This window comes from Arthrobacter sp. 05T410 (genome assembly GCF_056396505.1).
The window spans coordinates 57,209-105,638 of record NZ_JBFTLP010000012.1; the positions used below are offsets into that span (position 1 = coordinate 57,209).

The window sequence follows — 48,430 nt, forward strand, 5'->3', positions numbered from 1 at the left end:
ACCGAACGCGGCCACCGCCCAGGACAGCAACGCGAACCACTTGTTGGTTCGTGCTTTGAAGACTTCAACATTTCCGGCGTGCGGCGTAGAGCTCATGCCCCCAATAATTCAGTATTCCGAGCCGCAGCACTAATCCCCAGTGCACCGGCGGCCCGGGCGGAAGGTAGCCCATCATGACTGACTTCATCACCCTCGATCCGCCGGCGTCACCTGTGCCTGGCAAAGGCGAACCTGTCCTGGAGGTCCGGGATCTCAGCGTGGATTTCGGCGTGGACAAGAAATGGGTCCCGGCAGCGATCGGCCTGAACTACGAGGTCCGGGCCGGCGAAGTGCTCGCCATCGTGGGGGAGTCCGGCTCCGGAAAGAGCGCCAGTTCGATGGCGCTGCTGGGCCTGCTGCCGAGTAACAGCCGTGTGACAGGAAGTGTCAAGCTTGCCGGCCGTGAGCTGCTGGGGAGCAATGAGGCCAATATCCGCGCGGTACGCGGCAAGGACGTCGCGGTGATCTTCCAGGAGCCGATGACGGCCCTGAACCCGGTGTACACCGTGGGGTCGCAGATCGTCGAAACTGTGCGTCTGCACAATGAAGTTTCCCCGGAAGAAGCCCGGCTCCGGGCCCTGCGCATGCTGGAACTTGTCGAACTGCCCGATCCGGAGAAGGCCTTCCGGTCTTACCCGCACCAGCTTTCCGGCGGCCAGCGCCAGCGCGCCATGATCGCGCAGTCGCTCTCCTGCGACCCGAAGCTGCTCATTGCCGATGAGCCGACCACGGCCCTCGACGTGACCGTCCAGGCCGAAATCCTTGACCTCATGCGCAACCTGCGGAACAAACTGGACAGCGCCATTGTGCTCATCACCCACGACATGGGAGTGGTGGCCGACCTCGCCGACCGGATCGCCGTCATGCGCAAGGGCCTGATCGTGGAGACGGGCACGGCAGCGCAGATCTTCCACAACCCGCAGCACGAGTACACCAAGGCGCTGCTGGCTGCGGTCCCACACCTGGGCCAGGGCGGCGCGGATTCCACGGCGGACGTGGACGTCACCGCCGCCCTCGCGGCCGCGACCCACGTCGAGATCCTCTCCATTCCTGAAGACGAGCTGATCCGGCGCGAGCGCGAAAACGCCGCCGCCCTGGCCGCGGCCGAAGCGGCCAAGCCGAAGGGCGAGCCGGTCCTGGAGCTCACCGATGTCGCCATCGAGTACCCGAAGCAGGGCCGGGTGCCGGCCTTCCGTGCCGTGGAAGGGGCCAACCTGGTCATCTATCCCGGACAGGTGGTCGGTCTCGTCGGCGAGTCCGGCTCCGGAAAGACCACCATCGGCCGGGCCGCCGTCGGCCTGCTGCCGGTGGCGGCAGGCACCATGCGGGTAGTCGGGCAGGACATTTCCGCCGCCAAGCGGAACGGCCGGCAGCTCCACGAGATGCGCCGGCATGTCGGCATGGTGTTCCAGGATCCGTCGTCGTCCCTGAACCCCCGGCTGCCCATCGGGGAAAGCATCGGGGAGCCGATGTTCCTGGCACGGGCCGCGAAGGGCGCCGACCTGCAGCGGCGGATTGAGGCGCTGCTGGACCAGGTCGAGCTGCCGCGCGACTACCGCAACCGCTACCCGCACGAGCTCTCCGGCGGCCAGAAGCAGCGCGTGGGGATCGCGCGGGCCCTCTCGCTCAAGCCCAAGCTGATGGTCGCCGACGAGCCCACCTCCGCCCTCGACGTCTCAGTCCAGGCCAAGGTGCTCGATCTCTTCCAGAACCTGCAGAAGGAACTGGGGTTCGCCTGCCTCTTCGTCACCCATGACCTCGCGGTGGTGGACGTGCTCGCGGACCGGATCTGTGTCATGCAGCGCGGCAGGATCGTGGAGCAGGGGACCCGCGACCAGATCCTCCGCAATCCCCAGGAGCCCTACACCCAGCGGCTTTTGGCGGCGGTTCCGCTGCCGGATCCGGACAAGCAGCGCGAGCGCCGCGAACTGCGCGCGCAGCTGCTGTCAGGGGCCAGCTGAGGCTTCCTGGAGGGGGTTGGAACAGGGGCCAAAACCGGCAGATTCCAGTTAAGGGCGAGTAACCCAGGTCACACCGCGGGCGAATACTACCAGCCGGTAGCGTGTGACTTGAAATACACTCCGCTTGACGTTACTCGTCATGAGATTGTCGGATCACGGTTTGGCAACAGAGTTCCAACATTTGGACGGTTTAGGGCTAGGCTACTTCCATATGTAGGCCACGTCACAGGGGATACCCCTGTGCCTGCTTACGGGGAAGCATAAGTTTTTCCCTCACGAACTCCCACAACTCATAGGAGGCGGAATGCGTTTTTCGCGCACTTCCAAAGCACTGGGCATGGTGGCTATCGCCGCCCTCGCCCTGACCGGATGCGGTGCCAGCGGCTCCGCAACCGGTAGCGGCAGTACCGGCGGCGACACCAGCAAAGTGATCCTCGCCGACGGCTCCGAACCCCAGCGTCCCCTCATGCCCGCCGACACCAACGAAGTCGGCGGTGGCAAGGTCATCGACATGATCTTCGCGGGTCTGGTCAGCTACGACCCCAGCGGCAAGCCGGTCAACGAACTCGCCGAGTCCATCGAGGGCAAGGACGGCCAGCACTTCACCATCAAGGTCAAGAAGGACCAGAAGTTCACGAACGGCGAGGCCATCACGGCCAAGTCCTTCGTCGATTCCTGGAACTTCGGCGCCGCAGCCAAGAACGCCCAGCTCAGCGGTGGCTTCTTCGAAAGCATCAAGGGCTACGACGAAGCCAGCGCAGAGGGCTCCACGGTTGAGACCATGTCCGGCCTGAAGGTCGTTGACGACCAGACGTTCACCGTCGAACTGAAGCAGCCGGAATCTGACTGGCCGCTTCGCCTTGGCTACACCGCGTTTGTTCCGGTTCCCTCCGGTGCCCTGAAGGACCCGAAGGGCTTCGGCGAGAAGCCGGTCGGCAACGGCCCGTACAAGCTCGCGGACGGCGGCTGGCAGCACAACGTGCAGATCCAGCTCGTTCCGAACCCGGACTACAACGGCCCGCGCAAGGCCAAGAACGCCGGCGTGACGTTCAAGATCTACCAGAACGACGACTCGGCGTACCAGGACCTGATGTCCAACAACCTGGACATCCTGCAGACCATCCCGACCAGCGCGCTGAAGAACTTCAAGTCTGACCTCGGCGACCGCACCATCAACAAGCCGTACGCCGGCAACCAGACCATCGCCATCCCGGAATACCTGCCGGAATGGAGCGGCGAGGCCGGCAAGCTGCGCCGCCAGGCGATCTCCATGGCGATCAACCGCGAAGAGATCACCAAGGTGATCTTCAACGGCGCACGCCAGCCCGCCAAGGACTTCACGGCACCTGTGCTTGACGGCTACAGCGACTCGATCGCCGGAGCCGAGAACCTGACTTTCAACGCCGACAAGGCCAAGGAAGCCTGGGCCAAGGCTGACGCCATCCAGAAGTGGGACGCGAACAAGACGTTCACCATTGCCTACAACGCTGACAAGGGCGGACACAAGGCCTGGGTTGAGGCAGTAGTCAACCAGCTCAAGAACACGCTCGGCATCAAGGTTGAAGGCAAGCCGTACGCCACCTTCAAGGAAGCCCGCAACGACGCCACCGCCAAGACCCTCACCGGCTCCATCCGTGCCGGCTGGCAGGCAGACTACCCGTCGCTGTACAACTTCCTCGGCCCGATCTACAAGACCGGTGCCGGCTCCAACGACGCCAACTACGCCAACCCGACGTTCGACAAGGCCATCTCTGACGGCCTGAACGCCGCGTCGGTCAGCGACGGCAACAAGGCCATGAACAAGGCCCAGGAGATCCTCCTGACGGACCTGCCGGCCATCCCCCTGTGGTACCAGGTTGCCCAGGGCGGCTGGAGCGACAAGGTCACCAACGTCGACTACGGCTGGGACGGCGTCCCGCTGTACTACAACGTAACCGGTAAGTAACAACAAAACGACGGCGGGGGCCGCCCATACTGGGGCCTCCGCCGTCGTCGTGTTTCCCCTCCATTTATTTTCTTGATGCCCGGCTCTTTCGGGCGAACTTTTCGCAGCCCTGCCGCCGTGAGCAAACCGGCGCCGGCCTGCATCCATAGTGAAAAGGTTCTTTGATGAACAACTCCGCCGCATCCCTGGACAGGATGCCTGCCAACGAGGGTGTGACTCGCTGATGTCGACATACATCCTCAAGCGTTTCCTGCAACTGATTCCCGTCTTCCTGGGCGCAACACTGCTGGTCTATTTCCTGGTCTTCAGCCTGCCCGGTGACCCCATCGTGGCCCTGTTCGGCGACAAGCCGGTGAACGAGGCGGTCGCAGCCAAGCTGCGCATGCAGTACCACCTGGACCAGCCGTTCTGGATGCAATACCTGCTTTACCTCAAGAGCATCTTCACGTTCGACCTCGGCCAGGACTTCTCCGGACGCCCCATCGCCGCCGTGCTCGGCGAGGTCTTCCCCGTCACGGCGCGGCTGGCCATCATGGCGCTGATCTTCGAGGCCTTTTTCGGCATCATCTTCGGCCTCATCGCCGGCCTGCGCAAGGGCAAGCTCTTTGACGCCACGGTCCTGATCTTTTCGCTGATCGTAATCGGCATCCCGATCTTCGTCCTCGGCTTCCTGCTGCAGTTCACCATCGGAGTCCAGCTCGGCTGGGCCAAACCGACCGTCAGCTCTGCGGCGACCATCCCGGACCTCATCCTGCCGGCGATCGTGCTGGGACTGGGATCGTTCGCCTACGTCCTGCGCCTGACCCGCACGTCCGTCATCGAAAACATGAACGCCGACTATGTGCGCACCGCCACCGCCAAGGGCCTCTCCCGGTTCCAGGTGGTCCGCGTCCACATCCTGCGCAACTCCCTGATTCCCGTCATTACCTTCCTGGGCGCCGACCTAGGTGCCTTGATGGGCGGGGCAATCGTCACGGAAGGAATCTTCAACGTTCCGGGCGTAGGCAACCGGCTCTACCGGGCCGTGTTGTCCGGCGAAGGGCCCACGGTGGTCTCGATCGTCACCGTCCTGGTGCTGATCTACTGCCTCTCCAACCTGCTCGTTGACCTGCTTTACGGCTGGCTTGACCCGAGGATCCGTTATGACTCCTGATAACACCACCACCACCGCACGGCACGCCGATTCGCGCCGCCCGGCCCGCCGGACCGTGCACTTCGTGGCCGATGTCTCCGAGACTCCGCTCCAGGTAACGGACCGGGTCAAGGACGAAGCCGCACCGCTAAGCCTGTGGGGTGAGGCCTGGAAGAACCTGCGCAAGCAGCCGCTCTTCATCATCTCCGTGTTCCTGATCCTCGTGGTCGTGGCGGTGTCGCTCTTCCCGGGGCTCTTCTCGCCGATCGACCCGACCTCGGAGGCCTGCCAGCTGGCCAACTCCGACGCCGGCCCCGCCGCGGGCCACCCGCTGGGCTTCACCCAGTTGGGCTGCGACGTCTACGCCCGCGTTATCTTCGGTACGAGGTCCTCGGTGACCGTGGGCCTGTTGACCACCATCGGCGTGCTGCTGATCGGTGGCATCATGGGTGCCGTCGCCGGCTATTACGGCGGCTGGATCGACTCGGTCCTGGCCCGCATCAATGACATCTTCTTCGCCCTTCCCCTGATCCTGGGCGCGATCGTGCTGATGCAGCTGCCGATGTTCCGGGCTAACAAGACCGTGTGGACGCTGGTGCTCATCCTGATCATCTTCGGCTGGCCGCAGATTGCCCGCATCACCCGCGGCGCCGTCGTTGAGGTCCGGAACGCCGACTTCGTCACGGCCGCCCGGTCGCTGGGCGTCTCGAAGTTCGGCGCCCTCATGCGCCACGTCCTGCCGAACTCGCTGGCTCCGATCATCGTCGTGGCCACCATCTCCCTGGGAACGTTCATCGTGGCCGAGTCCACGCTGTCCTTCCTCGGCATCGGGCTGCCGGCCAGCGTCATGTCCTGGGGCAATGACATCGACGCGGCAAAGGCTTCCCTCCGGTCCAACCCGATGCCACTGATCTACCCGGCCATCGCGCTGTCCATCACCGTCCTGAGCTTCATCATGCTGGGCGATGCCCTGCGTGATGCCCTCGATCCCAAAGCCCGCAAGCGATGAAAGGGGACACCATGAGCGCCTCTGTTGACTTCCAGGAAGCTGAGTACGCCACTGAGCGCCCGCTGCTTGAAATCAAGGACCTGGCCATCGGGTTCACCACCAGCAACGGCGAGGTCAACGCCGTCCGCAACGCCCACCTCACCGTCATGCCGGGCGAAACCGTCGCGATTGTGGGCGAGTCGGGCTCCGGCAAGTCCACCACCGCGCTGGCTGCTATCGGCCTGCTCCCGGGCAACGGGCGGGTCGCGGCAGGCCAGATCCTGTTCGATGGCGAGGACATCTCCAACGCCAGCGAAAAGCGGATGATCGAACTGCGCGGCAACAGCATCGGCATGGTCCCGCAGGACCCGATGTCCAACCTGAACCCGGTGTGGAAGATCGGCGACCAGGTCCGCGAGACGCTGAAGGCCAACGGACTCCCGAGCGGCCCCGACGACGTCGCCAAGGTCCTTTCCCAGGCCGGGCTGCCCGACGCCGGAAGCCGCGCCAAGCAGTACCCCCACGAGTTCTCCGGCGGCATGCGCCAGCGCGCGCTGATCGCGATCGGGCTCGCCTGCCAGCCGCGCCTGCTCATCGCGGACGAGCCGACCTCGGCGCTCGACGTGACCGTGCAGCGCCAGATCCTCGATCACCTGGACAAGATGACCACGGAACTGGGCACCGCGGTGCTGCTGATCACGCACGACCTCGGCCTCGCCGCCGAGCGTGCTGATCAGGTGGTGGTCATGTACCGCGGCCAGGTTGTCGAATCCGGACCCTCGCTGGAGCTGCTGCAGAACCCGCAGCACCCGTACACCCAGCGGCTGGTCGCCTCGGCGCCGTCGCTGGCGTCCCGGCGCATCCAGGCGGCCAAGGAACTCGGCGTGGAAACCGACGACATGCTCGCCCCGAGCGAGACCGGCGTGGTTGAGCCGGCCAAGTCCGACGACGTCCTGCAGATCCAGAACCTCAGGAAGGTCTTCAAGCTGCGTTCGGGCCTGGGCAAGTCCACGGACTTCACCGCCGTCGACGACATCTCCTTCAACGTCAAGCGGGGAACCACGACGGCGATCGTGGGGGAGTCGGGTTCCGGCAAGTCCACGGTGGCGCAGATGGTCCTGAACCTCCTGACGCCGACCTCCGGCAAGATCATCTTCGACGGCGTGGACACCTCCACGCTGAACAGCAAAGAGCTCTTCGCCTTCAGGCGCCGTGTACAGCCGATCTTCCAGGACCCGTACGGGTCCCTGGACCCGATGTACAACATCTTCCGGACCATCGAGGAACCGCTGCGGACCCACAAGATCGGGGACAAGGCCAGCCGCGAGAAGAAGGTCCGGGAATTGCTGGACCAGGTGGCGCTGCCGCAGTCCACCATGCAGCGGTACCCCAACGAGCTCTCCGGCGGCCAGCGCCAGCGGGTCGCGATCGCCCGCGCCCTGGCTCTGGACCCCGAAGTGATCATCTGCGACGAGGCCGTCTCGGCACTGGATGTGCTGGTGCAGGCGCAGGTGCTGAACCTGCTCGCCGAACTGCAGTCCCGGCTCGGCCTGACCTACCTGTTCATCACCCACGACCTCGCGGTGGTCCGGCAGATCGCCGACCGCGTGTGCGTCATGGAGAAGGGCAAGCTGGTGGAAACAGGCTCGACGGACGACGTCTTCGAGTCGCCGCAGCAGGACTACACCCGGGCGCTGCTCAACGCCATCCCCGGCGCCGGCCTCATGCTGCCGCCGGAAATGGACGTGGCCTGAGCGGCCGCTTCCTGAGGGCTTGAAGAAGTCCGCCGCCGGCAGCGCTTAGCGGTTGGCAGTACAGGAGCCGGTGTCCTCCCTTCGGGGCGGACACCGGCTCCTTTGTTGTGCTGTGGCCCGGCGCTGGCGGTGCCTGCGCCGGTGGGACAAGCCTGCGCCGGCGGTGCCTGCGCCGGTGGGACAAACCTGCGTTAGTGGGACAATCCGGCGAGCATGCCGGGGTCGGCATAGTCAAACCCCAGGGACTGCAGCCGCTGGCCGAAAACGGCGCCCAGGGCCGCGTGGCCCTGCCGGTTCAGGTGGACCCGGTCCGCCATCGAGCCCGTCAGGTTGTACCGGGTGAGCCAGTCGCCTGCGCTGACGAACGACAGCCCGTGATGGTCCGCCACCCGCCCCAAAAGCGCGTCCACCTCGCTCCGGCGTCCTCCGCCGTAGTGGGCGCCGCGCCCGAGTGTGCCGACCATGAGTATCCGGGCAGCGGGGTAACGCTGCTGGATGCTGGCGATCAGCCGTTCCGCGTTGGAGACGATCTGCGCATCGGAGGCGCCGCGTGCGGCATCGTTCCCGCCGCCTTCGATCACCACGAGGGGAGGAGTGCCGTACGGGAGTTTCCAGTCGCCGCGCTGAAGCGCGTCGATGTAGTTGCCGGTCTTGCCGTTGGACGCCACGAAACCGGTGCCGCCCCGGCCACAGAAGAAGACTTTGTACCCAGCAGCGGCCAGGCCCTGCCTGGGCCAGCCGTAGGAAGGTTCCGATTGCGAGTCGCCAATCAGCACGGCGACATTGCTGGTGTCCTTGACGATGATCTCGTTGCGGCCGTTGGCAGGATTGCGGTAGGTCGAGCCGCTCGGCAGTGCGGCGGGGTCGATGGTGGACCCGATGCGCGTCTTCGCCGCGGACCCGGCCGCGACCGGGACTCCGGCGCCAACGGCCGCTCCGGCCCCGCTGCCGGTCAGTGGCGTGCCCACAGCTCCCAACTCTGATGATCCAGCGTCGGAAGAGCCCACTTCGGAAGAGCCCGCGTCGGGCGCAGGTGAATAAGAGGTCTGTCCGCAGCCGCCAAGAACCACGCCGGTGGCGATCATCATTGCGACGAAGCGGGACAGGGCCGAGGCGTTTCGCATGAATGTCTCCGGGCTTGCTTGCTGCTATCAGAGCAATGATGGTGCATGGGCGCTGGAAAATCCAGTGACTTTACTCACACGTGATAGACCATTTCCGTGCGCCCGTCCTGCTCTGGCGACAGCGCGGACGCTGGTCACCGATCCGCATTTTAGGCCAATAAATGACCTAGCGTTTAGAATGGTCGTAGGTGCCCTGTGCCAAAGGGACTTATCTGTCGTGCGTTCCGGTTGGAAATGTCGCGATACCACAGCTGACTTCACCACTGAATCGAGCAATAACGCATGTCTGAAACCACCACCAACACCGCGGTAGCCACTGCATCGCGCAGTGACCTGCGCAACGTCGCGATCGTGGCCCACGTTGACCACGGCAAGACCACGCTGGTCGACGCCATGCTCAAGCAGACCAACTCCTTTGCCGAGCACAACCACCTCGAAGACCGCGTCATGGACTCCGGTGACCTGGAACGCGAAAAGGGCATCACCATCCTGGCCAAGAACACCACGGTGGCCTACAACGGACCGTCCTCCAACGGCGAAACCATCACCATCAACGTCATCGACACCCCCGGCCACGCCGACTTCGGTGGCGAGGTGGAGCGCGGCCTGTCCATGGTCGACGGCGTCGTCCTCCTCGTCGATGCCTCTGAGGGCCCGCTGCCCCAGACCCGCTTCGTGCTGCGTAAGGCCCTCGCCGCGCACCTGCCGGTGATCCTCCTGGTCAACAAGACCGACCGCCCCGACGCGCGGATCGAAGAAGTTGTCCACGAATCCATGGACCTGCTCCTGGGCCTGGCCTCCGACCTCGCCGACGAAGTTCCGGACCTCGACCTGGACAAGATCCTGAACGTGCCGGTTGTTTACGCCGCCGCCAAGGTCGGCCGCGCCTCCCTCGAGCAGCCCGCCGACGGCAGCGCCCCGGAAAACGAAGACCTCGAGCCGCTCTTCCGGGCCATCATCGAGCACATCCCGGCCCCGACCTACAACCCGAACGGTGTCCTGCAGGCACACGTCACCAACCTGGACGCCTCACCGTTCCTGGGCCGCCTGGCGCTGCTGCGCATCTACAACGGCACCCTGCGCAAGGGCCAGACCGTGGCCTGGGCACGCGCCAATGGCGAGCTCAAGAACGTCAAGATCACCGAACTTCTCGCGACCAAGGCACTGGACCGCGTCCCGGCTGAGTCCGCTGGCCCGGGCGAGATCGTCGCCGTCGCCGGCATCGAGGAGATCACCATCGGTGAGACCCTGACCGACGCCGAGAACCCGCAGCCGCTGCCGCTGATCACTGTTGACGACCCGGCCATCTCCATGACCATCGGTATCAACACCTCCCCGCTGGCCGGCAAGGTCAAGGGCGCCAAGGTCACGGCCCGCCAGGTCAAGGACCGCCTCGACAAGGAACTGATCGGTAACGTCTCCATCAAGGTTCTCCCCACCGAGCGTCCCGACGCCTGGGAAGTCCAGGGCCGTGGCGAGCTTGCACTGGCCATCCTGGTCGAGCAGATGCGCCGCGAAGGCTTTGAGCTGACCGTCGGCAAGCCGCAGGTGGTTACCAAGACCGTCGACGGCAAGGTCCACGAGCCGATGGAACACATGACCATCGACGTGCCCGAAGAGTACCTCGGCGCCGTCACCCAGCTGATGGCAGCCCGCAAGGGCCGCATGACCAACATGGCCAACCACGGCACCGGCTGGTGCCGCATGGAGTTCATCGTTCCGGCCCGCGGCCTGATCGGGTTCCGCACCAAGTTCCTCACGGACACCCGCGGCGCCGGCATCGCCGCCTCCATCTCCGAAGGCTACGAGCCGTGGGCCGGCCCCATCGAATACCGCACCAACGGTTCGATGATCGCCGACCGCGCCGGTGTTGTGACCCCGTTCGCCATGATCAACCTGCAGGAACGCGGATCCTTCTTCGTCAAGCCCACCTCCGAGGTGTACGAGGGCATGATCGTGGGCGAGAACTCCCGCGCCGACGACATGGACGTGAACATCACGAAGGAAAAGAAGCTCACCAACATGCGTGCAGCTTCCTCGGACACCTTCGAGAACCTGACGCCCCCGCGCGACCTGACCCTCGAAGAGTCCCTCGAATTCGCCCGCGAAGACGAGTGCGTTGAGGTTACCCCGGATTCAATCCGTATCCGCAAGGTCATCCTGGACACCAACGAGCGTGCCAAGGCCAACCGCGCCCGCGCCAAGGTCTGATCCCGGTCTCCGGGCTTCAGCCACAACGTGATTAAGAGAGCTGCCGGTACGGCAGGCGGCATTGCCGCCGCCGTGCCGGCAGCTCTTTTTGTTGCCCTGGCCGGCACCGCCCTGCACCGCCACGATCTGGTCCTGGGCGGAGTGGACGTCCCGTGGGGCGCCGTCGCTGCGCTCGTGCTGCTGGGCTCGGTCCAGCTGTGGCTGGGGGCGGCATTCCGTTCTGTCATCCCGACGGCGGCTTGCGGAGTCCTCTGCTACGCGCTGATTGGCTGGTGGTCCACCCTGGAAACGGGCAAGCGCCTGGTCACCGGCGACGCCGCGGGCAATATCTGGGTCTTCGGCATCGCAGGCATCACCGTGGCCATGCTCGCCTGGTGCCGGCGCTACAGGAGGCCGGCCGGCCAGGACCGGTGACGACGGGCCAGGACCGGACCGCCCTGCCCGGCTCCCCACGGGACATGCCCATTTTTCGGGCGCTCGAGTGGGCGCAATGGCATTATGTCCGGCCCCGGGTTGGTGCGCGGGACATGCCCCCCCTCATGGTCGGACCTGTCCGGCACCGCCCCCATCCGGCCGGTGCAGTTTTCCACATAGTGCGGGATCCGACTTCCAGAGCGCAGAGTGCGGCTCCACCATGGGTGAATGGCCAACGTCATCGAGGTGCTCTCGAATTACGACGGCGTCGCCCGCGCCAAATACATTGCCGCCGCGGGGGTCTCCGATTTTCAGCTCAAGTCCGCGATGGACTCGGGAGCCGTGTCACGCGTGGCCCGCGGCGTCTATGCGTTGCCCGGTGCAGACGCGCAGCTGATCGCCATACGCTCGCTTCCGGCGGAACCGGCGTGCATCACCGCGGCACACTTCAGCGGGCTGTGGGTCCTTGAAGCCCCGGCCCAGCCGCACGTTGCCCTCACCCACAGCAGGAGCTACCAGGGCTTCGTGTGCCACCGGGCGCCCGCCCCGCCGACACTCCTGGACACGGTCATCCAATGCTTGCGCTGCCTACCCGAACCTCACGGGCTGATCATCGCCGAATCCGCCGTCGTGCTGAAGGGACTCCCGCTGGGTTCATTGCGTCAGCGGCTCGATGGCCGGAACGACACCCGGGAGCGCCGGATCGTGTCGGCGATTGTCCCGCAGTCGCAGTCGCTCATTGAGTGCCTGGCCCGGTTCCTGCTGCGGCGGGCCGGCTTCCATGTTGAATCGCAGGTCAACGTTCCAGGGATGGGACACCTGGACCTGATGGTCGACGGCCGTCTCGGCATCGAGACTGACGGGCCGGGATTCCACATGGACAGGGCCAGCTTCGAGGAAGACCGGCGGCGTTGGAACGTCACCACGCGCCGGGGAATCCCGACTCTTGTTGTGACGTACCCGCTGTTGAGGGACCACCCCGAGGATTTCATCGCTATGGTCCGCGAAGCCCTGAACAGGCTATCTGCCGCCGCCTAGAGTCAGACTCCACGTCCGGCTTCGTGTGCCCTTGCGATGCGGTTCGGCACTCTGGGCCTGCACTCTGATCCTGCACCGCGCCCAGCCACCGCTGAAATTGTCCCGTGCTCTTTCATTGCACCACTGGACATGTCCCTTGTTCTGTTGGTTTACCGCTGGACATGTCCCTTGTTCTGTTGGTTTACCGCTGGACATGTCCCTTGTTCTGTTGGTTTACCGCTGGACATGTCCCTTGTTCTGTTGGTTTACCGCTGGACATGTCCCTGGCTCCGTCGATTCACCACTGGACATGTCCCGCGCTGGGTGGCGGCGATGAGCACGGTGTCGAAATGTCCATCTCCAGCAGCGAGGGGAGTGCATGTCCATTGATGGCCGGAGGTGGGGCTGGACATGTGCGTGGTTGGCCAGCAGGGGAGGGCATGTCCATTGGTGGCCGGGGGTGGGGCTGGACATGTGCGTGGTTGGCCAGCAGGGGAGGGCATGTCCATTGGTTGGCCGGGGGTGAGGCTGGGCATGTGCGTGGTTGGCCAGCAGGGGAGGGCATGTCCATTGGTTGGCCAGGTGCGGAGGGCATGTCCAGTGGTCAGGTGGTGCGGAGGGCATGTCCCCGGGGCGCAACCACCGACGCGCCCACCCCAGAACCGCCCGTCAGCGCTCCTGCACCCGCGGGGCGCGGCGCGGCGGGGGCGGCGGGACTTCCTTGGCTGCCACGACAAGGGGGAGGGCAATGACGACGTCGGAGCGGCGGGTGCGGACGGTGCATACGCCGTCGGCACGGTCCACGAGCTCGCCGAGGGCATCCGTCAGGCCGCCCTCGATCCTGTACCGGACCACAACGCGGGTGCCGAGCGGGGCGGCGGAGAGAAACTGCTGGGGCAAGGGCAAAGGCGAGCTCATCAGATCATCGTAAGACGCGGAGCATGTGTGACGTCCGGCTAGGTTCGCGGGAACAGGCTGGGAGATAATAGGCTCAGAAGTCAGCAGCCCGGCTCAGGGCCTGGAAATCATCCGGCCGGTCGCCGGAACCAACGTGGAGAGGCCAGGGACGTGACGTACGTAATCGCGCAGCCGTGTGTAGATGTCAAAGACAAGGCATGTATTGAGGAGTGCCCCGTCGATTGCATTTACGAGGGTGAGCGTTCCCTGTACATCCACCCCGACGAGTGCGTGGACTGCGGTGCCTGTGAGCCGGTCTGCCCCGTGGAGGCGATCTACTACGAGGACGACACCCCCGAAGAATGGGCCGACTACTACAAGGCCAACGTCGAGTTCTTCGACGAACTCGGGTCCCCGGGCGGCGCCGCGAAGGTTGGGAACACCCACACCGACCACCCCATGATCGCCGCCCTGCCGCCGCAGAACCAAGAGAACTAGGACGGCGCTACGGTGACATCCGCGGTGCGCACCTTCGGCCTGAGCCTGCCCGATTACCCGTGGGAGGCCATGGCGCCGTATCTCGCCACGGCAGCCCGGCACCCGGCAGGAGCCGTCAACCTTTCAATCGGAACCCCGGTGGACGCGACGCCGGCCCTCATCCAGGACGCACTGCGCGCCGCCGCGGACGCCCCCGGCTATCCCACAGTGCACGGGACGCCGGCCCTGCGGGAAGCCATCGCCGGCTGGTTTGCGCGCCGGCGCGGCGTCCCCGGGCTCGACCCGCAGAATGTGATGCCAACGGTGGGTTCCAAGGAACTCGTCGCGTGGCTGCCGTTCCTGCTCGGCCTGAAGCTGGGCGACGTCGTCGTCCGGCCCACGGTTGCGTACCCCACCTATGACATCGGGGCCACCTTCGCCGGTGCGGAGCAGGTCGCCGCGGACGACCTTGACGAGCTCGACGCCGGCACCCGGGCCCGCGTGCGCCTGGTCTGGGTCAATTCACCGGCCAACCCCACCGGCAGCGTCCGGGACATCGCGTCGCTGCGGCGGATCGTCCGGCAGGCCCGCGAGCTCGGCGCCGTCGTCGCGTCCGATGAATGCTACGCCGAACTCGGCTGGGGGGAGTGGGACCTCCAGCGTGGCGGCGCCCCGGTCCCGAGCGTCCTGGATCCGCAGGTCGCAGAAGGCTCCCACGATGGCCTGCTCGCCGTCTATTCGCTGAGCAAACAGTCCAACGTGGCCGGTTACCGCGCGGCATTTGTCGCCGGCGATCCGGTGATCATGGCGAACCTGGTCAACAGCCGCAAGCACGCCGGGATGATTGTGCCCTATCCGGTCCAGGAAGCCATGCGCGTGGCCCTCGGCGACGACGCCCACGTCCAGGCCCAGAAGGACCTGTACCGGGGCCGTCGGGAACGGATCGTGCCCGCGCTCGAAGGTTTCGGCCTGACAATCCATGAATCGAGGGCGGGCCTTTATCTGTGGGCCACCGCCGGCGAGGCGACGTGGGACACCGTGGGCCGGCTCGCGGACCGCGGAATCGTCGTTGGCCCCGGGGTCTTCTACGGCGACGCCGGCAACGGGTTCATCCGGGTGGCGCTGACCGCCAGCGACGAAAGGATCGACGCCGCCGTCTCGCGGCTGGACCCGGAAGCGTAACAATGCTGTGACGCGTGCCACATGTGGCGTGTTTTTGGCGTTTTGCGGGCCCCCCGGATTAGTGCCACCCGCGAAGTGAAGGTACTTTTTAACTGACGATCAATGGTGGCTTTCCACAAGAAGGCAGCGCAGCCTTTGGAAATCCTGTCCGCACAGGATCCGCGGGCAGCTTCACCAGATGTTGGACCAGCTTTCGACAGAGGCCCCGATGCCTCATGAGGAGACTCCATGACTGAAACCACCAGCGCAACCCTGCGCCATGCCGGCGGCGAACTCGAACTCCCGCGCATCAAGGTTGTAGAAGGGAACGAAGGCTACGACGTTTCCAAGCTGCTGAAGCAGACCGGCGCCGTCGCCTTCGACCCCGGTTTCATGAACACCGCGGCCACCACCTCGGCCATCACCTACATCGATGGTGACGCCGGCATCCTGCGCTACCGCGGCTACCCGATCGAGCAGCTGGCCCAGCACTCGAGCTTCCTGGAAGTCTCCTACCTGCTGATCTACGGCAACCTGCCGACCCCCACCGAGCTGGAGTCCTTCGACCAGCGGATCCGCCACCACACCCTGCTGCACGAGGAGCTCAAGGGCTTCTTCAGCGGCTTCCCCCGTGACGCCCACCCGATGCCGGTGCTGTCCTCGGCCGTGTCGGCGCTGTCGACGTTCTACCAGGACTCGCTGGATCCGTTCAACGCCGAGCAGGTGGAGGTGTCCACCATCCGCCTCATGGCCAAGATGCCGGTCATCGCCGCCTACGCCCACAAGAAGTCGATCGGGCAGCCCATGCTGTACCCGGACAACTCGATGAACCTGGTGGAGAACTTCCTGCGCCTGAGCTTTGGCCTGCCGGCCGAGCAGTACGAGGTGGACCCGGTCATCGCCAAGGCCCTGGACCTGCTCCTGATCCTGCACGCCGACCACGAGCAGAACTGTTCGACGTCGACCGTCCGCCTGGTCGGTTCCTCGAACGCGAACCTGTTCGCCTCCGTCTCCGCCGGCATCAACGCCCTCTTCGGCCCCGCCCACGGCGGTGCCAACGAGGCCGTCCTGAAGATGCTGCGCCAGATCCAGGCCGACGGCATCAAGCCCGAGGACTACATGGAGAAGGTCAAGAACAAGGAAGACGGCGTCCGCCTCATGGGCTTCGGGCACCGCGTCTACAAGAACTACGACCCGCGCGCCAAGATCATCAAGGCCACGGCTCACGAAGTCCTGAGCAAGCTCGGCGGAAACGACGAGCTCCTCGACATCGCCATGCGCCTTGAAGAGAAAGCCCTGGGCGATGACTACTTCATCCAGCGCAAGCTCTACCCCAACGTGGACTTCTACACCGGCCTGATCTACAAGGCCATGGGTTTCCCGGAGAAGATGTTCACCGTGCTGTTCGCCATCGGACGCCTGCCGGGCTGGATCGCCCAGTGGCGCGAGATGATCAGCGACCCCAACACGAAGATCGGCCGCCCGCGCCAGCTCTACGTCGGCGAACCGGAACGCAACTACCCGTCGCTGTAGCCCGCCCGCCGGCCACGGCGCGCGATAGACAGTACGACGCCGGCCGCGCACCTTTTGCTGAGGTGCGCGGCCGGCGTCGTACTTATGGGGGCACCGTGCCGCTGTGACCCGCGCCACGTCCCCGCCGGGACCGGTGTGGCCCGGGGCGGCCGCGGCACGTACGTGCTAAAAAAGACCAGTGCCTAAATTTGTCGACGCCGTCATCCGGCGCCAGGAAATAGTTGACGCAGTCTTCAGGATCATCGCAACGGATGGCCTCGAGCGGGCCTCGCTGCGGGAAGTTGCCGATGAAGCGCAGCTGGCCGTCGGCTCGGTGCGGCACTACTTCGCCAGCAGCGACGAGCTATTGACCCACGCGTTCGCCGTGGTGGTGGACCGAATCGTCGGCCGCCTCACCGACGCGGACTCCCGGCTGGGCGATACGCCGCCGGTTTCAGGGGAGCAGCATGCGGCCGTCCTGGCACTGCTGGGTGAGTTTCTTCCGTTGGACGAGGAACGGGCGGTTGATGCCTGCGTCTGGATGGCCTTCAAGAATGCCGCCCGGACAAGGCCGTTCCTGGCCGTCGAGGCCGACCGCAGCCACCGGGCTGTGGCCGCCGTCGTGGGCGGGCTCATCCTGGGGCTGGCCGAGGCTGAAGGCGCTGACGCCGACCACGCGGCCGGCCTCGACCAGCAGGTGCTCGTCACCGAAGCGGAACTGCTGCTGGCAGTCCTCGACGGCCTGACGATGCACGCCCTCCTGCAGCCCGAGTGGATGACGGCCGTGATGTGCAAGGATGTGCTCGAAGCCCACCTGGCGGGCCTGAACCGACGGCTGGCGGCCGGGCAGCCAGCCGTTAACGCCTCATAACAACAGGAATAGACTGAGATCGTACGTCTTGCCAAGGAGGCAATTGGATGCACCACACCGGCGGACCAGGCTGGCGGATCACGATGGATACTTCTGGTCCCATGCTCATTGCCCTCTACGTTCGTGACGCCGCCGGCTTGGACACCGCGGGACACCCGGCGCTCTGCCATGCGGCACCGAAGATCCGCGCCTCGGACCACTCCCACCTGATCGCCGAGGTTGGCGGCCCGGCTGCGCTCAAGACCGAATGGGAGGCCTGGTGGGAACAGCTGCTGAAAGACCACCCGGAAATGTCCCCCGAGCTCTCCCCTCCGGGCTTCCGTGCGTTCAGCAATTCGCCGGCCCTCCGGCGCGTGCTGCAGGCCCACTTCGGGGCCGCTTTGACGTGGGCCCGGGAACGCCTCGCCGAATACGGAACCCTCGAGGCGGAGCGCGAAGCCAACGGCAACAACGAGCTGCTGGCCGACATGGTGGAGGACCGCCTGCTTGACGTGGGACGGGCTTCAAAGGATTTCGGCCTGACGATCATCGAGCTCCCGCTTGCGGAGCCGCGGGCCTGGTATCTCGAGCCCGATAAGATCATCATGAGCCACGAGCTGTTGTCCCAGCCGGAGCTGTTCCGCAGCTACGTGCAGCCGGTGGTCGATCTCCTCGTCTGAGCCCGCCCGGTGACGGCTGACCCCGCTGGCAACTGACCCCGTTGGCAACTGAGCCCGCTGCCAACTGACCCCCGGTAGCGGTCAGGTGCCGGGGGCGTCTGCGACGGTAACCCTGACCTGGCCGGCCGGGACTTGGGCCGGCTGCCAGCCGTCGCGGGACTGCCGGTTCCAGGCGCGGCCCTCGACCTCCACGCTGGTGATTTCGAGCTCCTTGGCGTTGGCCACGGCCCACTGGCCCACAGCCCAGGCCTGGGTTCCTTCGGCCTCGACGAGCAGGGTCCGGCCGTCGGTGGACGCCGTCACGTCCCCGAGTGCAGCGGTCAGCCCTGCGGTGACGGCGGCAGGATTCCCGGCGGCGTCGGGGGAGCGCAGCGAGCAGTCCAGGCCTGCGGGCGTCTGCCCGCTCAGGGCGGAGGCGAACGCGCGGGCCATCACCTCATGCTGGGCGTAGGCCTCCGGGTACGCCGAGCGCTGGACGCGCTGGGCGGCAACGGTGATATCGAGCGACTCGTACCCGGAAACCTCGACGAGGGCATCGTAGAACGCATTGCTGGCGTGGTACGGGTCCATCACCTGCGCCGTGGTGCCCCAACCCTGGGACGGCCGCTGCTGGAACAGTCCTCGGGAGTCGGGACCGGCCTGGTCGCCATGGCCGATGTTGCGCAGTTTGGATTCCTGCATCGAGGTGGCCAGCGCGATGCTGGCGGCCCGGGCCGGAAGTCCCCGCCGGACCGCGACGGCGGTGATGAGGGAGGCGTTGGCCGCCTGGTCGGTGGAGAGGTCATCGCCGCCGCTTCCCGTGGCCGTGCAGCGTTCGGTGATCAAGGTCTCCGACCGTTGCAGGAACGTCACCGCGGTGTAGATGCCGCCCGCGACCATCGCCAGGGTCAGCAGAAGGACAATCCGGCGCCGCCAGCTCCCTCGTCGTGCCACGAAAATACTCCCTCAGGCCCCTGCGGGCTGCGTCATCGGCTTTTTCGTCGGGGCGGGTCGGCCCCGCCCGCGCGGTCTTCGCCGCCCGCCATACCGTACCAGCCGGTGCGGTCAGTTGGCGTGCAGGGCCTCGTTGAGCTCCACCGTCTGGCCCTTGCGGGGGAGGACCTCAACCTCACCAGTGGTGGAATTGCGGCGGAAGAGCAGGTTCGGAACGCCGGAAAGGTCCACGGCCTTGACGATCCGGCTGGTGTCTTCGCCGTCGGCGTCCTTGGGGCCGATCACGCGCACACGGGTGCCGGCGGTGACGTAGAGGCCTGCCTCCACCACCGAGTCGTCACCGATGCTGATGCCCACACCGGAATTGGCGCCGAGGAGGACCCGCTCGCCGAGGGAGATCTTTTCCTTGCCGCCGCCGGAGAGGGTTCCCATGATCGAGGCCCCGCCGCCGACGTCGGACCCGTCGCCGGTGATGACGCCGGCCGAGATCCGGCCCTCGACCATGGAGGTACCCAGGGTTCCGGCATTGAAGTTCACGAAGCCCTCGTGCATGACCGTGGTGCCTTCGGCCAGGTGCGCACCGAGCCGGACCCGGTCGGCGTCGGCGATCCGGACGCCGGAGGGAACGACGTAGTCCACCATGCGCGGGAACTTGTCCACGCCGAAGACCGTGACGGCGCCGCGCTTGCGCAGGCGCGCCCGGGTCAGCTCGAAGTCCTCCACGGCTGCGGGGCCGAAGTTGGTCCACACCACGTTGGGAAGCTTGCCGAAGATGCCGTCAAGGTTGATGGTGTTGGGCTGGACGAGCCGGTGGGAGAGCAGGTGCAGGCGAAGGTAGGCGTCCGCCGTGTCCGCGGGTGCCGCATCCAGGTTGATCTGGGCGAAGACAACGATCTGCTCTGTGCCCCGGTCCGGGTCAATGCCGCTGGCGGCAATGTCGATCAGCGACTGGTCCGCGTTCTTCACGTCACGCAGGTCCTCCGCGGCGACTCCGAGCGCGGGCGCCGGAAACCACACGTCCAGCACGGTGGCGTCACCGTTGCGGGTGGACACGGTGGCCACCCCGTAGCCATAGGCAGAGCGGGCGTCAGAACGGGCGTCGGCGGGCACAGCGGAAGCAGCAGTTTCAGTCATGGCCCAAGTCTAACGAGAGGCCCGTCGGGCGCTGAAACTCATGACAACCCGATTGACACGCTGCAGGGGCCTCTTGACGCCTGGAAACGGCCCCTGCAGCGACTCAGGTGGGACGGGGAGGCAAACAGATAAGGTGGAACGGTGACCCCCACGAACCCGCGCACCCCTGCCAGTGCCACCGCCAGCGTCCCTGTCCGCACACCGGTCCATCTGGACCTCCGCCAGGACGTCGCCCTGCTCACGGCCGCCCTGATCGACATCAACAGCGTCTCCGGCAACGAGGGGGTCCTGGCCGACGCCGTGGAACATGCCCTCCGCCAGCTGCCGCAGCTGGAGCTGGTCCGCGACGGCGATTCGATCATCGCCCGCACCAACCTGGGCCGGGCCGAGCGCGTCATCCTGGCCGGCCACCTGGACACCGTGCCGTTGCCCACCACCGAGGGCTCGCTGGGGACCGTGCCGGCGTACTGGCCCTCCGGGGCCCCTGGAGAGGGGATCCTCTACGGCCGCGGCGCCACTGACATGAAGGGCGGCGTCGCCGTGCAGCTGGCGCTGGCGGCCACCATGTTCGACGGCGGAGCGGAACCAGGCAAGGACGTCACGTTCGTCTTCTACGACCACGAGGAGGTCGAGGCCGTAAAGAGCGGCCTGGGCCGTCTGGTGCGCAATCACGGCTCCCTGCTCGGCGGGGACTTCGCGATCCTGCTCGAGCCGACCGACGGGACGGTGGAGGGCGGCTGCAACGGCACCAGCCGCTTCGAAGTGACCACGAACGGCGAGGCTGCCCACTCGGCCCGGGCCTGGATGGGCAGCAATGCCATCCACGCCGCGGCCCCGATCCTGGCCCGGCTGGCGGCGTATGAGCCGCAGACCGTGACGGTTGACGGCCTGGACTACCGCGAAAGCCTCAACGCCGTGAAGATCCACGGCGGCACGGCCGGGAACGTCATTCCGGACAAGTGCGTCGTGGAAATCAACTACCGCTTCGCGCCGGACAAGACCCCGGACGGAGCCGAGGCCGTCGTGCGCGAACTGCTGGACGGTTTCGACGTCATGCGCACCGACAGCGCGGCCGGCGCGAGGCCGGGCCTGCACCACCCCGCGGCGGCGTCCTTCGTCGCCGCCGTCGGCGCGGAGCCGAAGCCCAAGTACGGCTGGACCGACGTCGCACGCTTCAGTGAACTGGGCATCCCCGCGGTGAACTTTGGACCCGGCGATGCTCTGCTGGCGCACAAGGACAACGAACACGTCGAGGCGGACGCCATCCGCGAATGCCTGCGGGCGCTGCGGACCTGGCTGAGCGCCTAGCAAAGCCCAGGAACCAACGCCCAGGACACCACGACCAGGAAACAAGGCAGGAAACAAGGCGTAACGCACAAAGGGTCCGGAACCTCCGTGAGGTTCCGGACCCTTTGTGGGTGGGACGGCTTACTTGGCGGCCGGAATACCGGCGACCGGCACGTGCGCCACGCCGCCGGCGGCGCGCTTGGAGCCGCGGCGTTCGAGCCAGATGGCCAGGCGGGAGACCGCCAGGTCGATCGCGATGTAGATGGCCGCGGCCACGAAGAACACCGGGAACAGGTACTGCGGACCCAGGAAGTCAGCCATGACCTGCACGGCCCGGAGCAGCTCGCCGTAGGCGACGATGTAGCCGAGCGACGTGTCCTTCAGCAGCACCACGAGCTGCGCGACCAGGGACGGCAGCATGCGCCGGATGGCCTGCGGCAGTTCGATGGTCAGCCGGCACTGGAAGCTCGTCAGGCCGATCGCCAGGCCGGCCTCACGCTGGCCCTTGGGCAGCGACTGGACGCCGGCGCGGATGATCTCGGCGAAAATCGCCGAGTTGTAAAGGACAAGGCCGGCCACGACGGCGATGAACGAGCTGGTGGCAAAGACGAGCAGCACGAACAGCATCATGAGCACGACGGGCATGCCGCGCAGGAATTCCAGCACGATCCGGGTGGGCACCCTGATCCAGGCGTTGTCCGAGATGCGCATCAGGCACAGGAGCAGGCCCAGCGGGAAGGCAATCACGGCCGACACGGCCGCGGCGGCCAGCGTGGCGCCGATGCCGGCGGCGATCAGGGCCCAGACCTCGGGAAGCTGGAAGACCGCCCAGCGTTTGGGGTCGAAGATTCCCTGCTGGGCGAGGGTCACGACTGCCAGGACGAGGAGGCCGCCGATCACGATCACGCCGATGATGGAGCCGATCAGCGAGACCCGTCGGGCTTTGGGGCCGGGAACGTCATAGAGAACAGAGCTCATCGTGCGATCGCCACCTTTCGTTCAACGACGCTGGCGAGGAAGCCAAGCGGGATGGTTATCAGCAGGTAGAAGAATGCGATGCCGACCAGAACCCACATGACGGCGTCACCGTTGGCATTGGCCAGTTGCTTGCCCTGGCCGAAGAGTTCCAGCACATAGAACGCGCCGGCCACAGAAGAGTTCTTGACCAGGGCAATCAGAATGTTGATCAACGGCGGGATCACGGTGCGCAGGGCCTGCGGCAGGATGATCAGCGAGAGCACCTGGGTGAACTGCATGCCGATGCTGCGGGCGGCCTCCGCCTGGCCCACCGGGACACTGTTGACGCCGGAGCGCACGGCCTCGGCAATGAAGGCCGAGGTGTAGGCGCTCAGGGCGATGATGGCGGCGACCTCGAACTGCTGGAACGTGACGCCGAGGCGGGGCAGAACCACTGCGGCGAAGAAGAACGCGATGGTCAGCGGGGTGTTCCGGACGATCTCGACGTACGTCATGCTGAAGCCACGCAGCGCGGCGACGGGCGAGACACGGGCGGCAGCCAGGATGGTGCCGAAGACCAAGGCGATAATCCCCGAGACCAGGGACAGGAAAAGGGTTCGGAGAAAACCGTCCCAATACTGGGGGAGGTTTTCAATAATGACGTCCATAAGTTCCTTCAGCTGCGTTGAGGGGATTCCAGGCGAAAGACGGGAGTGGCGGCTAGTAGCGGTCGATCGTGGGAAGCGCGGGCGTGGTCTTGATGACGGTGCCGGCCGTGTCTTCCCAGGCCTTCTTGTAGGACCCGTCCTTGTCGGAGGCCTCCAGCTGGTCATTGACCCACGTGCGGAAGGCGGTGTCGTCCTTCTTCAGGCCGATGCCGTAGGGCTCTTTGGTGAAGGTCTGATCCGATGCCAGCTTGAAGGCGTCCGGTTCCTTGGACACGAAACCGGCCAGGATGACGTTGTCGGTGGTGACGGCTTCAACCTGGTGGTTCCGCAGCGGTTCCAGGCAGGCTGAGTAGGTCGCGGCCGGAACCAGGACGGCTCCGTACTTCTCCACGATCGTCGAGGCTGGCGTGGAGCCGGTCACGGAGCAGACGTTCTTGCCCTTGACGTCTTCGGGCTTGGTGATGGAGTTGTTGTCCTTGTTCACCATGAGCGCCTGTCCGGCCTCGTAGTACGGTCCGGCGAAGTCGACTTCGGCCTTGCGCTTGTCGTTGATGGTGTAGGTGGCGACGATCATGTCCACCTTGCCCTGCTTGAGGAACTGCTCGCGGTTGGCGGAGACAGTTTCGACCCACTCGATCTTGTCGGCGGGAATGCCCAGCTTGGCAGCCATCAGCTTGCCGATTTCGACGTCGAAGCCGACGGGCTTGCCGTCGAGGCCCTTCTGGCCGAAGAGCGGCTGGTCGAACTTGGTGCCGATGGTGATCTTGCCTGCGGAGGAAAGCTTGGCCATGGTGGAATCGGCGGGAAAGCTCGGCTTCTCGGCTACGGGCGGGTTGGTGGTCGTGGAGGAGCTGCCGCCACAGGCGCTCAGGCTGAGTGCCAGTGCTGCGGAAGCGGCAACCAGAAGGGATTTCCTTCGGGTCAAAAATGCCATCATGACATTCCTTTCATTGGGCGGCCGCCGTCCGGCAGCCAGGGTGCGAAAACGTAGTCGGTCAGTGTGTCAGCAGCTTGGACAGGAAATCCTTGGCCCGGCTGCTCTTGGGGTTGTTGAAGAATTCCTCGGGGGTCGCGTCCTCAACGATCTGGCCGTCGGCCATGAACACGACGCGGTCGGCCGCCTTGCGGGCGAAGCCCATCTCGTGGGTGACCACGATCATGGTCATGCCTTCTTTGGCGAGCTGGACCATGACGTCCAGGACCTCGTTGATCATTTCCGGGTCGAGGGCGGAGGTGGGCTCATCGAAGAGCATCACCTTGGGCTTCATGGCCAGGGCACGGGCGATGGCAACGCGCTGCTGTTGGCCGCCGGAGAGCTGGGCCGGAAGTTTGGGGGCCTGATGCCCGACGCCGACCCGCTCCAGGAGGGCCATGGCGTCCTTGTCGGCTTCGGACTTGGCAACGCCCTTGACCTTGATGGGGCCGAGAGTGACGTTTTCCAGAATGGTCTTGTGGGCGAACAGATTGAACGACTGGAAGACCATGCCGACGTCGGCGCGCAGCTTGGCCAGCTCCTTGCCCTCCTCGGGCAGTTCCTTGCCATCGATCTTGATGTCGCCGTCGTCGATGGTCTCGAGGCGGTTGATGGCGCGGCAGAGCGTCGACTTGCCGGAACCCGAGGGGCCGATGACAACAACAACTTCACCCTTGCGGACGTTCAGGTTGATGTCCTTCAGGACGTGCAGCTGGCCGTAATGCTTGTTCACGGCCTTCAGGGAGACGAGGGCATCGCCGGGCACTTGAGTAGTCATAGTACGAATCTAGCGAAGATTGACCAGATATGACGGCAATCACTCGTTTTGGTGCAGATCGTGATTCAAGAGATACCTGCACGTCAGGCCCCCTGCTGGACTGCGTCGGACATTCGCCGTTGACCTCGGCAAACCGCCTCGACAGGCGGCTGCGGCCGTGCGGCGCCGACGCGCCGACGCGGCGGCGGCCGAGTTCCGCGCTAGCCTATGGGCATGAGTACCGATCCGCAGCACGGCCCCAAGCAAAACCCCGAACAGAACCCGGAACAGAATCCCGGCGGAAAGCCGGCAAGGGAGGCCCGGAGCACACCGGCGCCCAACGGGATCCGCCACAAGGGTCCGCTTGAGCTGCGCCGCAAGGCCGCCAAGGTCACGATGTCCGACCAGACCTTGCTGGACACCAAAGGGCCGGGACAGTTCGTCCACACCGACCCCTGGCGCGTGCTGCGGATCCAGAGCGAGTTCGTGGAAGGATTCGGCGCGCTGGCCGATCTCGGTCCGGCAGTCAGCGTCTTCGGTTCCGCCCGCACCGTGCCGGGGAGCCCGAACTACGAGCTCGGCGTCGAGGTCGGACGCCGGCTGGCCGAGGCCGGACTGGCCGTGATCACGGGCGGCGGCCCCGGCTCGATGGAGGCCGCCAACATGGGCGCCGTGCAGGGCAACGGCGTCTCCGTGGGGCTCGGAATCGAACTGCCCTTCGAACAGGGCATGAACCAGTGGGTGGACCTGGGCATCAACTTCCGGTACTTCTTCGCCCGCAAGACCATGTTCGTCAAGTACGCCCAGGGCTTCATCGTGCTCCCCGGCGGCCTCGGCACCCTGGATGAGCTCTTCGAAGCCATGGTCCTGGTCCAAACCCGCAAGGTCACTTCCTTCCCGATCGTCCTGGTGGGAACCGCTTTCTGGAGCCCCATGCTCGAGTGGGTCCGGGACACGCTCGTCGCGGAGGGAATGGTCTCGGCCGAGGACCTGGACCTCGTGCAGGTGGTGGACGACCCCGCGCGGGCCGTCGAGCTGGTCGTGGAAGGCGCCGCCCGCCACCGGAACCCGAACGGCGGCTCCACCAACGGGACCGGCACGGCAAACATCAAGGGAACGCGGGGCTGATCCGTCCGCCTGAGCGCTCCGGCGTCCGGCTTCTGGCACGATGGTCTAGTGAGTCTCTTCCTGGTTTTCCTGGCCATTGTGCTGATCGGCGTCGCCGTCCTCCTGGGCACCGGCCTGGCACCGAAAATCTTCCGTCGCCGCCGGGACGGCGGTGCGGGCGGCTCCTTTGACGACGGTTTCGACGAGCCGGTCGCATCCCTGCCGCCGGTCCTGTTGCCTGAGCGCGCGGCCGCGGCGGACATTGACCGTCTGCGCTTCGCCGTCGGACTCCGCGGCTACCGGATGGACCAGGTGGATCAGGTCCTGGATGACCTGCGGGAGCAGATCACCGCCAGGGACCAGGAGATCGAGGCACTCGGGGAGGAACTGGAGCGCCTCCGTCCGCCGACCGAACAGCGTCCGTGAGCCGCGTGGAAGACCCGAAGACCGTCGCGGCGCCTGAGGCCCGGAAACCCCAGGGGTTGAACGCGGCCCTGTGGAGCCGCATCGCCGCCGCGGGCGCCAGGATGGCGCGGTGGCCCTGGTGGGCGCAGGTGGCCGGACTTTACATCGCCGCGAGGCTGGTCAGCGCCTGCATCTTCATGGCCGCCGCCCTGCACCAGGGCGTGAATCCGTGGTTTCCCGCCAAGCCCGACTATTGGAACTTCATCAACATCTGGGATGCCCGCTGGTACGCCCAAGCGCTGCAGGCGGGGTATCCGGCGCTCCTGCCGACCGACGACGCCGGCACCGTCCAGGAGAACACGTGGGCCTTCTACCCCCTGTTTCCCGTGCTGGGCCGGGTGGTGTCCGGGCTGACAGGCACGGGCCCGGCGTGGTCCCTGACGGCCATCGCCCTGGTCTCCGGAGTGGGTGCAGCCCTCGTGGCGTACAGAATTTTCCGGCACCGGGCCACGCACCGCACGGCGCTCTGGGGGACGGTGTTCCTGGCGGCTTTCCCGGTGGCGCCGGTGCTGCAGGTGCCCTACGCCGAATCCCTCAACCTGCTGCTCCTCGGCGCCGCGCTGCTGCTTGTCATGGAGCGCCGGTACCTGTGGGCCATGCCCGTTGTGGTCCTGATGTGCCTTTCCCGGCCTACCGGGGTTCCGTTTGCCGCGATGATGGGCCTGTTGCTGCTCTACCGTCTCTGGCAGCGCCTCACTGCGCAAACCCGTACTGCGCAAACCCGTGCTGCGCAAACCCGTGCTGCGCAGACCCGTGCTGCGCAGACCCGTGCTGCGCAGACCCGCACTGTGCAGCATCCCACGGCACAACACGCCACGGCACAACACCCCGCGAACCAGAGCCCCGCGACACAGGGCGTCACAGTGCAGCGCCGGGACGGCCTCGCCCTCCCCGGCAACGCCGAGCTGTGGTCACTGGGCGGGCTCACCGCCGTCAGCGGCATCGGTGCCCTGCTGTGGCCGGCCATCGCCTGGGCCGCGACCGGCGATCCGGGCGCCTACACCAAGACCGAAACCGCATGGCGCGGCGAAGACCTGGTGCCGTTCAAGCCATGGTTCGACGCCGGCATCATGCTCTTCGGGCCGACTTTCGGCGTGCTGGCTCCCTTCGTGTTCGTTGCCGCGTTCACGCTGCTGATGATGTCCCGGCCGGTCGTCGCCCTGGGCACCGAGCTGAGGCTCTGGTGCTGCTGCTATATGGGCTACCTGCTGGTCTTCCTGCACCCCCAGACCAGCACGTTCAGGATGCTGCTGCCGCTGTTCCCGCTCGCCCTCAGCGCCGCCCTTCTCTCGCGTTCCCGCGCCTACCGCGGCACCGTGGTGGTCATGTTCGTGCTGCTGCAGGTCGTCTGGATTGTGTGGCTGTGGGCGTGGGCGCAACTGCCGGGCGGAGGGGACTACCCGCCGTGACGCACAGCACCATTTGGCGGTGCCGGCCCGGCCTGGCGGGACGCGCTGGAAAGTCCAACGATTAGCTACGGGCGGATTGTTACGCGATAATAGAGGATAAGCAAGGACAAGAAGCACACAGTTTGTAAGCGGTTTATTTGTGAGTTTGCCGGTCACGGCAGCCTCCTGGAGCGCTGCCGGACGGCTTGATTGGCCAAGCGGACGCAGCCCGGCCGGGCTGGTATGTCAGGGACTAATGGAGGGGATATTCCTTATGGCGGCAATGAAACCACGCACCGGCGACGGCCCTATGGAAGTGACGAAAGAGGGACGAAGCCTGATCATGCGTGTTCCGCTCGAAGGCGGGGGGCGGCTTGTAGTCGAACTCAATGCCGCTGAGGCGACGAACCTCAAGGAATGCCTCGTCGGCGTCACCGAATAGCGTCACGCCAAGAGCTTCGCAACAGGGCGGGGTCCCGGCCACCAGGCTGCGGACCCCGCCCTTTGCTGTTAGCGCCCGCCCCTGCACCCGGGCTGGTGAATCCTGGCTGCTACTTCTTCACCGCGATCAGCAGGCCGTCTCCGGTGGGCAGCATGGCGGAAGCGAGACGGTCGTCGTCGCGGATGGACTTGCCGATCTGGCGCAACACCACGGTGGTGGCTTCCCGGGCGGCCGGGTTCGCGACCCGGTCCTTGTCGAGGGCATCGTTGACGATCAGCAGCCCGCCGGATTTGAGCAGCCGCACGGCCTGTTCGACGTAACTGGGGTAGTTCGGTTTGTCCGCGTCAATGAAGACGAGATCGTAGGCGCCGTCCGTAAGCCGGGGCAGGACATCCCCGGCCCGGCCCGAAATGGTGCGGGTGCGGTTGGCGGGGCTGCCGGCCTCCTGGAACGCTTCGCGCGCTGCCTTGAGGTGTTCGACGTCGACGTCGATAGTGGTCAGGACAGCCTGCGGACCCAGCCCGCGCAGGATGCACACGCCGGACACGCCTGCGCCGGTGCCGATCTCCACGGCGGTCTGTGCCTTGGACGCCGCCGCCAGCACCGTCAGCACGGCGCCCACGCCGGGGCCGATCGGGGTCACGCCAAGCTCGAAGGACCGTTCGCGCGCGTGCAACAGGACCTCATCCTCGGCAGGCAGATCTTCTGCATAGGACCAGCTCGTGGACTTATCGGCGCTCATGGGATATCGCTTTCTGGGCGGCAGGGGAGTGTTCCCTACAGCGTACTGTGTCCGGCGGGACGGGACGCGGAAGCGGCAGCACCGTGGCCCCGGCCGGAGGGGGTCGTTCTGCCTTCGGCGGAAGACCGCGGTGGATCAGGAAATTCCCAGCTTATTTTGAAATGATGGGTATCCGCTCATCCGCGTGGTGATCGGCGTCGAATGAAGGGTGCAGGAACCTGTGCAAGCAGGCACAATTCAGGCGTAGGTACCATCCACGAGGGGAGTGGACGATGTCGATTCTGGCACCTGTCCCGGCAACAGAGGCAACAGATTCAACCGGCCAGTCCCGGACCGCGGCGGAAGCCGAATGGGTCCGGCCGACCTGGGAGGAAGTGGTGACGAACCACTCCGCCAAGGTCTACCGCCTTGCGTACCGTCTGACCGGAAACAAGTACGACGCCGAGGACCTCACCCAGGAGGTGTTCGTGCGGGTCTTCCGTTCGCTCGAGAACTTCAAGCCCGGCACGCTCGATGGCTGGCTGCACCGGATCACCACCAACCTGTTCCTGGACCAGGCCCGGCGCAAGAGCCGGATCCGCTTTGATGCGTTGGCCGACGACGCCGAGTCGCGGCTGCCGGGCCGGGAGCCCGGGCCGGAGCAAAGCTTCGAATTCAACAACCTCGACGTCGATGTCCAGGCAGCGCTCGAGGAACTTCCGCCCGACTTCCGCGCCGCCGTCGTGCTGTGCGACCTCGAAGGGCTCTCCTACGACGAAGTCGCCGCCGCGCTGGACATCAAACTCGGGACCGTCCGGTCCCGGATTCACCGCGGCCGGACAATGCTCCGTGAAAAGCTCGCGCACCGCGACCCGCGCCCGGCGCAGCCGGCCAAGCAGTCCCTCAAGCCGCGGCTCAAGATGCCGCGCATCGCCGGCCTCCTCTGAACCGGTCAATGGGTCTGCTGAGACGGCTACTGGGAGCACCGGGCTGCAGGTTCTGGGGCGGACCCGGGGCTACCCGGAAATGGGCCGCCGGCCGCCACGACCACGTGGAATCGTGCGCCGAATGCCGCGCCCGGCAACAGCGCGAACGCCAGTACCTCGAGAAGCTCCGCGGCGCCGCCGTGCCCGAGGCCAGTGAGGACCTGACTGCACGGCTCCTGGCACGGACCGGTCAGCTGGCCGCGGAACGGGCGGCGGCTGAACGGACAGCCGAAGCGGAGCGGGAACAAACAGCCCCGGAAGCTACGGTGCCTGCAGCTACAGCTCCGGCACCTACGGCTCCTACACCTTCGGCACCTTCAGCTCCGGAACGGGCCATGGCGGAACGCCCCGCCCCGGCGGGCACAGCGGAAGTATTGGATACAGCGGAACGGCCGGGCGTGGCGGACGCCGCCCGGGCCGGCCATCGTCCGCGGCCCTCGGACCGGTTCCCGGCAGGACACCCCGTGCCGGGCCGGCCAGGGACCGCGGGACCGGTCGCCGGTCGCGCCGCCGCCGCGGGTCCACACGGCGTCCGTCGCCGCGGCCCGCGCCTGCCGGTGCTTGCTGTCGGCGGAGCCGTCGCCGCTTTGGCCCTCATGACCGGCACCGCGTACGTCATGGGAGGCGACGACGCGGTCCCCGCCGAAGGCGCAGGGACTGCCACCCTCGCCCACCCGGATGCCCCCGGGCTGCCCGGCAGCGGTGAGCCGCTCGGTGCAACGGAGCTGTTCGACGCCAGCGGATCCGGCGTCCCCGGCGCTGAGGGAACCGGGCCCCGTGTTGCGTTCGGCCTCGGCGGCGAGCCCGACTTCACCCCTGCCGGGACGCTGAACACCGGTGAGCTTGCTGCGTTCCGCTCGCAGGGGTGGACATGTCCGGAGCTGCGCGAGCTCGGATTCCACCTCATCTGGGCCCGTGCCGGCGTCATCTCCGGGGACGAGGTCCTGGAACTTCGCCTCACGGATGGCCGGCACTTCGCCACGGTCCTTGAGCAGCACGCTTCGCCGCGGGCGCCCGCGGCGCCCCCCGCACCCGCACGGGCCGAAGATTCGCCCATCAATGTGCTGACCGGACACGCCGCCGTGGCTGACGGCTTTATCCCGGCCCAGGCCGGCACGCCGTCGGCCGCCCCCGAACCCGGGTATGGCTTTCTTTGGGTCAACCCCGCCCCGCCCTACCGGGCCATCTACCAGACGTCGGCGGCGACATACACGTACATTTCGGACCTGCCGGCCGAGCAGGCGGACGACGGCGTTGCCGCGCTGACCCGGGTCAGCAGTGGCACTCCCGTGCCGGCCTCGCACAACGGAATTCCGGAACGGATCGAACGTGGATTGAGCCGAATCCTGGAGCACCTGGCATCGTGAGGCAGGGACGGGCCGGACATGGCCGGCATACGGACTTCGCGGAATCGTCGCCAGCCCGAGCGAGAGGGTAACCTTCCTAAAGTGCTTGGAATCAATGGACCGGAGTTCTTACTTCTGCTGATCATCGGCCTTCTGGTGATTGGTCCCAGCAGGCTGCCCGAATACACCCAAAAACTTGCCAATATTGTCAAGGAAGTGCGCCGGATGGCGTCCGGTGCGCGGGAACAGATCAAGGAAGAAGTCGGCATCGACATCGATGAGGTCGACTGGAAGAAGTACGATCCGCGCCAGTACGATCCCCGCCGCATCATCAAGGAAGCGCTCCTTGACGATGACACCAAGCCGATGAGCGCCGGGGCACCCGCAACGGTCTCCACGGCCGCTGCCGCGGCTGCTGTCGCCTCGCACCGCCCCGAGCGGGTGCTCGAGCGGCTGCCCGAGGGCGAACCGGCACCCTTCGACTCAGAGGCGACCTAGGACTTCCCGCGGCGGGCCTGCCGCAGTGCCTGCGCAGGGATGCGGGCGGGCGCTGTCAGCGGGGCTGCAGACCCAGCGGCATGCCCTTGAGGCCGCGGGGAACCGACGCCAGCCTGCCGGCGATCGCCGCCAAGGCCACGGCCGCAGGCGTCTCCGGACGGCCCAGCACCAGCGGCACTCCGGAATCCCCACCCTCACGCAGCAGGACTTCGAGCGGAATCTGGCCCAGCAGCGGCACGTCCTCACCAACAGTGGCCGAGAGGCGCCCGGCGAGCACGGCGCCGCCGCCGCTGCCGAACAGTTCCATCCTGCCGCCGTCGGGCATTTCAAGGTAGGACATGTTTTCCACGACGCCGGCCACGGTCTGGCCCGTCTGGGTGGCGATCGCACCCGCCCGCTCGGCAACATCCGCGGCGGCCGCCTGCGGGGTGGTCACGACGAGGATCTGCGCCTTGGGCAGCAGCTGGGCGACGGAGATCGCGATGTCGCCGGTGCCGGGGGGCAGGTCCAGGAAGAGGGCGTCGAGGTCGCCGAAGTAGACGTCGGTGAGGAACTGCTCCAGCGCCCGGTGCAGCATCGGGCCCCGCCACGCCACGGGCTGGTTCCCGGTGACGAACATGCCGATGGAGATGACCTTGACCCCGTAGGCCACGGGCGGCAGGATCATGTCGTCCACCCGCGTGGGGGCCTGTGTGATGCCCATCAGTGCCGGAACGGAGAAACCGTACACATCCGCGTCCACGATCCCTACACGGAGCCCCTGGGCGGCCAGGGCGCACGCCAGGTTGACCGTGACCGAGGACTTGCCCACGCCGCCCTTGCCGCTCGCGACGGCGTACACCTTGGTCAGCGAGCCCGGCGCGTTAAACGGGATGCCGCGCTGGGCGCCGGCGCCCCGCAACTGCTCCTTGAGGGCGTCGCGCTGGACCTGCGTCATGACTTTCAGGTCCACGTCCACGCCGGTGACGCCCGGGACGGCGGACAGGGCAGCCTCGGTGTCCGCCGTGATGGTTCCGCGCAGCGGGCAGCCCGCGATGGTCAGCAGCACCGCGATCCGCACGCGGCCGCCGTCGCCGATCTCAACGGACTCCACCATGCCGAGCTCGGTGATGGGGCGGCGGAGCTCAGGGTCGATCACGGTGGCAAGTGCGCCGTGCACTGCCTGTTCCAGCGGGGTGCTCATGCGGGCGATGCTCAGCTTTCGGGGATGGTGCGGTGTGCGGGCTGGCGGGTGGGATCGGCCGCGGCCCCGGAGTGGTTCGCCGACGGGTTCGGCAGTTTCCCCGAAGGGTTCCCTGTCGGGTCCTGCGAAGAGCCCTGGGCACGGTCCCTCGCCGGGTCATCGCGCTTGCCGCCGGCTTTTACCCGGGGGATTTGCTGGGTCCGGGGGCTGCGCTGCTTGTCGCGCCGCTCCTTCATCTTCTCCTTGACCTTTTCCCGCGGGGTCTCGTGGGCGCCGGCTGAAGGATCGTGGGTGCGCAGTTCCTCCTGGGCCTCCAGCATGTCCTCCAGCAGGCTGCGGAGCTCGGCGCGGACGTAATCGCGGGTGGCGACCTCGCGCAGCGCGATGCGCAGGGACGCAAGTTCCCGGGTCAGGTATTCAGTGTCGGAGAGATTGCGCTCGGCCCGCTGGCGGTCCTGCTGCAGCGAGACCTTGTCGCGGTCGTCCTGGCGGTTCTGGGCCAGCAGCAGCAGGGGCGCGGCGTAGGAGGCCTGCAGGGAGAGCATGAGGGTCAGCAGCGTGAAGCCCAGCGCCCGTGAATCGAACTGCCATTCCTCCGGCGCCCACGTGTTCCAGCCCAGCCAGAACAAGCAGAACACCGTCATGTACATCAGGAACGCGGGGGTGCCCATGAAACGGGCGAAGCCTTCCGTGGCATGGCCGAAGGCGTCCGGGTCGGGACGGAAGTTGGGCAGGATACGCTGCCGGCCGCTTAGTGGCGTGTCGAGGCCGCCGGTGGTCCTGCCGCCAGGGCGGACATTGGAGGTCCGTGGTGCTGTGGGATCAGCCAATGCGGCCTCCAAGCTTTCTTATCGGGGCATCGTCCTCGTGGGCGCGCCAGTCGTCCGGCAACAGATGATCAAGCACGTCGTCAACAGTCACCGCCCCCACAAGCCGTCCGTCATCGTTGACAACTGGAAGCGAGTTGAGGTTGTACGTTGCCAGCGCGCGGGCAACCTCGCTGATGTGGGCCTGGTCGGAGACCGGCTCCAGGCTTTTGTCCACCAGATTGCCCAGCGGCTCCGGCGGCGGAAAGCGCAGGAGCTGCTGGATATGGACGACGCCGAGGAATCGTCCCGTCGGCGTCTCCAACGGGGGCCGGGCGACGAAGATCGACGACGCCAGGGCGGGGGAGAGTTCCTCCCGGCGTACGTGCGCGAGTGCCTCGGCGACGGTTGCTTCCGGGGGCAGGATCACCGGCACGGGCGTCATGAGCCCGCCGGCGGTGTCCTCGTCGTATTCGAGCAGGCGGCGGACGTCTTCGGCGCCTTCGGGTTCCATCAACTGCAGGAGTTCTTCAGCCTGGGCGCTGGGGAGTTCGGCGAGGAGGTCGGCGGCGTCGTCCGGATCCATCTCCTCGAGGACGTCGGCGGCGCGGTTGACGTCCAGGGCGGAGAGGATCTCCACCTGGTCACCTTCGCGCATCTCCTGCAGGACGTCCGCGAGCCGTTCGTCCTGGAGTTCGCTCGCAACCTCGAAGCGGCGCTTGTCGCTCATTTCCTGCAGGGCCTCGGCGAAGTCGGCGGGCTTGAGGTCCTCGTGCGTGGCCACGAACTGGGTGGCGGCCTGGGGCTCGGTCTTGGCGCCTTGCCGGGCATCGGCCCAGTCGATGATGAGGGTTTCATTGCGGCGCAGCCGGCTCAGGGGCGAGAGGGAGTGGCCGCGGCGGACGAAGAGCTTGCTGACGAACCAGTCGCCGGAGCGGTGCCGGTCCATGGCGATGTCCTCGATGGTTGCGTCGCCGCTGCCGTCCGCAAGGGTCACCCGGCGGTCGAACATTTCGGCCACCACGAGGGTTTCCGCGCCGCGCTGTTCGAAACGGCGAAGATTGACCAGCCCGGTGCAGATGACCTGGGTCTGGTCTATGGACGTAATCCGGGTCATCGGCACGAAGACGCGCTTCTTGCCGGGGACCTCGACGACGATGCCCACCACGTGCGGGGCGCCCCTGGTTCCGCGGGAGAGCACCACGACGTCGCGCAGCCGACCCAGACGGTCACCCAATGGGTCGAAGACGTCCAGTCCGAGGAGGCGCGCGACAAACACTCGCGAAAGATTCGTGCTCACCCCTACAGGCTACCGAGTCTGCTCTCTTTTAGCTGAATTTCCAGCCGCACACCAGCCCGATGGGTGAGAATGGGCATATGTCAAACATTTTTGGTGCTCCCAGGGCCGGTGCCCCCAACGGCTCGGACGAGGCCCGCACCGTCCCGAGAGGCGACGTTGTCGGTTCCTACAACTCCTACCTGGATGCCCAGAAGGCGGTGGACTACCTGGCTGACCAGCAGTTCCCCGTGCAGATGGTGTCGATCGTGGGCAATGACCTGAAGATGGTCGAGCGGGTGACCGGCCGGCTTACCTACCCCCGAGTCGCCCTCTCCGGCGCCCTCAGCGGCATGTGGTTCGGCCTGTTCGTCGGCGTCATGCTGTCCTTCTTCTCCACAACCCCCGGTTATTTCTCGATTGTGACGTCAGTGCTGATGGGTGCAGCGTTCTTCATGCTGTTTGGCATCGTCACCTACGCCATGCAGCGCGGCAAGCGTGACTTCACCTCAACCAGCCAGGTGGTGGCGACCAATTACGACGTCGTGGTCTCCTTCGAGGCCGCCGGCGAAGCGCGGCGCCTGCTCCACCAGCTGCCCATGACGGCGCACGACGCGTCCGGTGCCGCGGCCGGCGGTTTCGCGCAGCACGACTACCGCCATCAGGCACCGCAGCAGCCCGGCCCGCAGCAGCCGGGACAGCAGACCCATGCGCCGCAGCGCCCCGCGGGCTGGAACGACCCGTACGGCCAGAGAACGCCGGAGACCGGCGCAGACCCGGCCGGACAGTATCAGGGCGGTGCACCCCAGCAGGAGGGCCCCGCAGGCCCCGCTCCGACGGCACCGGCCGCGGCTGAGGAGGCGGCGGCCCGCCCGGCCGGCCCGGCCGGCCGCGTTTCCGGGGTGAGCTATCCGGATCTCCCCGACGGCCGCCCGCAGTACGGGGTCAGGGTCACGGACAGCGAGAAGCCCGCGGCAGGCCAGGACGGCCAGCAGCACTGATTCAGGCAGGAAACAGCAGCAAGTAGCAGCAAATAGCAGCAAGAAGGGAGCGCCCCGGTGCGGGGACGCTCCCTTTCTTGCTGCTATATACTGCCTGGCTGACCTACGGCGTCTGGCCGTCCACTTCCAGGTAGATGCCCGCCATCCAGGACTCGACGTCGTCGGCCTTGCGCGGCAGTGCGGCGCTGAGGTTGACCGGGCCGTCGGCCGTCATGAGAATGTCGTCCTCGATCCGGACGCCGATGCCGCGGTATTCCTCGGGGATGCCGATGTCCTCGTTCTTGAAGTACAGGCCGGGTTCGATCGTGAACACCATGCCGGGCGTGAGCACGCCGTCGAGGTAGAGTTCCCGCTTCGCCTGGGCGCAGTCGTGGACGTCGAGGCCGAGGTGGTGGCTGGTGCCGTGCGGCATCCACCGGCGGTGCTGCTGGCCCTCGGTGCTCACGGCTTCCTCGACGGAGACGGGCAGGAGGCCCCATTCGGCGAGCCGCTCGGCCAGCACCGTGGTGGCTGCGGTGTGGATGTCCCGGAACTTGGTGCCCGGCTGGGCCGCGGCAAAGCCGGCGTCGGCGGCGTCGAGCACTGCCTCGTAGACCTTGCGCTGGACCTCGGAGAACTTGCCGTTGGCCGGCAGGGTGCGGGTGATGTCCGCGGTGTAGAGGGAGTCGGCCTCGACTCCGGCGTCCAGGAGCAGCAGTTCGCCGGCGTTGATCTTGCCGGTGTTCCGGGTCCAGTGCAGCACGGTGGCGTTGTTGCCGGAGGCGGCGATGGTGTCGTAGCCGAGCTCGTTGCCTTCCTCGCGGGCCCGGGCGAAGAACGCCCCTTCCACGACGCGCTCGCCGCGGTGGTGGGTCAGCGCCCGCGGGATCGCCTTGACCACCTCCGTGAAGCCGGCCACGGTGGCGGCGACGGCGATCTTCATCTGTTCGATTTCCCACTCGTCCTTGAGCAGGCGCAGTTCCGAGAGGGCCTCTGTGAGTTTCTCGTCCAGGGCGTCGAGCACACTCAGGTCGAGGTTGTCGGGGTCCTTGGCCGTGTTGTAGCGGGCAGTGTCGACGAGGGCATCAATGTTCTCGTCAACCTTGCGGACCAGCCTGATGGAGATTCCGCCGATCTCCGGCGCACCGACATTCTTGGTGATGGCCAGTTCGAGTTCGGCGATGTCGGCCGTGTCCAGTCCCAGCTTGGCCTTGAACTCGGCCAGGGTCGGGCGTGCGCCGATCCAGAACTCCCCGGAGCGGGAATCGGCGTAGAACTGCTCGGTGTCGCGGCCGGCCAACGGGCGGAAGTACAGCGTGGCGTGGTGGTTTCCGCCGTCGTCGCCGGTGCCCTCCGCGACCGGTTCCAGGATCAGGACCGCATCAGGTTCGTGGTCCAGGCCGAGGCCGGTGAGGTGCGCGAAGGCGGAGTGCGGCCGGAAGCGGTAGTCGCAGTCGTTCGAGCGGACCTTCAGCGGGCCGGCGGGGATGACCAGGCGTTCACCTTTGAACTGGCCTGAGATGGAGCGGCGCCGGCCTGCGGCGTGGCCCGCGACGGCGTCCCGCTCGGGGAGCTGTTGCGAGGCCGGCGCCCAGTTGCTGGCCATGAAGGCCTTGAAGGCGTCGGAGCTGGGCCGCTGCGAGCGGTTGTTAACGCGCTCTTCGAGGGGCTGGGAAGCGGAGACTAGGGTGTTATCTGCATCGTTCACCGTCCCATAGTCTCACCAGCGCCGCGGCTTAGGCCAACGGCGCGCTCGCGGTGCAGGGCCGCTGCAGGGCCCCGGCACGAAGGGGCCGAGGCTTTGGATCCTGCCATCTACTAGGCTGGTGAGGTGAGGATCGACCTGCATGCGCACTCCAACGTTTCCGACGGCACCCAGGCGCCGGCCGGCGTCATGGAGTCCGCCGCCGCCGCGGGCCTCGACGTCGTCGCCCTGACCGATCACGATTCCACTGCCGGGTGGGCGGAGGCCGCCGTCGCAGCCCGGAAAGCCGGGGTCGCGCTGGTCCCGGGGATGGAGATCTCCTGCCGCACCGCGGAAGGCATCAGCGTTCACCTGCTCAGCTACCTCCACGACCCCGCGCATCCCGGGCTGCTTGAGGAAATCACCAAGTCCAAGGACGCCCGGCACACGAGGGCGCAGAAGATGGTCACCCTTTTGTCGGAGGACTACCCGTTGACATGGGACGACGTGATTCATCACGTCGCGCCGGGTGCCACCCTGGGCCGCCCCCACATCGCCGACGCGCTCGTCGCGGCCGGTGTGGTGGAAGACCGGGCCGAGGCTTTTGGTTCCATCCTCACAGCACGCTCGCGCTACTGGGTCCAGCACTATGCGCCGGAGCCGGCGCTCGCCGTCGAACTGGTCCGTGCAGCCGGGGGCGTCCCGGTGTTCGCCCACCCAGTGGCATCCGCCCGCGGCCGGATCGTGGGGGAGGGGACCTACCGGGAGATGATCGATGCCGGCCTGGCCGGCCTGGAAATCTACCACCGGGACAACCCCGAGGAGGGCCGGACGTTCCTGCGCCGCATCGCCGAACGCTATGGCCTGCTGATCACAGGGTCCTCCGATTACCACGGCGCGGGAAAGCCGAACCTGCTGGGCGAGAATCTGACCTCCGCAGAAGTCTTTGCCCGGATCGAGGAACTGGGCACGGGCTCGTCCGTGGTGCGCTGAGACCCAGTCCGCTGAGACCCTGGACCCGTGTTGAGCTATCACTTAGCGTCCCTATGAGGCCCCCCAGGACCCGAATAGCCGCCACAAGTGTTAGCGCAACGGGCGGGAACGGCGGGGCGTGGTGAGGGCGGCGGGTCAGAGGGTCGGGAAAGACGTGAACTGCGCCTGCGCGGCCAGGCGTTTGGCCATCACGTCGATGGCCGGCTGGTTCTGGTCCACGCACACGAACCTGCGGTCGAGTTTCGCGGCCACGGACCCGAGCGTGCCGGAACCTGCGAAGAAGTCCAGGCACCAGTCGCCCGGCCGGCTCGAGGCCGCAACCACGCGGCGGATCAGCCCCTCCGGCTTCTGCGTCGGGTAGCCGGTTTTCTCCTTGCCGGTCGGCGAAACGATCGTGTGCCACCACACGTCCGTGGGCAGCTTGCCGAGCTCGCGCTTGGCGGGGGTCACCAGTCCGGGCGCCATGTAGGGCTCACGGTCCACCTCGGCGCTGTCGAAGTGGTACTTCGCCGGGTTCTTGACGTAGACGAGGATGTTGTCGTGCTTGGTGGGCCAGCGGTACTTGGCCCGTGCACCGTAGTCATACGCCCAGATGATCTCGTTCAGGAAGCATTCGCGGCCGAAGATCGCGTCCAGCATGACCTTTGCGTAGTGCACCTCGCGGTAGTCCAGGTGCAGGTACAGGGTGCCGTCGTCGGCCAGGAGCCGCCAGGCCTCCACGAGCCGGGGCTCGAGGAAGGACCAGTAGTCGCTGAACGCGTCGTCGTACTTGTGCAGGGCGCCCTTGATGGTGTCGTAGGACCGGCCCTTGAACCCGACGCGGTCACCCTCGCCGCCGGCGTTGAGCACCATCCTGGTTTCCTGGCGCCGCTGGACCCGGCCGGTGTTGAAGGGCGGGTCCACGTAAATCAGTGTGAAGGCGCCGTCCGGCAGCGTGGGGAGGTATTCCGCGTTGTCCGCGTGAACCACCAGGTTGCTGCCGTCCGGCGCCCAGACGGTGTCAGTCATGGAGGGGATTAGGCCTCGGCGCCGCTCGGCTGTGCGTCGCCGCCGGCCACTACCTCGCCGTTGCGGCGGCGGGTGCGGGTCCGGCGCCGGGCACGGGTCGCCCGGTCCACCTCGGTGGGGGCCTTCGCCGGCGCGGCGGCAGCAGCTTCCGGTCCCTGTCCGTTCGCAGTGGACGCCGTGGCGGCATCGGCCTCGGCGGGACGGCGACGGCGGTCGCCGGAGCGTCCGCCGGCTTCGGTGCCGCTGCGGCGCGAGTCACGTCCGCCGGTCCGGCTGCCCTCGCGGGCACCGTCACGGCTGCTCGTGCGGCTGCCTTCACGGGCGCCGTCACGGCTGCTCGTGCGGCTGCCGTCCTTTGCGCCGTCCTTTCCGCCGTCCTTTGCGCTGGTGCGCGAGTTCTTCTTGCCGGTCTCGCCGAGGTCTTCGAGGACCTCCGCGTCGACCCCGGCCAGCACACGCTTGTCGCGCGGCAGCCGGCCCTTGGTGCCTGCGGGGATGTCGAGTTCCTCGAACAGGTGGGGCGAGGATGAGTAGGTTTCCACGGGCTCGGGGTAGCTCAGGCCGAGGGCCTTGTTGATGAGCCCCCAGCGCGGCATGTCGTCCCAGTCGACAAAGGTCACGGCGGTGCCCTTGTTGCCGGCGCGGCCGGTGCGGCCCACGCGGTGCAGGTAGATCTTCTCGTCTTCGACGCACTGGTAGTTGATCACGTGGGTGACGTCGTCGACGTCGATGCCGCGGGCGGCGACGTCGGTGGCAACGAGGACGTCCACCTTGTTGTTGCGGAAGGCGCGCAGCGCCTGTTCGCGGGCGCCCTGCCCGAGGTCACCGTGGATGGCGGCCGCAGCAAAACCGCGGTCCACCAGTTCCTCGGCCACCTTCGCGGCGGTGCGCTTGGTCTTGGTGAAGATGATGGTCCGGCCGCGTCCGCGGGCCTGCAGGATGCGGGCCACCACTTCCACCTTGTCCATGCTGTGGGCACGGTAGATCAGCTGGCGGATATCGCGCTTGGTCAGGCCCTCGTCGTCCGGGTCCGCGGCGCGGATGTGTGTCGGCTGGGTCATGTAGCGGCGGGCCATGGCGATGACCGGGCCGGGCATGGTGGCGGAGAACAGGAGCGTCTGGCGGACCGCGGGCGTGCCTGCGATCAGGGTCTCGACGTCCGGCAGGAACCCGAGGTCCAGCATCTCGTCGGCTTCGTCGAGGATAACGATCTTGACGTTCTTCAGGCTCAGGTGCTTCTGCTTGAAGAGGTCGATCAGGCGGCCGGGGGTACCGACGACAACCTCGACGCCGTTCTGCAGCGCCTCGACCTGCGGCTCGTAAGCGCGGCCACCGTAGATGGTGGCGATGCGGGCGTTGCGCTTCTTGGCGGCGTTTTCGAGGTCTTTGGCTACCTGGACGGCGAGCTCGCGGGTGGGCACGATCACCAGGGCCTGCGGGGCGCCGGGAACGGCCAGTTTGTCGAAGCCGGCGTCGTCGCGGCCGACGACGCGCTGCAGCGCCGGGATGCCGAAGCCGAGGGTCTTGCCAGTACCGGTCTTGGCCTGGCCGATGATGTCATGCCCTGCCAGTGCGACCGGCAGGGTCATGGCTTGGATCGGGAAGGGGTGGGTGATGCCGGCGTCGGCCAGGGACTCCACGATGTCGGCACGGACATTGAAGTCGGCAAAGGTCTTCTCGGCAATCTCGTGCGGCTTTTCGTCCGAGATGATGGTCTCTTCGGGCTCGATGGTCTCCGTGCCGGACTCATCGGTCAGAAGCTGGTGCGTGTGCAATTCACTCACAGGGGAGTTTCCTTATTCATTTTGGGCTGCGCTGCTTGCTCAACGGGGCCGGCCGTGGTGGCCGTTCCGGAGCACGCTCAGGCGCGCAAGCAATTCCAGTGGAAGCCGATCGCGGGCTATCTAAATGCTGGCACTGGGGACCAGCGGGTGTATCTCAAGATCGCGTAGGGGCGGGCTTGTTGAATTCGAAAATCATGGAAATCAACGACCGGGCATCCATTTCTACCTCTTCAGTCTAGCTGTACAAGGCGTGGATCCTCGACTGGGCGGGTGATTGCGCCTCGGGAAGTGACCGGGAGGGCGGCCGGGAGCGCTGGCTGGCGACGGCGTGGGGACGGCGTGAGGACGGCCAGCGGGCCGTCAACGGACCGATAGCCGGCCGTCAGCCCACGAGCTCCAACTGGATTTCCCGCGTGACGATGTCCGAGGACACCACCCGGACCCGGACTTTGGTGCCCGGTTCCAGCTCGCCGGGGCAGCGTGCGGTCACGGCGGGCTCGGCGATCTGGACGATCCCGGACGGGCCGTTTCCGTTGCCGTTGGTCTTCCCGCCGTTGCCGTTGCTGGTGCCGTTGGTGCCCTTGGCCGGCTTGGGACCGGAGATGACGACAGCGTCGAATTCCTGGCCGACGTGGTTGACGAGCAGGGCCGCCTCAACGGTGTCCAGCGCCAGCCGCTCCAGTTTTGCCGCCAACTGGTCCGAGGTAGCCATGATCGCCGGGAGGGAGGGCAGCGCGGCCCTGGCCCAGGCAGGAACTTCGGTGCCGTTGCTCAGGGCCTCACAGATTACCAGCACGAAGCGGTCGACCAGCCGCCGCAGCGGTGCCGTGGAATGGGCGTACGCGGCGCCGATGGCGGACTGGACGGCGGCGTTGGGCACTGTGCCGTCGAAGGGTGTGTATCCGGCACCGCGGAAGAGCATCCCGGCCGAATGCACAATGGCCAGCTGCCGGGGGTCCGTCGGGTCAAGGGTCCGCAGGTACTCGCCGTAGCGCATTTCCCCGTCCCAGGGCTTGCCGAGGGCGTGGGTCTGCCGGTGGAAGTGGCGCAGTGATGCCTCGTCCGGGGCGGGCATGGTGCGCAGGATGCCGACTTTGCCCTGGAGCATGAGCGCCGCGGCGGCCATCCCGGTCATGAGTGAAATCTGGGCGTTCCAGTCCTCCACCGGCAGCGGCGGGGCCGCTACGATCCGGTAGCCGCCGTCGGGCAGTTGCTGGATCTCCTGTTCCGGCATGTTCAGGCTCGCGCCGCCGCGGAGTCGTTCCAGTTCCACCCGTTTGAGGCCTACTTCTTTCAGCAGCTGCAGCACGGGCGCCGCGGTGCCGGCGTCGAGCTCGGCCTGGACGCCTTTGTAGTTGAGCTTCGCGCGGCTGCGGACCTGTGCCCGGCGCACGAGGACCGAGGCGACCTCTGCCGCGGCGTCGAGCTCGAACTCCCAGACGAACGCCGCGCACAGCTGCCCGGCGAGCAGGCTGCCGGCGGCCTCGCTGATAATCTCCGGATGCAGCGGAATCCGGCCGTCCGGGGTGTAGAAGGTCTGGCCGCGGCGCCGGGTCTCGGCGTCCAGCGCCCCGCCCGGGGCGACAAAGGAGGGGACGTCGGCGATGGCGTAGAAGACCTTGTAGCCGCCGTTGCTCCGTTCGATAAACAGGGCCTGGTCCAGGTCGGTGGACGATGCCGGATCGATAGTCACGAACTCGAGGTGCGTGAGGTCAAGGTCCGGGAGCTTGTGCTCGGCCACCGCCGCCTCCGCGTCGCGCAGCACATCCTCGGGGAACGGGCCGGGCAGTTCCAGCGTGGTGCGCAACGCCTTGAGTGCCCCGGCAAGCTGGTTCTGCTGCTCGTGGACACTGGGGGTCAGGCGATGATGTGACACGAAAATCAGGGTAGCCCGATTTCCGCTATTAGTCTTGGATGATGAGCGCAACTGCGGACGATCCTGCCCTCTACAACAGCTTCCTTGCCGACCTGCTGGGAGTCTTGGCGTACGGCGAGCTTTCCGCCTTCGAGCGGCTGTCCTCGAGTGCCCGGTATTCGCCCACGCTGCATGACCGTGCGTTGCTGGGCAGGATGGCGGTGGTCGAGTTCCAGCATTACGAACTCGTCCGAATCCGGCTCGAACACATGGGCCTGGATACGGAGGCCGCCATGCTGCCGTTCCAGCCCTCGGTGGACCACTTCCACGAACGCACGCGCCCGTCGGACTGGTACGAGGCCCTCATGAAGGCCTACGTGATCGACACGGTCGCCGCGGACTTTTACGGCGTCGTGGGCCGGTACGTCGACGCCGCGACCCGTGAGTTGATCGGGCAGGTCCGCTCCACCGGTGAGTCCACGGCCGTGCTGCAGGCGCGCATCAAGGCGGCCCTGGCCGATGACCCCCGGCTGGCGTCGCGCCTGGCGTTGTGGGCCAGGCGTCTGCTGGGGGAAGTACTGAACCACGCCCAGCGTGTCAGCGCCGAGCACGCGTTCCTCGGCGGACTGTCGGGGCTGGACGACGCCGGCGCCCGGGCGCTGGTCAACGGCCTGGCGGCCGAACTCGCAGCGAATCACGCGCGCCGGATGACGGAGCTGGGTCTCGCCGGATAGTTTCAGTGCCGGCCGGCATTACGGGCTGGGGACCTGCTTAGGATGCGGCGGCGTCCAGCGCCGCCAGCAAGGCTCCGGCGGCGTGGGCCGGATCAGTGGCGTCGGTGATCGCCCGGACCACGACGATCCGCCGGGCACCGGCATCGACTACCTGCTCCACGTTACTGAGGTCGATCCCGCCGATCGCGAACCACGGCAGCACGCTTTCGTCGACCTTGCCGGTTCCCTCCGCGTCCGCCCCGCCGATCGCCTGGGCGGCGTAGCGCACCAGATCGAGGCCGACGGCGCGTCCGGGCTTGGTGGGCGTCGCCCACACGGGGCCCACACAGAAATAATCGAGCCCTTTGCGGCCTGGCGCGGCAGCGATGGCGGCGTCCACCTGCTTCGGGCTGTGGGTGGACAGGCCGATCACGGCATCCTTGCCGAGAAAGCCGCGGGCGGCGTCGAGCGAAATGTCCTTCTGGCCGACATGGAACACCGGAGCCCCGGACAGGGAGGCGATGTCCGCCCGGTCATTGACGGCCCACAGCCGCCCGTGGCGCTGCGCCGCGGTGTGCAGGACCTCCAGCAGTTCCAGCTCCTCGGAGGCCTCGAGCGACTTGTCGCGCAACTGGATGATGTCCACGCCGCCGGCGAAGGCGGCGTCCACAAAGTCCTCGAAGTCGCCGCGGTCCCTGCGGGCGTCGGTGCAGAGATAGAGGCGGGCGGTGGTGTGGAGGGGGTCCTGGCTCATGGGACCAGCCTAGTTCCTCTAAACTGGGCGCATACCGCGGGAGCCCGCAGCAGCCATGTCGCCGCTGCCCGGCTGAGAGGGCGTCAGAGCCGACCGCTTGACCTGATCCGGCTAGTACCGGCGTAGGGAAGGAATTCTTCATGGGCACACGAGCAGGCCGTGCGGCCGGAGCCGCAAATGACGCCGACGCCCAGGTTTGTGACACGGGGCCCGGTACCGCAGAGGGAATCATCGCGGGGGATACGACTGCCGACGTGGCCGTGATCGGCGGCGGGGTGATCGGCCATGGCATCGCGTTCGAGGCCATCCGCTCGGGGCGATCCGTGGTCCTGATCGATGATGCTCCCGGCAGCGGAGCCAGCTGGGCCGCGGCCGGCATGCTGGCCCCCGTGAGTGAACTGCACTACCAGGAGGAACAGCTCCTGGGACTGATGCTTGAGGCCTCCCGGTTGTGGCCAGGATTCGCTGCGGCTCTCGACGCCGGTGCCGCCGGCGCGGATTCCCCGGCGGGTACCGGCTACTTAACGACGCCGACCCTGGCGGTGGGGGCCGACGCGGCGGACCGGCGCGCGCTCGCGGACTTGAGGGAAGTCCAGAAGGCATGCGGCCTGGCCGTGGAGCCACTGACAGTGCGCGAGGCGCGCACCCGGGAGCCCCTCCTGAGTCCCGGCATCTCGTGTGCCTTCGACATCCCGGCCGACCACCAGGTGGACCCCCGCCTGCTGATCACCCGGCTCGCCGGCGTGCTCGGTGCGGAAGGCGGCAGCTTCGTCCGGCGGCGCGCGGCAGGCCTGCTGTGGCAGGACGGACAGGTGGCGGGTGTGCGGTTGGCCGGCGGCGGTACCGTACGGGCTGCCGAGACCGTGGTCGCCAACGGGCTCGGCGCCGCCGCGCTCGAGGAGCTACCGGCCGGGCTGGTGCTGCCGCTGCGGCCCGTCTACGGCGACATCCTCCGGCTCCGCGTGCCTCCGCATCTGCAACCGCTGCTCACGGCCACCGTGCGGGGCATGGTGCGCGGCATCCCGGTGTACATCGTCCCCCGCCAGGACGGCACCGTGGTGATCGGGGCCACCCAGCGGGAGGATGGACCGTCGGATCCGCACGCGGTTTCCGCCGGCGGCATTTACCAGCTGCTGCGGGATGCCCAGCAGCTGGTGCCTGCGGTCGCCGAGCTGGAGCTTTTGGAAGCCACGGCGCGGGCGCGGCCCGGAACCCCGGACAATGCCCCGCTGCTGGGGCGGGTCGCACAAGCGGACGGCGGCGACGTCCCGGGACTCATCATCGCCACAGGATTCTTCCGGCACGGCGTCCTGCTGACCCCCGCCGCTGCCGCCGTGTGCCGGCAACTCATGGATTTCACGCCGGACCCGCGCTGGGCAGGGTTCCGCCCCGACCGTTTTTCCCGCATCCCGGTTACGTCCGGGGACAGCCCCAAGAAGGAAGCAGCATGAACATCCGACTTAACGGAACGGATCAGAGCGTCGCCGACGGCGCCTCCGTCTCCACACTCGTCAGCCAGCTCACTGGCCGGAGCATCGGCCCCGACGGCCGCGCCGCCGACGGGCGGAAGCTCGGTGTCGCCGTCGCCCGCAACGCCGAAGTGGTGCCGCGCAGCCAGTGGCACGCCACGGCGCTCGCCGACGGCGACGACGTCGAACTTGTCACGGCAGTCCAAGGAGGATGACCAGCATGAACGAGACGACGTTCGCAGGAACACAGGCCGTCCCCAAGACCGGTGCGGTGGCCGATCCGTTCGTGGTCGACGGCGTAAGGCTCGGCTCCCGCCTCATCATGGGAACCGGCGGTGCGCCGAGCCTGGACGGGCTCGGGGCGGCGCTGGTGGCGTCCGGGACGGAGCTGACCACGGTGGCGATACGCCGCTATTCGCCGGCGGAGACGGGCTCGCTGTTCCAGCTGCTCGAGGACCATCAGATCCGGGTACTGCCCAACACGGCAGGCTGCTTCACCGCCAAGGACGCCGTCCTCACCGCCGAGCTGGCGCGGGAGGCCCTGGAAACGGACTGGGTCAAGCTCGAAGTCATTGCCGACGAGCACACACTGCTGCCGGACGCCGTCGAACTCGTGGACGCAACCGAACAGCTCGTGGCCCGAGGCTTCAAGGTCTTCGCCTACACGAACGACGACCCCGTGCTTGCCCTCCGGCTCGAAAACCTCGGCGCGACGGCCGTGATGCCGTTGGGCGCCCCGATCGGCACCGGACTGGGCATCCTGAACCCGCACAACATCGAGCTGATCGTCTCGCGCGCGTCCGTGCCCGTGGTGCTGGATGCCGGGATCGGCACGGCCTCGGACGCTGCCCTGGCGATGGAACTCGGCTGCGACGCCGTGCTGTTGGCTACGGCGGTGACCCGTGCGCAGAATCCGGTGCTCATGGGCGAGGCCTTCAAACATGCCGTCATCGCCGGCAGGCTGGCGAAAGCGGCCGGCAGGATCCCGCGGCGGGAACACGCACTGGCGTCCTCGGCAATGGAAGGCCGGGCCGAGTTCCTCTAACGCCGTTCCTCTGAAGCCCCCCGGGATCGGGCCGGCTGGCCCGGTTCCCCGGGCCAGCATCCCCAAGAGCTCCAACGAGTCCTCACCCCATGGCTCGCACAAGGCCGTCATTGCCGAAAGCGGGCACCTAAATATCGAGCAACTAAATATAGCGAGCACCTAAATAACTGGGCGCTACTGGTGGGGGCGGAAGTATCTGTTCCGGCGGGGTGTCCGGGCGGGGTCGAGGTGGGGTGGCGGGATGAACCAGGGGATGCCGGTGCGCATCTGGATGCTCCAGTGTTCCTTGTGGATCACGTGGTGGTGATGGGAGCAGAGCAGGGTGCCGTTGCCGGTTCCGGTGGTTCCGCCGCGGGACCAGTAGGTGATGTGGTGGGCCTCGCACCAGGGGGCCGGGATCGTGCATTGGGGGAAGGCGCAGCCCCGGTCCCGGGCCGTGATGGCCTTGCGGATGTGGGGCGGGAAGATGCGGGAGGCGCGGCCGATGTCCAGGACCTGGCCCTCGCTGCCGAGGACGACCGGGATGATGTCGGCGTCGCAGGCGAGCTTGCGGATGGTGCCGGCGGTGACGGGGCCGGTGAACAGCAGCGTCCCGGTGCCGTGCCTGGTTCCGGTGCCGTGCTGTGCGGTGTTGGCATGGGTGCCTGCTTCGGCGGGAGTCGTCCCGAGCCGGGTGAGCAGGTCGCGGTAGTCGATGGTGGCCATGACCTGGGGCCGGAGCCCGCCCGCGGCGGGCAGCCCTCCGGCGGCGAGGGCCGCCTTACACGCGCCGACCAGGCCGTCGAGCAGCCGTTGGGGCCGGGAGCGGAGGTCCAGGGACGGCAGTGACGGGTCCTCTCGCGTGGCGGGCTCCGCAGCCGGGCCTGGCGCATCCGTCGCCGCGGACCCGTCACCCGGTCCGGCCTGCGCCGTGTTGCCGGTGGCGGTGCCCTGGCCGGTGTCGGGGCCGGTGCGGGGGTTGGTGGCGGTGTTCATCACGGTGATCAGGTGTTCGAACTGGTCCGTGGTGGCGAAGATTTCCAGGTGCTGCAGGCCGTGCCGGGGTTTGCGGAGGAA

Annotated in this window: 46 protein-coding genes and 1 riboswitch (1 of these 47 only partly in view); of the genes, 27 read left to right on the plus strand and 19 right to left on the minus strand. The window is 67.0% G+C overall.

The window, feature by feature from the left end:
* On the minus strand, window positions 1–96 hold the start of the coding sequence (locus tag AC1DFR_RS15135) for a PH domain-containing protein (RefSeq protein WP_476873780.1). It extends 534 nt beyond the left edge of the window; the window shows 96 of its 630 coding nt (coding positions 1–96); it begins with the start codon at window positions 94–96; the stop codon falls past the left edge of the window.
* Between the two features lie 77 nt (window positions 97–173).
* Here AC1DFR_RS15135 and AC1DFR_RS15140 point away from each other — a divergent pair, with 77 nt between their 5' ends.
* The 5 genes from AC1DFR_RS15140 (at window position 174) to AC1DFR_RS15160 (ending at window position 7,819) form a co-directional block, all read left to right on the plus strand.
* Window positions 174–2,000: an ABC transporter ATP-binding protein gene (locus AC1DFR_RS15140; protein ID WP_230007107.1), complete on the plus strand. Its 1,827-nt coding sequence runs from the start codon at window positions 174–176 to the stop codon at window positions 1,998–2,000.
* A 304-nt stretch (window positions 2,001–2,304) separates the two neighbouring features.
* A complete protein-coding gene (locus AC1DFR_RS15145) occupies window positions 2,305–3,945 on the plus strand; it encodes a peptide ABC transporter substrate-binding protein (protein WP_476850340.1) in 1,641 nt (546 codons plus the stop codon).
* Window positions 3,946–4,168: 223 nt separating this feature from the next.
* Window positions 4,169–5,098 (plus strand): ABC transporter permease, encoded by a 930-nt coding sequence (locus AC1DFR_RS15150; RefSeq protein ID WP_230007109.1) that lies wholly within the window; start codon window positions 4,169–4,171, stop codon window positions 5,096–5,098.
* Entirely contained in the window at window positions 5,088–6,086 is a 999-nt protein-coding gene (locus tag AC1DFR_RS15155; protein ID WP_230007110.1) for an ABC transporter permease, read from the plus strand. The genes AC1DFR_RS15150 and AC1DFR_RS15155 overlap by 11 nt, the downstream gene beginning before the upstream one ends.
* 11 nt (window positions 6,087–6,097) lie before the next feature.
* Window positions 6,098–7,819 (plus strand): ABC transporter ATP-binding protein, encoded by a 1,722-nt coding sequence (locus AC1DFR_RS15160; RefSeq protein WP_223913888.1) that lies wholly within the window; start codon window positions 6,098–6,100, stop codon window positions 7,817–7,819.
* A gap of 191 nt (window positions 7,820–8,010) precedes the next feature.
* Here the strand turns inward: AC1DFR_RS15160 and AC1DFR_RS15165 are convergent, their stop codons facing one another.
* A complete protein-coding gene (locus AC1DFR_RS15165) occupies window positions 8,011–8,943 on the minus strand; it encodes an SGNH/GDSL hydrolase family protein (protein ID WP_476873781.1) in 933 nt (310 codons plus the stop codon).
* 282 nt (window positions 8,944–9,225) lie between these two features.
* Here AC1DFR_RS15165 and typA point away from each other — a divergent pair, with 282 nt between their 5' ends.
* From typA to AC1DFR_RS15180, 3 genes are all read left to right on the plus strand, one after another.
* Window positions 9,226–11,154 carry a translational GTPase TypA gene (gene typA / locus AC1DFR_RS15170; RefSeq protein ID WP_079550304.1) on the plus strand — a complete coding sequence of 643 codons (1,929 nt, stop codon included), beginning with the start codon at window positions 9,226–9,228 and terminating at the stop codon, window positions 11,152–11,154.
* A gap of 27 nt (window positions 11,155–11,181) precedes the next feature.
* Window positions 11,182–11,568, plus strand: coding sequence for a hypothetical protein (locus AC1DFR_RS15175; protein ID WP_476873782.1), 387 nt, complete (start codon window positions 11,182–11,184; stop codon window positions 11,566–11,568).
* 228 nt (window positions 11,569–11,796) lie between these two features.
* Complete coding sequence (locus tag AC1DFR_RS15180; protein WP_476873783.1) at window positions 11,797–12,606, plus strand: type IV toxin-antitoxin system AbiEi family antitoxin domain-containing protein; 810 nt, start codon at window positions 11,797–11,799, stop codon at window positions 12,604–12,606.
* A 648-nt stretch (window positions 12,607–13,254) separates the two neighbouring features.
* Here AC1DFR_RS15180 and AC1DFR_RS15185 read toward each other — a convergent pair.
* The gene (locus AC1DFR_RS15185; RefSeq protein WP_476873784.1) at window positions 13,255–13,503 is read right to left on the minus strand and encodes a putative acetyltransferase; all 249 of its coding nucleotides are present in this window, start codon (window positions 13,501–13,503) and stop codon (window positions 13,255–13,257) included.
* 150 nt (window positions 13,504–13,653) lie between these two features.
* Between AC1DFR_RS15185 and fdxA the strand changes: the two genes are divergently transcribed.
* The 5 genes from fdxA (at window position 13,654) to AC1DFR_RS15210 (ending at window position 18,162) form a co-directional block, all read left to right on the plus strand.
* Complete coding sequence (gene fdxA / locus AC1DFR_RS15190) at window positions 13,654–13,980, plus strand: ferredoxin (RefSeq protein ID WP_028275689.1); 327 nt, start codon at window positions 13,654–13,656, stop codon at window positions 13,978–13,980.
* A 12-nt stretch (window positions 13,981–13,992) separates the two neighbouring features.
* Window positions 13,993–15,141 (plus strand): succinyldiaminopimelate transaminase, encoded by a 1,149-nt coding sequence (dapC, locus tag AC1DFR_RS15195; protein WP_476873785.1) that lies wholly within the window; start codon window positions 13,993–13,995, stop codon window positions 15,139–15,141.
* 228 nt (window positions 15,142–15,369) lie between these two features.
* Complete coding sequence (locus AC1DFR_RS15200; RefSeq protein WP_028275687.1) at window positions 15,370–16,653, plus strand: citrate synthase; 1,284 nt, start codon at window positions 15,370–15,372, stop codon at window positions 16,651–16,653.
* Window positions 16,654–16,831: 178 nt separating this feature from the next.
* On the plus strand, window positions 16,832–17,503 hold the full coding sequence (locus tag AC1DFR_RS15205) for a TetR/AcrR family transcriptional regulator (protein ID WP_476873786.1): 672 nt from the start codon (window positions 16,832–16,834) through the stop codon (window positions 17,501–17,503).
* Window positions 17,504–17,550: 47 nt separating this feature from the next.
* Window positions 17,551–18,162 (plus strand): hypothetical protein, encoded by a 612-nt coding sequence (locus AC1DFR_RS15210; RefSeq protein ID WP_028275685.1) that lies wholly within the window; start codon window positions 17,551–17,553, stop codon window positions 18,160–18,162.
* An 81-nt stretch (window positions 18,163–18,243) separates the two neighbouring features.
* Here the strand turns inward: AC1DFR_RS15210 and AC1DFR_RS15215 are convergent, their stop codons facing one another.
* Together AC1DFR_RS15215 and dapD are read right to left on the minus strand one after the other, a co-directional pair.
* Window positions 18,244–19,095, minus strand: a complete 852-nt coding sequence (locus AC1DFR_RS15215) for a hypothetical protein (protein ID WP_476855764.1) — start codon at window positions 19,093–19,095, stop codon at window positions 18,244–18,246.
* A 111-nt stretch (window positions 19,096–19,206) separates the two neighbouring features.
* The gene (dapD, locus tag AC1DFR_RS15220) at window positions 19,207–20,229 is read right to left on the minus strand and encodes a 2,3,4,5-tetrahydropyridine-2,6-dicarboxylate N-succinyltransferase (protein ID WP_476873787.1); all 1,023 of its coding nucleotides are present in this window, start codon (window positions 20,227–20,229) and stop codon (window positions 19,207–19,209) included.
* Between the two features lie 210 nt (window positions 20,230–20,439).
* Between dapD and dapE the strand changes: the two genes are divergently transcribed.
* Complete coding sequence (gene dapE, locus AC1DFR_RS15225) at window positions 20,440–21,537, plus strand: succinyl-diaminopimelate desuccinylase (RefSeq protein ID WP_476873802.1); 1,098 nt, start codon at window positions 20,440–20,442, stop codon at window positions 21,535–21,537.
* A 120-nt stretch (window positions 21,538–21,657) separates the two neighbouring features.
* Here dapE and AC1DFR_RS15230 read toward each other — a convergent pair whose 3' ends face one another.
* The 4 genes from AC1DFR_RS15230 to AC1DFR_RS15245 are packed head-to-tail and all read right to left on the minus strand — an operon-like array spanning window position 21,658 to window position 24,892.
* On the minus strand, window positions 21,658–22,494 hold the full coding sequence (locus tag AC1DFR_RS15230; protein ID WP_223913897.1) for an amino acid ABC transporter permease: 837 nt from the start codon (window positions 22,492–22,494) through the stop codon (window positions 21,658–21,660).
* Window positions 22,491–23,141 carry an amino acid ABC transporter permease gene (locus tag AC1DFR_RS15235; RefSeq protein ID WP_223913898.1) on the minus strand — a complete coding sequence of 217 codons (651 nt, stop codon included), beginning with the start codon at window positions 23,139–23,141 and terminating at the stop codon, window positions 22,491–22,493. The genes AC1DFR_RS15230 and AC1DFR_RS15235 overlap by 4 nt, the downstream gene beginning before the upstream one ends.
* Window positions 23,142–23,193: 52 nt before the next feature.
* Entirely contained in the window at window positions 23,194–24,078 is an 885-nt protein-coding gene (locus tag AC1DFR_RS15240; protein WP_243180934.1) for a glutamate ABC transporter substrate-binding protein, read from the minus strand.
* Between the two features lie 58 nt (window positions 24,079–24,136).
* Window positions 24,137–24,892, minus strand: a complete 756-nt coding sequence (locus tag AC1DFR_RS15245) for an amino acid ABC transporter ATP-binding protein (protein ID WP_028275678.1) — start codon at window positions 24,890–24,892, stop codon at window positions 24,137–24,139.
* Between the two features lie 213 nt (window positions 24,893–25,105).
* On the opposite strand from AC1DFR_RS15245, the gene AC1DFR_RS15250 reads away from it, so the two are divergent.
* From AC1DFR_RS15250 to AC1DFR_RS15265, 4 genes are all read left to right on the plus strand, one after another.
* Window positions 25,106–25,999 (plus strand): LOG family protein, encoded by an 894-nt coding sequence (locus AC1DFR_RS15250; RefSeq protein WP_476870523.1) that lies wholly within the window; start codon window positions 25,106–25,108, stop codon window positions 25,997–25,999.
* Window positions 26,000–26,047: 48 nt separating this feature from the next.
* On the plus strand, window positions 26,048–26,404 hold the full coding sequence (locus AC1DFR_RS15255; RefSeq protein ID WP_476873788.1) for a DivIVA domain-containing protein: 357 nt from the start codon (window positions 26,048–26,050) through the stop codon (window positions 26,402–26,404).
* Complete coding sequence (locus AC1DFR_RS15260) at window positions 26,401–27,852, plus strand: hypothetical protein (RefSeq protein ID WP_476873789.1); 1,452 nt, start codon at window positions 26,401–26,403, stop codon at window positions 27,850–27,852. Before AC1DFR_RS15255 ends, AC1DFR_RS15260 begins: the two co-directional genes overlap by 4 nt.
* A gap of 253 nt (window positions 27,853–28,105) precedes the next feature.
* On the plus strand, window positions 28,106–28,273 hold the full coding sequence (locus AC1DFR_RS15265) for a DUF3117 domain-containing protein (RefSeq protein ID WP_079550332.1): 168 nt from the start codon (window positions 28,106–28,108) through the stop codon (window positions 28,271–28,273).
* A 109-nt stretch (window positions 28,274–28,382) separates the two neighbouring features.
* On the opposite strand, the gene AC1DFR_RS15270 is transcribed toward AC1DFR_RS15265, so the two are convergent.
* Window positions 28,383–29,015 carry an O-methyltransferase gene (locus AC1DFR_RS15270; protein ID WP_018773821.1) on the minus strand — a complete coding sequence of 211 codons (633 nt, stop codon included), beginning with the start codon at window positions 29,013–29,015 and terminating at the stop codon, window positions 28,383–28,385.
* Window positions 29,016–29,287: 272 nt separating this feature from the next.
* On the opposite strand from AC1DFR_RS15270, the gene sigE reads away from it, so the two are divergent.
* The 3 genes from sigE to AC1DFR_RS15285 all read left to right on the plus strand — a co-directional run bounded on the left by sigE (window position 29,288) and on the right by AC1DFR_RS15285 (window position 31,824).
* Complete coding sequence (sigE, locus tag AC1DFR_RS15275; RefSeq protein ID WP_079550334.1) at window positions 29,288–29,941, plus strand: RNA polymerase sigma factor SigE; 654 nt, start codon at window positions 29,288–29,290, stop codon at window positions 29,939–29,941.
* Window positions 29,942–29,949: 8 nt separating this feature from the next.
* Complete coding sequence (locus tag AC1DFR_RS15280) at window positions 29,950–31,347, plus strand: hypothetical protein (RefSeq protein WP_476873790.1); 1,398 nt, start codon at window positions 29,950–29,952, stop codon at window positions 31,345–31,347.
* Window positions 31,348–31,428: 81 nt separating this feature from the next.
* On the plus strand, window positions 31,429–31,824 hold the full coding sequence (locus AC1DFR_RS15285) for a twin-arginine translocase TatA/TatE family subunit (protein ID WP_476873791.1): 396 nt from the start codon (window positions 31,429–31,431) through the stop codon (window positions 31,822–31,824).
* 55 nt (window positions 31,825–31,879) lie between these two features.
* Here the strand turns inward: AC1DFR_RS15285 and AC1DFR_RS15290 are convergent, their stop codons facing one another.
* From AC1DFR_RS15290 to AC1DFR_RS15300, 3 genes are read right to left on the minus strand one after another with little or no spacing between them, the layout of a single operon-like run.
* Window positions 31,880–33,007, minus strand: a complete 1,128-nt coding sequence (locus AC1DFR_RS15290; RefSeq protein ID WP_476873792.1) for an Mrp/NBP35 family ATP-binding protein — start codon at window positions 33,005–33,007, stop codon at window positions 31,880–31,882.
* An 11-nt stretch (window positions 33,008–33,018) separates the two neighbouring features.
* On the minus strand, window positions 33,019–33,849 hold the full coding sequence (locus AC1DFR_RS15295) for a DUF1003 domain-containing protein (RefSeq protein ID WP_476850356.1): 831 nt from the start codon (window positions 33,847–33,849) through the stop codon (window positions 33,019–33,021).
* On the minus strand, window positions 33,830–35,113 hold the full coding sequence (locus AC1DFR_RS15300) for a magnesium transporter MgtE N-terminal domain-containing protein (protein WP_028275668.1): 1,284 nt from the start codon (window positions 35,111–35,113) through the stop codon (window positions 33,830–33,832). The genes AC1DFR_RS15295 and AC1DFR_RS15300 overlap by 20 nt, the downstream gene beginning before the upstream one ends.
* 77 nt (window positions 35,114–35,190) lie before the next feature.
* Here AC1DFR_RS15300 and AC1DFR_RS15305 point away from each other — a divergent pair, with 77 nt between their 5' ends.
* Window positions 35,191–36,090: a YflT domain-containing protein gene (locus AC1DFR_RS15305; protein WP_476873793.1), complete on the plus strand. Its 900-nt coding sequence runs from the start codon at window positions 35,191–35,193 to the stop codon at window positions 36,088–36,090.
* Between the two features lie 103 nt (window positions 36,091–36,193).
* On the opposite strand, the gene AC1DFR_RS15310 is transcribed toward AC1DFR_RS15305, so the two are convergent.
* Window positions 36,194–37,777, minus strand: a complete 1,584-nt coding sequence (locus tag AC1DFR_RS15310; RefSeq protein ID WP_476873794.1) for an aminopeptidase P family protein — start codon at window positions 37,775–37,777, stop codon at window positions 36,194–36,196.
* 123 nt (window positions 37,778–37,900) lie between these two features.
* Here AC1DFR_RS15310 and AC1DFR_RS15315 point away from each other — a divergent pair, with 123 nt between their 5' ends.
* On the plus strand, window positions 37,901–38,746 hold the full coding sequence (locus AC1DFR_RS15315) for a PHP domain-containing protein (protein WP_230008367.1): 846 nt from the start codon (window positions 37,901–37,903) through the stop codon (window positions 38,744–38,746).
* A gap of 135 nt (window positions 38,747–38,881) precedes the next feature.
* Here the strand turns inward: AC1DFR_RS15315 and AC1DFR_RS15320 are convergent, their stop codons facing one another.
* From AC1DFR_RS15320 to AC1DFR_RS15330, 3 genes are all read right to left on the minus strand, one after another.
* A complete protein-coding gene (locus AC1DFR_RS15320; RefSeq protein ID WP_223913905.1) occupies window positions 38,882–39,754 on the minus strand; it encodes a DNA-methyltransferase in 873 nt (290 codons plus the stop codon).
* Between the two features lie 8 nt (window positions 39,755–39,762).
* Window positions 39,763–41,538: a DEAD/DEAH box helicase gene (locus tag AC1DFR_RS15325; protein ID WP_476873795.1), complete on the minus strand. Its 1,776-nt coding sequence runs from the start codon at window positions 41,536–41,538 to the stop codon at window positions 39,763–39,765.
* Window positions 41,539–41,920: 382 nt separating this feature from the next.
* Window positions 41,921–43,414 carry an RNB domain-containing ribonuclease gene (locus AC1DFR_RS15330; protein WP_476873796.1) on the minus strand — a complete coding sequence of 498 codons (1,494 nt, stop codon included), beginning with the start codon at window positions 43,412–43,414 and terminating at the stop codon, window positions 41,921–41,923.
* A gap of 38 nt (window positions 43,415–43,452) precedes the next feature.
* Between AC1DFR_RS15330 and AC1DFR_RS15335 the strand changes: the two genes are divergently transcribed.
* A complete protein-coding gene (locus tag AC1DFR_RS15335) occupies window positions 43,453–44,127 on the plus strand; it encodes a ferritin-like fold-containing protein (protein WP_230008586.1) in 675 nt (224 codons plus the stop codon).
* Between the two features lie 37 nt (window positions 44,128–44,164).
* Here the strand turns inward: AC1DFR_RS15335 and thiE are convergent, their stop codons facing one another.
* A complete protein-coding gene (gene thiE / locus AC1DFR_RS15340) occupies window positions 44,165–44,860 on the minus strand; it encodes a thiamine phosphate synthase (RefSeq protein ID WP_476873797.1) in 696 nt (231 codons plus the stop codon).
* Window positions 44,861–44,886: 26 nt separating this feature from the next.
* Window positions 44,887–45,007, plus strand: a riboswitch (TPP riboswitch).
* On the opposite strand from thiE, the gene thiO reads away from it, so the two are divergent.
* The 3 genes from thiO (at window position 45,001) to AC1DFR_RS15355 (ending at window position 47,374) form a co-directional block, all read left to right on the plus strand.
* Window positions 45,001–46,311, plus strand: a complete 1,311-nt coding sequence (gene thiO / locus AC1DFR_RS15345) for a glycine oxidase ThiO (protein WP_476873798.1) — start codon at window positions 45,001–45,003, stop codon at window positions 46,309–46,311. It overlaps the preceding riboswitch by 7 nt.
* The gene (thiS, locus tag AC1DFR_RS15350; RefSeq protein ID WP_230009020.1) at window positions 46,308–46,544 is read left to right on the plus strand and encodes a sulfur carrier protein ThiS; all 237 of its coding nucleotides are present in this window, start codon (window positions 46,308–46,310) and stop codon (window positions 46,542–46,544) included. The genes thiO and thiS overlap by 4 nt, the downstream gene beginning before the upstream one ends.
* 5 nt (window positions 46,545–46,549) lie before the next feature.
* Complete coding sequence (locus AC1DFR_RS15355; RefSeq protein ID WP_476873799.1) at window positions 46,550–47,374, plus strand: thiazole synthase; 825 nt, start codon at window positions 46,550–46,552, stop codon at window positions 47,372–47,374.
* A gap of 174 nt (window positions 47,375–47,548) precedes the next feature.
* Here the strand turns inward: AC1DFR_RS15355 and AC1DFR_RS15360 are convergent.
* On the minus strand, window positions 47,549–48,430 hold an 882-nt coding region (locus tag AC1DFR_RS15360; protein WP_476873800.1), incomplete at its 5' end, for a DUF222 domain-containing protein.

Bases quoted from the DNA above. Each gene is read 5' to 3' on its own strand.
- AC1DFR_RS15305 (WP_476873793.1), top strand. From the start codon at position 35,191: ATGTCAAACATTTTTGGTGCTCCCAGGGCCGGTGCCCCCAACGGCTCG.
- AC1DFR_RS15355 (WP_476873799.1), top strand. From the start codon at position 46,550: ATGAACGAGACGACGTTCGCAGGAACACAGGCCGTCCCCAAGACCGGT.
- AC1DFR_RS15200 (WP_028275687.1), top strand. From the start codon at position 15,370: ATGACTGAAACCACCAGCGCAACCCTGCGCCATGCCGGCGGCGAACTC.
- AC1DFR_RS15290 (WP_476873792.1), bottom strand. From the start codon at position 33,007: ATGAGCACCCCGCTGGAACAGGCAGTGCACGGCGCACTTGCCACCGTG.
- AC1DFR_RS15240 (WP_243180934.1), bottom strand. From the start codon at position 24,078: ATGATGGCATTTTTGACCCGAAGGAAATCCCTTCTGGTTGCCGCTTCC.
- AC1DFR_RS15210 (WP_028275685.1), top strand. From the start codon at position 17,551: ATGCACCACACCGGCGGACCAGGCTGGCGGATCACGATGGATACTTCT.
- AC1DFR_RS15230 (WP_223913897.1), bottom strand. From the start codon at position 22,494: ATGAGCTCTGTTCTCTATGACGTTCCCGGCCCCAAAGCCCGACGGGTC.
- AC1DFR_RS15335 (WP_230008586.1), top strand. From the start codon at position 43,453: ATGATGAGCGCAACTGCGGACGATCCTGCCCTCTACAACAGCTTCCTT.
- AC1DFR_RS15145 (WP_476850340.1), top strand. From the start codon at position 2,305: ATGCGTTTTTCGCGCACTTCCAAAGCACTGGGCATGGTGGCTATCGCC.
- typA (WP_079550304.1), top strand. From the start codon at position 9,226: ATGTCTGAAACCACCACCAACACCGCGGTAGCCACTGCATCGCGCAGT.
- thiS (WP_230009020.1), top strand. From the start codon at position 46,308: ATGAACATCCGACTTAACGGAACGGATCAGAGCGTCGCCGACGGCGCC.
- AC1DFR_RS15280 (WP_476873790.1), top strand. From the start codon at position 29,950: ATGGGTCTGCTGAGACGGCTACTGGGAGCACCGGGCTGCAGGTTCTGG.
- AC1DFR_RS15320 (WP_223913905.1), bottom strand. From the start codon at position 39,754: ATGACTGACACCGTCTGGGCGCCGGACGGCAGCAACCTGGTGGTTCAC.
- AC1DFR_RS15185 (WP_476873784.1), bottom strand. From the start codon at position 13,503: ATGAGCTCGCCTTTGCCCTTGCCCCAGCAGTTTCTCTCCGCCGCCCCG.
- AC1DFR_RS15250 (WP_476870523.1), top strand. From the start codon at position 25,106: ATGAGTACCGATCCGCAGCACGGCCCCAAGCAAAACCCCGAACAGAAC.
- sigE (WP_079550334.1), top strand. From the start codon at position 29,288: ATGTCGATTCTGGCACCTGTCCCGGCAACAGAGGCAACAGATTCAACC.
- AC1DFR_RS15235 (WP_223913898.1), bottom strand. From the start codon at position 23,141: ATGGACGTCATTATTGAAAACCTCCCCCAGTATTGGGACGGTTTTCTC.
- thiE (WP_476873797.1), bottom strand. From the start codon at position 44,860: ATGAGCCAGGACCCCCTCCACACCACCGCCCGCCTCTATCTCTGCACC.
- AC1DFR_RS15165 (WP_476873781.1), bottom strand. From the start codon at position 8,943: ATGCGAAACGCCTCGGCCCTGTCCCGCTTCGTCGCAATGATGATCGCC.
- AC1DFR_RS15245 (WP_028275678.1), bottom strand. From the start codon at position 24,892: ATGACTACTCAAGTGCCCGGCGATGCCCTCGTCTCCCTGAAGGCCGTG.
- AC1DFR_RS15140 (WP_230007107.1), top strand. From the start codon at position 174: ATGACTGACTTCATCACCCTCGATCCGCCGGCGTCACCTGTGCCTGGC.
- AC1DFR_RS15180 (WP_476873783.1), top strand. From the start codon at position 11,797: ATGGCCAACGTCATCGAGGTGCTCTCGAATTACGACGGCGTCGCCCGC.
- AC1DFR_RS15150 (WP_230007109.1), top strand. From the start codon at position 4,169: ATGTCGACATACATCCTCAAGCGTTTCCTGCAACTGATTCCCGTCTTC.
- AC1DFR_RS15160 (WP_223913888.1), top strand. From the start codon at position 6,098: ATGAGCGCCTCTGTTGACTTCCAGGAAGCTGAGTACGCCACTGAGCGC.
- AC1DFR_RS15155 (WP_230007110.1), top strand. From the start codon at position 5,088: ATGACTCCTGATAACACCACCACCACCGCACGGCACGCCGATTCGCGC.
- dapD (WP_476873787.1), bottom strand. From the start codon at position 20,229: ATGACTGAAACTGCTGCTTCCGCTGTGCCCGCCGACGCCCGTTCTGAC.
- AC1DFR_RS15270 (WP_018773821.1), bottom strand. From the start codon at position 29,015: ATGAGCGCCGATAAGTCCACGAGCTGGTCCTATGCAGAAGATCTGCCT.
- thiO (WP_476873798.1), top strand. From the start codon at position 45,001: ATGGGCACACGAGCAGGCCGTGCGGCCGGAGCCGCAAATGACGCCGAC.
- AC1DFR_RS15265 (WP_079550332.1), top strand. From the start codon at position 28,106: ATGGCGGCAATGAAACCACGCACCGGCGACGGCCCTATGGAAGTGACG.